The sequence below is a fragment of the Micromonospora sp. NPDC049114 genome, from assembly GCF_040648635.1.
Lineage (GTDB): Bacteria > Actinomycetota > Actinomycetes > Mycobacteriales > Micromonosporaceae > Micromonospora.
Window position 1 is genome coordinate 54604 of record NZ_JBEZEA010000015.1, and the last position, 57671, is coordinate 112274.

The 57671-nt window shown below is 73.1% G+C and carries 52 protein-coding genes (2 of these 52 only partly in view); 6 read left to right on the plus strand and 46 right to left on the minus strand.

Going from position 1 to position 57671, the window contains the following annotated elements; all coding sequences use genetic code 11:
• On the plus strand, nucleotides 1–375 hold the final stretch of the coding sequence (locus AB0B39_RS29005; RefSeq protein ID WP_357575898.1) for a hypothetical protein. Its footprint begins 906 nt before the window's first position; the window shows 375 of its 1281 coding nt (coding positions 907–1281); its start codon lies off the left edge, out of view; its stop codon occupies nucleotides 373–375.
• A gap of 79 nt (nucleotides 376–454) precedes the next feature.
• On the opposite strand, the gene AB0B39_RS29010 is transcribed toward AB0B39_RS29005, so the two are convergent.
• From AB0B39_RS29010 to pyrR, 15 genes are all read right to left on the minus strand, one after another.
• Nucleotides 455–1438: an AAA family ATPase gene (locus AB0B39_RS29010; RefSeq protein ID WP_234589692.1), complete on the minus strand. Its 984-nt coding sequence runs from the start codon at nucleotides 1436–1438 to the stop codon at nucleotides 455–457.
• A gap of 235 nt (nucleotides 1439–1673) precedes the next feature.
• Nucleotides 1674–3749, minus strand: a complete 2076-nt coding sequence (locus tag AB0B39_RS29015; protein WP_357575899.1) for a primosomal protein N' — start codon at nucleotides 3747–3749, stop codon at nucleotides 1674–1676.
• Nucleotides 3750–3808: 59 nt separating this feature from the next.
• Nucleotides 3809–5002, minus strand: coding sequence for a methionine adenosyltransferase (gene metK / locus AB0B39_RS29020; protein WP_234588148.1), 1194 nt, complete (start codon nucleotides 5000–5002; stop codon nucleotides 3809–3811).
• An 87-nt stretch (nucleotides 5003–5089) separates the two neighbouring features.
• Complete coding sequence (coaBC, locus tag AB0B39_RS29025) at nucleotides 5090–6298, minus strand: bifunctional phosphopantothenoylcysteine decarboxylase/phosphopantothenate--cysteine ligase CoaBC (RefSeq protein ID WP_357497716.1); 1209 nt, start codon at nucleotides 6296–6298, stop codon at nucleotides 5090–5092.
• Between the two features lie 14 nt (nucleotides 6299–6312).
• The gene (rpoZ, locus tag AB0B39_RS29030; RefSeq protein WP_007075826.1) at nucleotides 6313–6576 is read right to left on the minus strand and encodes a DNA-directed RNA polymerase subunit omega; all 264 of its coding nucleotides are present in this window, start codon (nucleotides 6574–6576) and stop codon (nucleotides 6313–6315) included.
• 64 nt (nucleotides 6577–6640) lie between these two features.
• A complete protein-coding gene (locus AB0B39_RS29035) occupies nucleotides 6641–7174 on the minus strand; it encodes a guanylate kinase (protein WP_357497714.1) in 534 nt (177 codons plus the stop codon).
• 25 nt (nucleotides 7175–7199) lie between these two features.
• Nucleotides 7200–7517 carry an integration host factor, actinobacterial type gene (gene mihF, locus AB0B39_RS29040; protein ID WP_007458370.1) on the minus strand — a complete coding sequence of 106 codons (318 nt, stop codon included), beginning with the start codon at nucleotides 7515–7517 and terminating at the stop codon, nucleotides 7200–7202.
• Between the two features lie 178 nt (nucleotides 7518–7695).
• Nucleotides 7696–8532 carry an orotidine-5'-phosphate decarboxylase gene (gene pyrF / locus AB0B39_RS29045; protein WP_357497712.1) on the minus strand — a complete coding sequence of 279 codons (837 nt, stop codon included), beginning with the start codon at nucleotides 8530–8532 and terminating at the stop codon, nucleotides 7696–7698.
• 68 nt (nucleotides 8533–8600) lie between these two features.
• Nucleotides 8601–9875: an adenosylmethionine--8-amino-7-oxononanoate transaminase gene (locus AB0B39_RS29050; protein WP_357497710.1), complete on the minus strand. Its 1275-nt coding sequence runs from the start codon at nucleotides 9873–9875 to the stop codon at nucleotides 8601–8603.
• A gap of 238 nt (nucleotides 9876–10113) precedes the next feature.
• Nucleotides 10114–11160, minus strand: a complete 1047-nt coding sequence (locus AB0B39_RS29055) for a quinone-dependent dihydroorotate dehydrogenase (protein ID WP_357575900.1) — start codon at nucleotides 11158–11160, stop codon at nucleotides 10114–10116.
• Nucleotides 11157–14504 carry a carbamoyl-phosphate synthase large subunit gene (gene carB / locus AB0B39_RS29060; RefSeq protein ID WP_357575901.1) on the minus strand — a complete coding sequence of 1116 codons (3348 nt, stop codon included), beginning with the start codon at nucleotides 14502–14504 and terminating at the stop codon, nucleotides 11157–11159. The genes AB0B39_RS29055 and carB overlap by 4 nt, the downstream gene beginning before the upstream one ends.
• Nucleotides 14497–15708, minus strand: a complete 1212-nt coding sequence (gene carA / locus AB0B39_RS29065) for a glutamine-hydrolyzing carbamoyl-phosphate synthase small subunit (protein ID WP_357575902.1) — start codon at nucleotides 15706–15708, stop codon at nucleotides 14497–14499. Before carA ends, carB begins: the two co-directional genes overlap by 8 nt.
• A complete protein-coding gene (locus AB0B39_RS29070; RefSeq protein WP_357575903.1) occupies nucleotides 15708–16985 on the minus strand; it encodes a dihydroorotase in 1278 nt (425 codons plus the stop codon). The genes carA and AB0B39_RS29070 overlap by 1 nt, the downstream gene beginning before the upstream one ends.
• Nucleotides 16982–17908 (minus strand): aspartate carbamoyltransferase catalytic subunit, encoded by a 927-nt coding sequence (locus AB0B39_RS29075; protein ID WP_007458351.1) that lies wholly within the window; start codon nucleotides 17906–17908, stop codon nucleotides 16982–16984. The genes AB0B39_RS29070 and AB0B39_RS29075 overlap by 4 nt, the downstream gene beginning before the upstream one ends.
• Nucleotides 17905–18489: a bifunctional pyr operon transcriptional regulator/uracil phosphoribosyltransferase PyrR gene (pyrR, locus tag AB0B39_RS29080; RefSeq protein WP_234588133.1), complete on the minus strand. Its 585-nt coding sequence runs from the start codon at nucleotides 18487–18489 to the stop codon at nucleotides 17905–17907. Before pyrR ends, AB0B39_RS29075 begins: the two co-directional genes overlap by 4 nt.
• 288 nt (nucleotides 18490–18777) lie before the next feature.
• On the opposite strand from pyrR, the gene AB0B39_RS29085 reads away from it, so the two are divergent.
• A complete protein-coding gene (locus AB0B39_RS29085; RefSeq protein ID WP_007458348.1) occupies nucleotides 18778–19266 on the plus strand; it encodes a transcriptional regulator in 489 nt (162 codons plus the stop codon).
• Between the two features lie 74 nt (nucleotides 19267–19340).
• Here AB0B39_RS29085 and nusB read toward each other — a convergent pair whose 3' ends face one another.
• From nusB to AB0B39_RS29110, 5 genes are all read right to left on the minus strand, one after another.
• Nucleotides 19341–19751: a transcription antitermination factor NusB gene (gene nusB, locus AB0B39_RS29090; RefSeq protein ID WP_193376622.1), complete on the minus strand. Its 411-nt coding sequence runs from the start codon at nucleotides 19749–19751 to the stop codon at nucleotides 19341–19343.
• A gap of 23 nt (nucleotides 19752–19774) precedes the next feature.
• A complete protein-coding gene (gene efp / locus AB0B39_RS29095; protein WP_007458344.1) occupies nucleotides 19775–20332 on the minus strand; it encodes an elongation factor P in 558 nt (185 codons plus the stop codon).
• Between the two features lie 399 nt (nucleotides 20333–20731).
• A complete protein-coding gene (aroQ, locus tag AB0B39_RS29100) occupies nucleotides 20732–21163 on the minus strand; it encodes a type II 3-dehydroquinate dehydratase (RefSeq protein WP_234588131.1) in 432 nt (143 codons plus the stop codon).
• Nucleotides 21163–22239, minus strand: coding sequence for a 3-dehydroquinate synthase (gene aroB / locus AB0B39_RS29105; RefSeq protein ID WP_234588129.1), 1077 nt, complete (start codon nucleotides 22237–22239; stop codon nucleotides 21163–21165). Before aroB ends, aroQ begins: the two co-directional genes overlap by 1 nt.
• Nucleotides 22240–22249: 10 nt before the next feature.
• Complete coding sequence (locus tag AB0B39_RS29110) at nucleotides 22250–23248, minus strand: YafY family protein (protein WP_357575904.1); 999 nt, start codon at nucleotides 23246–23248, stop codon at nucleotides 22250–22252.
• Nucleotides 23249–23327: 79 nt separating this feature from the next.
• Here AB0B39_RS29110 and AB0B39_RS29115 point away from each other — a divergent pair, with 79 nt between their 5' ends.
• Complete coding sequence (locus tag AB0B39_RS29115; protein ID WP_357575905.1) at nucleotides 23328–24056, plus strand: alpha/beta hydrolase; 729 nt, start codon at nucleotides 23328–23330, stop codon at nucleotides 24054–24056.
• 57 nt (nucleotides 24057–24113) lie between these two features.
• Here AB0B39_RS29115 and AB0B39_RS29120 read toward each other — a convergent pair whose 3' ends face one another.
• The 14 genes from AB0B39_RS29120 to AB0B39_RS29185 form a co-directional block, all read right to left on the minus strand.
• Nucleotides 24114–24617, minus strand: a complete 504-nt coding sequence (locus AB0B39_RS29120) for a shikimate kinase (RefSeq protein WP_357575906.1) — start codon at nucleotides 24615–24617, stop codon at nucleotides 24114–24116.
• The gene (gene aroC / locus AB0B39_RS29125) at nucleotides 24617–25795 is read right to left on the minus strand and encodes a chorismate synthase (RefSeq protein ID WP_234588121.1); all 1179 of its coding nucleotides are present in this window, start codon (nucleotides 25793–25795) and stop codon (nucleotides 24617–24619) included. The genes AB0B39_RS29120 and aroC overlap by 1 nt, the downstream gene beginning before the upstream one ends.
• 103 nt (nucleotides 25796–25898) lie before the next feature.
• On the minus strand, nucleotides 25899–26819 hold the full coding sequence (locus AB0B39_RS29130) for a glycosyltransferase family 2 protein (protein ID WP_357497691.1): 921 nt from the start codon (nucleotides 26817–26819) through the stop codon (nucleotides 25899–25901).
• Nucleotides 26816–27382, minus strand: a complete 567-nt coding sequence (locus AB0B39_RS29135; RefSeq protein ID WP_357575927.1) for a glycosyltransferase — start codon at nucleotides 27380–27382, stop codon at nucleotides 26816–26818. Before AB0B39_RS29135 ends, AB0B39_RS29130 begins: the two co-directional genes overlap by 4 nt.
• A gap of 92 nt (nucleotides 27383–27474) precedes the next feature.
• Nucleotides 27475–27951: a UDP-N-acetylglucosamine--LPS N-acetylglucosamine transferase gene (locus tag AB0B39_RS29140; RefSeq protein ID WP_357497689.1), complete on the minus strand. Its 477-nt coding sequence runs from the start codon at nucleotides 27949–27951 to the stop codon at nucleotides 27475–27477.
• A 216-nt stretch (nucleotides 27952–28167) separates the two neighbouring features.
• On the minus strand, nucleotides 28168–29430 hold the full coding sequence (locus AB0B39_RS29145; protein WP_357575907.1) for a hypothetical protein: 1263 nt from the start codon (nucleotides 29428–29430) through the stop codon (nucleotides 28168–28170).
• Entirely contained in the window at nucleotides 29427–30329 is a 903-nt protein-coding gene (locus tag AB0B39_RS29150; RefSeq protein WP_357497819.1) for a sulfotransferase domain-containing protein, read from the minus strand. The genes AB0B39_RS29145 and AB0B39_RS29150 overlap by 4 nt, the downstream gene beginning before the upstream one ends.
• A complete protein-coding gene (locus AB0B39_RS29155) occupies nucleotides 30313–31962 on the minus strand; it encodes a lipopolysaccharide biosynthesis protein (RefSeq protein WP_357575908.1) in 1650 nt (549 codons plus the stop codon). Before AB0B39_RS29155 ends, AB0B39_RS29150 begins: the two co-directional genes overlap by 17 nt.
• The gene (locus tag AB0B39_RS29160; protein ID WP_357497817.1) at nucleotides 31959–33254 is read right to left on the minus strand and encodes an O-antigen ligase family protein; all 1296 of its coding nucleotides are present in this window, start codon (nucleotides 33252–33254) and stop codon (nucleotides 31959–31961) included. Before AB0B39_RS29160 ends, AB0B39_RS29155 begins: the two co-directional genes overlap by 4 nt.
• Nucleotides 33255–33323: 69 nt before the next feature.
• Complete coding sequence (locus tag AB0B39_RS29165; RefSeq protein ID WP_357497815.1) at nucleotides 33324–34829, minus strand: lipopolysaccharide biosynthesis protein; 1506 nt, start codon at nucleotides 34827–34829, stop codon at nucleotides 33324–33326.
• A gap of 85 nt (nucleotides 34830–34914) precedes the next feature.
• Nucleotides 34915–35466, minus strand: a complete 552-nt coding sequence (locus tag AB0B39_RS29170) for a DapH/DapD/GlmU-related protein (protein WP_357497683.1) — start codon at nucleotides 35464–35466, stop codon at nucleotides 34915–34917.
• 95 nt (nucleotides 35467–35561) lie between these two features.
• Nucleotides 35562–37499 (minus strand): hypothetical protein, encoded by a 1938-nt coding sequence (locus tag AB0B39_RS29175; RefSeq protein WP_357497681.1) that lies wholly within the window; start codon nucleotides 37497–37499, stop codon nucleotides 35562–35564.
• 224 nt (nucleotides 37500–37723) lie between these two features.
• Nucleotides 37724–39427, minus strand: a complete 1704-nt coding sequence (locus tag AB0B39_RS29180) for a glycosyl hydrolase (RefSeq protein WP_357497679.1) — start codon at nucleotides 39425–39427, stop codon at nucleotides 37724–37726.
• Nucleotides 39428–39525: 98 nt separating this feature from the next.
• Entirely contained in the window at nucleotides 39526–40374 is an 849-nt protein-coding gene (locus AB0B39_RS29185) for a shikimate dehydrogenase (protein ID WP_357575909.1), read from the minus strand.
• 154 nt (nucleotides 40375–40528) lie between these two features.
• Between AB0B39_RS29185 and AB0B39_RS29190 the strand changes: the two genes are divergently transcribed.
• A complete protein-coding gene (locus AB0B39_RS29190; RefSeq protein WP_234588109.1) occupies nucleotides 40529–41020 on the plus strand; it encodes a peptidoglycan-binding domain-containing protein in 492 nt (163 codons plus the stop codon).
• Nucleotides 41021–41108: 88 nt separating this feature from the next.
• Here the strand turns inward: AB0B39_RS29190 and mltG are convergent, their stop codons facing one another.
• The 8 genes from mltG to AB0B39_RS29230 form a co-directional block, all read right to left on the minus strand.
• A complete protein-coding gene (gene mltG / locus AB0B39_RS29195) occupies nucleotides 41109–42308 on the minus strand; it encodes an endolytic transglycosylase MltG (protein WP_357575910.1) in 1200 nt (399 codons plus the stop codon).
• Nucleotides 42308–42766: a Holliday junction resolvase RuvX gene (gene ruvX, locus AB0B39_RS29200; RefSeq protein ID WP_234588107.1), complete on the minus strand. Its 459-nt coding sequence runs from the start codon at nucleotides 42764–42766 to the stop codon at nucleotides 42308–42310. The genes mltG and ruvX overlap by 1 nt, the downstream gene beginning before the upstream one ends.
• A gap of 73 nt (nucleotides 42767–42839) precedes the next feature.
• A complete protein-coding gene (gene alaS, locus AB0B39_RS29205) occupies nucleotides 42840–45518 on the minus strand; it encodes an alanine--tRNA ligase (protein ID WP_234588106.1) in 2679 nt (892 codons plus the stop codon).
• Entirely contained in the window at nucleotides 45515–45820 is a 306-nt protein-coding gene (locus AB0B39_RS29210; RefSeq protein WP_234588105.1) for a hypothetical protein, read from the minus strand. Before AB0B39_RS29210 ends, alaS begins: the two co-directional genes overlap by 4 nt.
• Before the next feature lie 29 nt (nucleotides 45821–45849).
• On the minus strand, nucleotides 45850–46314 hold the full coding sequence (locus AB0B39_RS29215; RefSeq protein WP_234588104.1) for a DUF948 domain-containing protein: 465 nt from the start codon (nucleotides 46312–46314) through the stop codon (nucleotides 45850–45852).
• Nucleotides 46315–46462: 148 nt separating this feature from the next.
• Nucleotides 46463–47155, minus strand: coding sequence for a hypothetical protein (locus AB0B39_RS29220; RefSeq protein WP_234588149.1), 693 nt, complete (start codon nucleotides 47153–47155; stop codon nucleotides 46463–46465).
• Between the two features lie 2537 nt (nucleotides 47156–49692).
• Complete coding sequence (locus tag AB0B39_RS29225) at nucleotides 49693–51276, minus strand: replication-associated recombination protein A (protein WP_357575911.1); 1584 nt, start codon at nucleotides 51274–51276, stop codon at nucleotides 49693–49695.
• Nucleotides 51277–51351: 75 nt separating this feature from the next.
• A complete protein-coding gene (locus AB0B39_RS29230; protein ID WP_007458297.1) occupies nucleotides 51352–51564 on the minus strand; it encodes a hypothetical protein in 213 nt (70 codons plus the stop codon).
• Between the two features lie 140 nt (nucleotides 51565–51704).
• Here AB0B39_RS29230 and AB0B39_RS29235 point away from each other — a divergent pair, with 140 nt between their 5' ends.
• Nucleotides 51705–52445: a GNAT family N-acetyltransferase gene (locus AB0B39_RS29235; RefSeq protein WP_357497664.1), complete on the plus strand. Its 741-nt coding sequence runs from the start codon at nucleotides 51705–51707 to the stop codon at nucleotides 52443–52445.
• A 92-nt stretch (nucleotides 52446–52537) separates the two neighbouring features.
• Here AB0B39_RS29235 and AB0B39_RS29240 read toward each other — a convergent pair whose 3' ends face one another.
• The 4 genes from AB0B39_RS29240 to aspS all read right to left on the minus strand — a co-directional run bounded on the left by AB0B39_RS29240 (nucleotide 52538) and on the right by aspS (nucleotide 57337).
• On the minus strand, nucleotides 52538–53821 hold the full coding sequence (locus AB0B39_RS29240) for an MFS transporter (RefSeq protein ID WP_357497662.1): 1284 nt from the start codon (nucleotides 53819–53821) through the stop codon (nucleotides 52538–52540).
• Between the two features lie 114 nt (nucleotides 53822–53935).
• On the minus strand, nucleotides 53936–54553 hold the full coding sequence (locus AB0B39_RS29245; RefSeq protein ID WP_357575912.1) for a helix-turn-helix domain-containing protein: 618 nt from the start codon (nucleotides 54551–54553) through the stop codon (nucleotides 53936–53938).
• Between the two features lie 64 nt (nucleotides 54554–54617).
• Nucleotides 54618–55427, minus strand: coding sequence for a sugar nucleotide-binding protein (locus tag AB0B39_RS29250; RefSeq protein WP_357575913.1), 810 nt, complete (start codon nucleotides 55425–55427; stop codon nucleotides 54618–54620).
• Nucleotides 55428–55531: 104 nt separating this feature from the next.
• The gene (aspS, locus tag AB0B39_RS29255) at nucleotides 55532–57337 is read right to left on the minus strand and encodes an aspartate--tRNA ligase (RefSeq protein ID WP_357575914.1); all 1806 of its coding nucleotides are present in this window, start codon (nucleotides 57335–57337) and stop codon (nucleotides 55532–55534) included.
• 185 nt (nucleotides 57338–57522) lie between these two features.
• Between aspS and AB0B39_RS29260 the strand changes: the two genes are divergently transcribed.
• Nucleotides 57523–57671, plus strand: the beginning of a protein-coding gene (locus tag AB0B39_RS29260; RefSeq protein ID WP_357497654.1) for a DUF998 domain-containing protein. 571 nt of this gene lie beyond the right edge of the window; only the first 149 of its 720 coding nucleotides appear in the window; it begins with the start codon at nucleotides 57523–57525; its stop codon lies beyond the right edge, outside the window.

Genomic DNA, 57671 nt, shown 5'->3' on the forward strand with positions numbered 1-57671 from the left:
AGCCAGGTCGGCAACTGGGTGTGCAGCTCGGGCGCGTACTCCGGCACCCGGTGCTCGATCCAGGTGAAGGCCCGCAACCTGTGCATCAACGTGCGGAACTTCGGCACGGTCTGCGGCCAGGTGCAGGCCGAGAACACCACCCACACCAACGGTGTCGGTCAGGGTGACAGCGGCGGCCCGGTGGAGATCGTGAATGCGGCGAACACCCTCCAGGTCTGGGCGACCGGCACCAACACCGCCATCGACGACACCAACACCTCGACGGCGTGTACCGGCTACGTCCCCACCGGGCGGGTGTGCGCCTGGCGGTTCTACTACGAGGACATCTTCTCCGGCATGGCCGGCGTCGGCGCCTCGGGCGTGGTCCTGGGCTGACGCCTCGGGGCGTTCCGTCGGTCGACCCGACGGCCGGGCCGGCGCGCACCCCGCGCGCCGGTCCGGTTCCGCGCTGGGCTCAGGCGCCGACGCCCCGGTCCGCGGCGAGCACGGCGTCGCCGCCGAGCAGCGCCGGCTCGGGCAGCGGCAACTGGATCTTGTGGGCCGCCTCCCAGTCGTAGACCAGGCCGGGGCGCACCTGCGCGGCGAAGTAGTCCACGGCGCTCATCCCACCCACCACCGGCTCGTCGACCTCGGCGACGAGCTGGGCGGGGACCAGGGAGAAACCGTTCTGGATGGCGGCGCTGAGCCGACGGTGACCGTCGACGACGAAGAAGTACTCCCCGGTGAAGCCGATCTTCAGCGGTTCCAGGGACTCGTCGCCGGCCTCGGCCACGTCGCCGACGAACTCGCTGTCCCAGAGCCCGCGCAGCGTCGCGATGTCCTCGGTCGGGTAGACCCGCGCCGGGTCGAGCAGCAGCAGCGGCGGGCCGTCGCGCAGCACGTCGGCACCGAGCGTGCCCTCGTACGCGGCGATGATGTGCTCGACCACCTCGGCGGCGGAGGCTCGGGTCGTGTCGCAGATCAGGTCGTAGTTGCGCAGCCGCGCCTTGTCCACCCCGTAGCGGACGATGAACCGGCTGCGTTCGCTCTCGCTGCGCTCACGGAGCTTGGCCTTCGCCTCATCCAGTGAGGCGTAGCTCTCCGCCGGGCCGGACGGGCGGGCCAGCACCCGGCGGGCCGCCTCACCCGGCTCAGTGATCATGTGCACCTTGAGCGCGTGGGTGAAGAAGTGCCAGGCCAGCCGCGAATCCATGATCAGATGCTCGCCGGAGGCGGCGATGTCGCGCTGGAGCTGGTCGACGTAACCGTCGACGGCCTGGTCCAGCTCGGCGTGCAGATTGAGCTGCAGGGCTGTCATCTGCCGCTGCTGCGCCATCTCCCGATAGAGGTCACCGACGCTGACCCGGCGCATCCCGAGCCGCTTGGCGATCTCCACCGACACGGTGCTCTTGCCGCTGCCGAGGTCGCCGTTGAAGACGATCGATTGTCGAACGGTCACGACTGGTCCACCCCTGATAACCGGCTTCCTGACATCATCGACATCGCGTCCGACCGACGCGTTCCCGGCCCGCCCGCTTCGGCGGTGCCGTGACCTGGGGCCGTCGTACGCCCGAGCATGACGGGCGATGCTACCACCTCGACGCCAGCGCTTTGCCGGACGCGGTGTGCGGGCGGCGCCCGTCGGGCGGGGTACCGCCCGCCCGCGAGAGCGGCCCACTCTCCGGGGAAAACGGTCAGAACAGGCTCAGCGGATCGACCTGGAGACGAACCGGGTCGGCGGCCTTGCGGGCGGTGCGCACCCCGGCGGCCGAGTGCAGGGCCTCGGCGAGCGCCGCGGCCCGCGCCCGGGGCACCCGGACCAGCATCCGCTCGCGCCCCTCGTCAGCGGGCACCGGCCCGAGAACCTCGGCGTCACCGGGCAGCCGGGCCGCGGCGAGCAGGTCGGCAACCGCCTCGGCCGGGCCGGTGACGCTGGCCATCCGCACCGCCGGCGGGAAACCCAGCTCGCGGCGCTCGGCCAACTCCCGGCCGGCGAACCAGGCGGCGTCCCAGCGCAGCAGCGCCTGCACCGGGGCGAGCGCGCCGTCGGCGACCACCACCACGCGGCCGGCCGGCGCCGGGCGGGCCAGGGCCGCTGCGGACAGCCACCGGCGCAGCGCCTCCTCGCCGGCCCGCAGGTCGGCCCGGGTCAGCAGGGCCCACGAGTCGAGCAGCAGGACCGCGCCGTAGCCGCCCTCGGCGACCGGCTCGGCGCCGGGGGTGGCGACCACCAGGGCCGCACCGCCGGGCACGTCGGTCAGCACCTCCTCCCGTCCCGAGGTCCGCACCGGCACGTCGGGAAAGGCCCGGCCCAGCTCCTCAGCGGTACGCCGGGCGCCGGTCACCGCGGCCCGTAGCCGCCGACCGCCGCACTGCGGGCAGGCGTACGCCGCGGCGACCCGGGCGCACCACCGGCAGGCGGGGGTGCCGCCGGCCGACGGCAGCGCGAGCGGCCCGGCGCAGTGCGCGCAGCGGGCCGGGGTACGACAGTCGGCGCAGGACATCGAGGGCAGGTAGCCGCGCCGGGGCACCTGCACGAGCACCGGCAACCCCGCCCGCAGGGCGTCACGGGCGGCCGTCCACGCGAGGCTGGGCAGCCGAGCGGTCGCCGCACCGGGATCACGGGCGAGCTGGGGGTCGTCACCGGTCGGCGCGATGGCCGGTATCCGGGCCCGCACCGTCGCCCGGTCGGCGACCACCTCCCGCGCCCAGCCGGTCTCCAGCAGCAGTTGCGCCTCGGCCGTCCGGGCGTACCCGCCGACCAGCGCGCCGGCCTCGCCGAGCTGCGCGCGGGTGAGCAGCACGTCGCGGGCGTGCGGATAGGGCGCCCGGGGTTCGGAGTGCAGGTCGTCACCGTCGTCCCAGATGGCGACGAGTCCGAGCCGGGGCACCGGGGCGAACATCGCGGCCCGGGTCCCGATGACCACCGGCACCTGCCCGCGCCGGGCGGCGAGGAACGCCCGGTAGCGCCGGGCCGGCCCGAGGGCGGCGGAGAGGCTGACGTGCCGGCCCGGGCCCAGCACGACGGTCAGGGCGGCGTCGAGGCGGTCGAGGTCGCGGGCGTCGGGGACCACGACGACGGCGCCGCGCCCACCGGCGACGGTGGCGGCCACCGCGTCGGCGTAGCGGGCGGCCCAGTCCTCGCCGGGCAGCGCGGACCAGACCGCGCGGGGCGCCCGGCCGTCGGTGAGCGCCCGCAGCAGCGCCGGCCCGGTCGGGTAGTCCCGCCAGCCGCGCGGGTCGACAGCCTCCCCCGGCACGGCGGGGGCCGTCGCCGGCAGGGCGGGGGCCGTCGCCGGCACGGCGGGGGCCTCCCCCGGCGGGACGAAGGGGGCCTTCCCCGGCGGGGCGGAGGTCGTCCCCGGCGGGGCGGGGGGCTCTCCCGGCACAACGGGGCCGACCGCGTCGCCGGCAGCGCCGGACTCGGCCGCCGGCGACGGCTGCTCGTGGGGCTCCTTCTCGACCCGGGCGTGCCGGGGCGGCACGGCGAGCCGGAGCACGTCGGCCAGGTTGCCCGCGTACCGGTCGGCGACCGCCCGGGCCAACCGGGTGATCTCCGGGGCCAACACCGGCTCGGGCGAGACCACCTTCTCCAGGTAGGCGAGCCGGCCGGTGTGCCCGGAGTCGTCCGCCCGCGACAGCAGCCAGCCGTCGACCAGCTGCCCCGCGAAGCGCACCTTCACCCGGGTGCCGGGCACCGCCACGTCGGCCAGGTCGGCCGGCACCAGGTAGTCGAACGGCCGGTCCAGGTGCGCCAGCGGAACGTCCACGCAGACGCGCGCGACCGGCGACCCGTCCGCGGGTCGCCGGTCGCTACGCCTGGTGGCGGTCAGGCTCCCGCGGCCGACTTGAGGTCGGCGGCCCGGTCGGTGCTCTCCCACGACAGGTCCGGCAGCTCCCGGCCGAAGTGGCCGTACGCGGCGGTCTGCTGGTAGATCGGGCGGAGCAGGTTGAGGTCCCGGATGATCGCGGCCGGGCGCAGGTCGAACACCTCGGAGACGGCCTTCTCGATCGAGGCGACCGGCACGGTCTCGGTGCCGAACGTCTCGATGAACAGGCTCACCGGGTGCGCCTTGCCGATGGCGTAGGCGACCTGCGCCTCGCACCGCTCGGCCAGGCCGGCGGCGACCACGTTCTTGGCCACCCAGCGCATCGCGTACGCGGCCGAGCGGTCCACCTTGGACGGGTCCTTGCCGGAGAACGCGCCGCCGCCGTGCCGGGCGTACCCGCCGTAGGTGTCGACGATGATCTTGCGGCCGGTCAGGCCGGCGTCACCCATCGGGCCGCCGATCTCGAACCGGCCCGTCGGGTTGACCAGCAGCCGGTAGCCCTCGGTGTCCAGACCGAGGCTCTCCAGCTCGGGCGCGATGACGGAGTCGCGCACGTCCGGGGTGAGCAGCGACTCCAGCGAGATGTCCGCGGCGTGCTGGCTGGACACCACGACGGTGTTCAGGCGGACCGGGCGGAGCCCCTCGTACTCGATGGTGACCTGGGTCTTGCCGTCCGGGCGCAGGTACGGGATGGTCCCGTCCTTGCGGACCGCGGCGAGCCGGCGGGCCAGCCGGTGGGCGAGGGCGATGGGCAGCGGCATCAGCTCGGGGGTCTCCGAGCAGGCGAAGCCGAACATCATGCCCTGGTCGCCGGCGCCCTGCGCGTCCAGCGCGCTCTCCGACGCACCGGTGCGCAGCTCGAAGGCGTTGTCCACGCCCTGCGCGATGTCCTCGGACTGCGCGCCGATGGAGACGCTGACCCCGCAGGACGCGCCGTCGAAACCCTTCTTCGACGAGTCGTAGCCGATGTCGAGGATGGTGCGCCGGACGATGGTGGGGATGTCGGCGTACGCCTTCGTGGTGACCTCACCGGCGATGTGGACCTGGCCGGTGGTGATCATGGTCTCGACCGCGACCCGGCTGTGCGGGTCCTCGGCGAGCAGCGCATCGAGGATGCCGTCGCTGATCTGGTCGGCGATCTTGTCCGGGTGGCCTTCCGTGACCGATTCGGACGTGAAGAGGCGGCGTGTCACGGCACTCCTAAGCGTGTGAGGTCGTTCCGCGGCAGTCTAGTCACCGCTGCGGCCGGTGTCGGGATCGGTCGCGCGCTGTTCCACCCGTCAGGAGCGGTTGGCCAACCGCGCCACGACGAGGTCCCACACGGTGTCGGCCACGGCCTCCTTGGCCTGCTCCGGCAGACGGCTCACCGAGCCATCCGCGCCGATGACCGTCACCGTGTTGGTGTCGGCGCCGAAGACCCGGTCCGGACCGACCTCGTTGACCACGATCAGGTCGGCCCGCTTCCGGGCGAGTTTCGCCCGGCCGTTGGCCTCCGCGTCGCCGGTCTCGGCGGCGAACACCACCAGCACCTGCTCCGGTCGCTTGCGCTGGCCGAGCTCCGCCGCGATGTCCGGGTTCGTGACGAGCTCGATGGTGGGAGCGACACCGTCGTCCGACTTCTTGATTTTGCCAGGCGCGTACGTCGCCGGTCGGAAATCGGCCGGAGCCGCCGCCATCACGACCGCGTCGGCCTCGGCGGCGGCCTGCAGGGTCGCCTCGCGCAGCTCGGCGGTCGTGCCGACGCGGACCAGGTCGACCCCGGCGGGGTCGGCGAGGGAGACGTTGGCCGCGATGAGCGTGACCCGCGCGCCCCGGGCGACAGCCGACCGGGCGAAGGCGTAGCCCTGCTTGCCGGACGAGCGGTTGCCGAGGAAGCGGACCGGGTCCAGCGGCTCGCGGGTGCCGCCGGCGGTGACCACCAGCCGGCGGCCGGTCAGGTCGGCGGGGGCGGACCCGCCCCGAGCCAGGACCTGGCGGGCGACCGCGAAGATCTCCGCCGGGTCGGGCAGTCGGCCCTTGCCGGTGTCGGCGCCGGTGAGCCGCCCGACGGCCGGCTCGATGACCCGCACGCCCCGGGACCGCAGCGTGGCGACGTTGGCGACGGTGGCCGGATGCTCCCACATCTCGGTGTGCATGGCCGGAGCCAGCACCACCGGGCAGCGGGCGGTCAGCAGCGTGTTGGTCAGCAGGTCGTCGGCGAGCCCGTGGGCGGCCTTGGCGAGCAGGTCGGTGGTGGTCGGCGCGACCACCACCAGGTCGGCCTGCTTGCCGAGGCGGACGTGCGGCACCTCGTGCACGTCGGACCAGACGTCGTCGGCGACCGGTTGGCCGGAGAGCGCCGCCCAGGTCGGCGCCCCGACGAACTTCAGCGCCGACGCGGTCGGCACGACCCGGACCCGGTGGCCCGACTCGGTGAAGAGTCGCAGCAGCTCACACGCCTTGTAGGCGGCGATGCCGCCGCCGACCCCGAGGACGATCGAGGCGGACATCGACGGGTGCGGGCTTACGGCTGGTCGGTCGGCTCGGCGGTGAGCAGGCCCGCGTTGATCTCGCGCATGGCGATGGAGAGGGGCTTCTCCTGCGGGGTGGTCTCGACGAGCGGACCGACGTACTCCAGGAGGCCCTCACCGAGCTGGCTGTAGTAGGCGTTGACCTGGCGCGCGCGCTTGGCGGCGAAGATGACCAGCGCGTACTTCGACGTCGTCTTCTCAAGGAGCTCGTCGATCGGCGGGTTGGTGATGCCTTCGGGGTTGGCGATGGATCCCACGAATTAACCTCTGCGTCTTTCGAGCCGCGCGGACGCGGTGCTGAGTCTCAACGGCGGCCGGCCGTCAGCCGCGTACACGCGACCAGGCCGGATCCGGATAAGAAGAACCGAGTAAGCCTACCAGCTCGTCGGCGACCCGATCGGTGTGGTCGTGCGTCAGGGTGTGCGCGAAGGCGGCGGCCACGGCGGCGTCGGGTCGGTGCCCGGGTGGGATCAACAGCACCAGCCGCGCGGCGGGCACTCGCGCCCGCACCAGCCGGGCGCCGGGGACGTCGAGCGGGAGCAGGACCGGCTGCCCGGCGTCGAGCCGGGCGCGCAGCGGCGGGTCGAGGGTGCCCCGGTGGTACGCGCCGATCCGGGACCACTCCAGCAGGTCTCCGGTGGCCACCCGGCGCTCGAACTCGGCCGGGGCGAGAAAGACCCGCTGCTCACCGTCCACCTCCGGCTCCCGGCGCGGCCTCGTCGTTGCCGGCACCGGGATCCACACGGACGGGAAACGCGCCCGAACGAGCTCGACGACACTCTCCCTGCCGGAACCCGAAGGTCCAGCCAGGACAGTGAGCCGAGCCGCCGGGCGCGTCTCGCCATCCGTGCTCACTGCTTGTTTCTACACGCTGCCAGGTTCAGTTGGCGGCGAACTCTCCAAGCAGTGCCTTGCGCTGCTGCTCGCCGAGGCCACGCAGGCGACGGCTGTCAGCGATCTTGAGCTTCTCCATGATCTGGGTAGCCCGGATCTTGCCGATGCCCGGCATCGCCTGCAGGACGGCCGAAACCTTGAGCTTGCCCACGACGTCGTCGCTCTCGGCGCGCTCGAGGACGGCACCAAGGGTGGTCTTGCCCTGCTTGAGCTGCTCCTTCAGCTCGGCACGGGCCTTGCGGATCTCCGCGGCCTTCTCGAGCGCGGCAGCGCGCTGTTCGGGGGTCAGTGACGGGAGCGGCACCAGTTCTCCTCAGGTCCCTATCGCGGCGGGCGGGGCGCACCGCCGCATCTGTGAAACGTGGTGTCGCTGTGAACCAAGGGGTCCGTGGTTCCCAGCGCGGGGAAAACTAGCGGTCAACGGAGCTTTCGGCAACGTGGGCGCGCGATGATCATCGCAAAGTGACCGAGCCGTCAGTCAGTCACCGGGCAGCCAGAACGGCCCGGCACTCGGCCGAGACCCGGTCGGCGGCGGCCCGCAGGGCGTCCGCGTCCGGTCCCGCCGACAGGACCTCCCGGGAGTACGACGGGAGCACCGAAGCGAGGCTGGAACCGAAGACGGTGCGCAGATCCGCGGCGCCCGCACCCTGCGCGCCGAGCCCCGGAGCGAGCAGCGGACCCCCCACGCCGGAGAGGTCATGACCGGTGTCACCGATGGTTGCGCCGACCACCAGACCGAAGCTGCCGAGGGGGGTCGCACCCCTGTTGAGCTGGGAAATCTCGTCGATCACGGTCTGCGCGACGGTCCGCCCGTCGGCCGTGCGGGCCCGCTGCACGGCCGCGCCCTCGGGGTTCGAGGTGAGGGCCAGCACGAAGACCCCGCCGCCGTGTTTGGCGGCCAACTCGAACATCGGCGCCAGCGAACCTACTCCCAGGTAGGGACTGGCCGTGACCGCGTCGACATACAGCGGGCTGGATGGATCAAGGTACGCGGAGGCGTACGCGCTGACCGTTGAGCCGATGTCGCCACGCTTGACGTCCAGAAGAACGAGCGAACCGGCTTCTCGTAACTGTCGGATAGTTGACTCAAGGATCGCCACACCGCGGGATCCGAATCGCTCGAAAAAGGCCGACTGAGGCTTGACCACCGCAACCCGGTCACCGAGCGCTTCCACCACGGTCCGGGAGAACCGTTCGAGGCCGTCGACGTCGTCCGCGAGGCCCCACCGGGCCAGCAGACCGGGATGCGGGTCGATGCCCACACAGAGCGGTCCGCGCTCGCTGACGGCCCGGTGCAGTCGGGTGCCGAAGCTCTCCATCTGTGCACTTCCCCTCTACTCGTCCGGGCGGCGGACCGCCTCGGGGCGTACTCGTTGACCGGGACCGCTCAGCCGGCCGCCACCGCCGCCGCCACCCCGGCCGCGATACGGGCCAGGTCGGCGTCGTCGGTGACGTACGGCGGCATCGTGTAGATCAGGTCGCGGAACGGCCGCAGCCAGACGCCCCGCTCGACGGCCGCCGCGGTGGCCGCGCCGAGGTCGACCTCGTGGTCGAGCTGGACCACCCCGATCGCCCCGAGCACCCGCACATCCGCCACGCCCGGCGCGGCGCGCAGCGGCTCCAGGCCGGCGCGCAGACCGGCGTTGACCCGGGACACCTGCGCCGCCCAGTCCCCGGCCCGCAGCAGCCCGATGGAGGCGTTGGCGACCGCGCAGGCCAGCGGGTTGCCCATGAACGTGGGCCCGTGCGCCAGCACGCCGTCGGCGGAGATGCCCCGGGCGACCTCGGCGGTGCACAGCGTCGCGGCCAGGGTCAGGTAGCCCCCGGTGAGCGCCTTGCCCACGCACATCACGTCGGGGGCCACCCCGGCGTGTTCGGCGGCGAACATCGCGCCGGTACGGCCGAACCCGGTCGCGATCTCGTCGAAGATCAACAGCACCCCGTGCGCGCGGGTCACCTCGCGCAGCACCCGCAGGTAACCCGGATGGTGGAACCGCATCCCGCCGGCGCCCTGGACGACGGGCTCGACGATCACCGCGGCCAGCTCGTCGGCGTGCCGCTCGACGGTGTCCACCAACGCCGCCACGTACGCCTCGTCCGGCGGGTCGGTGAAGCCGCCGGGCGGCACCGGGGCGAAGATCTGCCGCGGCAGCACGTCACCCCAGAGGTGGTGCATCCCGCCCTCCGGGTCGCAGACGCTCATCGGGTGGAACGTGTCGCCGTGGTAACCACCCCGCCAGGTCGCCAGCCGGCGCCGCTGCGGCCGGCCGACGGCCCGCTGGTACTGCAGGCACATCTTCGCCGCCACCTCGACGCTCACCGAGCCGGAGTCGGCCAGGAACACGTGCTCCAGACCCTCCGGGGCCAGCTCGACGAGGGTCCGCGCGAGCTGCACCGCGGGCTCGTGGGTGAGGCCACCGAACATCACGTGGCTCATCCGGGCGAGCTGGTCGGTCACTGCCGCGTCCAGCACCGGGTGCCGGTAGCCGTGGATCGCCGCCCACCAGGACGACATGCCGTCCACCAGCTCGCGGCCGTCGGCCAGGGTCAGCCGTACGCCCTCGGCGCTCCGCACCACGTACGGCGGGTTCGCCGGCGGCAGGGCGGCGTACGGGTGCCAGACGTGCGCCCGGTCGGTGGCCAGAATCTCCTCGGGCGTCATGCGTGCTCCTTCCGGACCGGACGGCGGACCAGGCGGTGGGCCGGACGACGGGCCGCGCGGCCGGGCGGCACCTCTCCCCATCCGCCTTTGCTCTGCTTCAGCGGAGGCAACAGTGGGTGTCCGGGTATCGGACGCCCACTGTCTCCTCGGTTGAAGCAGTGCAAAGGCGGCAGTGACCGGTCGGGGTCCTCGGCCGACCGACACACGGACCCGGCGGTGCCGCCGGGCCGAGGGCTGCTCACCGGCCGGCGACCGGATCCGGTGTCGCCGCGGTGGCGCTCGCGCGGGCGGCGGCGCGCACCAGGGCCGGGCCGCGGTAGATGAAGCCGGTGTAGAGCTGCACCAGGGCGGCGCCGGCATCGAACATCCGCGCCGCGTCGTCCGGATCGAGCACCCCGCCGACTCCGATGATCGGTAGCCGGCCGCCGGTCTCACGGTGGACGAACGCGACCACCTCCCGAGCCCGCCCGGTCAGCGGTCGACCGGACAGGCCACCGGCCTGGGCGCCGCGTTCGGAGTCGGCCGTGGCCAGCCCGGTACGGGCCAGCGTGGTGTTGGTGGCGATCACCCCGGCGGCACCCCGGGCCAGGCAGACCTCCAGCAGCTCGGCGATCGCCGCCTCGGTCAGATCCGGCGCGATCTTGACCAGCACCGGCTTCTCCCCCACCAGCGCGCCGAGCAGCGCGTCCAGGTGCGCGCGGTCCTGCAACGACCGTAGGCCCGGGGTGTTCGGTGAGGACACGTTGACCGCGAAGTAGTCGCCGTGCCCGCGCAGCGCCCGGTACGAGGCGAGGTAGTCCTCGACCGCCTCGTCGAGCGGGGTCACCTTGGACTTGCCCAGCGAGATCCCCAGCGGCACCCCGATGGGGCGCGGCAGCGCGTCCAGCCGGGCGGCCAGCGCGGCGGCCCCGGCGTTGTTGAAGCCCATCCGGTTGACCACGGCCTCGCTGGCCGGCAGCCGGAACAGCCGCGGCCGGGGGTTGCCCGGCTGGGCGTGCGCCGTCACCGTGCCGACCTCGACGAAGCCGAAGCCGAGCGCCGGCCAGGCCGCCAGCGCGGCGCCGTCCTTGTCCATGCCGGCGGCCAGGCCGACCGGGTTGGGGAACCGCACGCCGAACACCGTGCGGGGCGCCTGAACGGCGTAGCGGGCCCGCAGGGCCGCGAGGGCCACCGGACGCCGCGACAGCCCGGCCAACCGCCGCAGCGTCCACTCGTGCGCCGCCTCGGCGTCGCCGCCGCCGAGACGGAACAACCCCGGCCGCACGACCCGCTCGAACAGGGTCACTGGGCCGCCCGGAGGGTGGCGTGCAGGTCCTGCAGCGGGCGCACCTGCATGTCGCCCCGGATGCGCGCCTCGATGCCCATGACCGCGGCAGCCGCGCCCGGAACCGTGGTGATGCAGGGGATGTCGGTGGTGACGGCGGCGCTGCGGATCTCGTAGCCGTCCGAGCGGGCGCTGGCACCCGAGCCCTGCGGCGTGTTGATCACCAGAGCCACGTCGCCGCGCAGGATCAGCGACACCGCGTCGTCTCCCTCGCCCGCCTGGTAGTGCTTGCGGATCTGCTCGCAGGCGATGCCGTGCCGGCGCAGCACCTCGGCGGTGCCGGTGGTCGCCACGATCTCGAAGCCCAGGTCGGCCAGCCGCTTGATCGGGAAGATCATGCCGCGCTTGTCCCGGTTGGCCACCGACACGAAGATCTTCCCGGCGGTCGGCAACGACCCGTACGCGGCCGACTGGCTCTTGGCGAAGGCGTGCCCGAAGTTGGTGTCGATGCCCATCACCTCGCCTGTCGACTTCATCTCCGGGCCGAGCAGCGAGTCGATCCCCTTGCCCGCCCGGGTCCGGAAGCGCTTGAACGGCAGCACCGCCTCCTTGACCGCGATCGGCGCGTCGGCGGGCATCGTGCCGCCGTCCCCCGTCGCCGGGAGCAGGCCCTCGGCGCGCAGCTCGGCGATCGTCGCGCCGAGCGCGATCCGGGCGGCGGCCTTGGCCAGCGGAACGGCAGTCGCCTTCGAGACGAACGGAACGGTCCGCGACGCGCGCGGGTTGGCCTCCAGGACGTAGAGCACGTCGTCCTTGAGCGCGTACTGCACGTTGAGCAGACCGCGCACGCCGACACCGCGGGCGATCGCCTCGGTGTAGCGGCGGACCTCGGCCAGGTGCGACCCCGCGAGGGTGATCGGCGGCAGCGCGCAGGACGAGTCGCCGGAGTGGATACCGGCCTCCTCGATGTGCTCCATCACGCCACCGATGTAGACCGCGCCGTCGGCGTCGCACAGGGCGTCCACGTCGATCTCGATGGCGTCGTCGAGGAACCGGTCCACCAGCACCGGGTGGTCGCCGGAGATGTCGGTGGCCCGACCGATGTAGTCGCGCAGCGTCGGGTCGTCGTAGACGATCTCCATGCCCCGCCCGCCCAGCACGTACGACGGGCGGACCAGCACCGGGTAGCCGATCTCGTCGGCGATCGCCTTGGCCTCGTCGTAGGACGTGGCCATGCCGTGCGCCGGCGCGCGCAGCCCGGCACGGGCCAGCACCGCGCCGAACGCGCCCCGCTCCTCGGCCAGGTGGATCGACTCCGGGGAGGTGCCGACGATCGGCACGCCCGCGTTCTTGAGCCGCTGCGCCAACCCCAGCGGGGTCTGCCCGCCAAGCTGCACGACCACCCCGACCACGCCCGGCCCGCCGGCCGCCCGGCCGGACGAGTCCTCCGCGTGCCAGACCTCCAGGACGTCCTCGAAGGTCAGCGGTTCGAAGTAGAGCCGGTCGGCGGTGTCGTAGTCGGTGGAGACCGTCTCGGGGTTGCAGTTGACCATGACGGTCTCGTAACCGGCCGACCGCAACGCCTGGACCGCGTGCACGCACGAGTAGTCGAACTCGATGCCCTGCCCGATCCGGTTCGGACCGGAGCCCAGAATCAGCACCTTCGGCCGGTCCGACGGCACGACCTCGGTCTCGGTGTCGTACGTGGAGTAGTGGTACGGCGTGGTGGCCTCGAACTCGGCCGCGCAGGTGTCCACCGTCTTGTAGACCGGGCGTACGTCGAGGCGGTGCCGCAGGGTCCGTACGCCGTCCTCGGCCGCCAGCTCCGGACGCAGCGCGGCGAGCTGCCGGTCGGACAGGCCGGCCCGCTTGGCACGACGCAGCAGCTCGGCGTCGAGCACCGGCGCGTCGACGATCTCGGCGCGCAGCTCGATCAGCGCGACGATCTGGTCCAGGAACCACGGGTCGATCCCGCCGGACGCCTCGGCGACCTCGGCGATCGACGCGCCGAGGCGCAGCGCCCGCTCCACCGTGTAGAGCCGGCCGTCGTGCGGGACGCGCAGCGCGGCGAGGGTGTTCTCCCGCGTCGCGTCGGCCGGGTCGGGGACGGTCCAGAAACCAGATGATTTGGTTTCCAGCGAGCGCATCGCCTTGTTCAGCGCCTCGGTGAAGTTGCGCCCGAGGCTCATCGCCTCGCCCACCGACTTCATGGTGGTGGTCAGCTCCGGGTCCGCGCCGGGGAACTTCTCGAACGCGAACCGGGGGATCTTCACCACCACGTAGTCGAGGGTCGGCTCGAACGCCGCCGGGGTCTTCAGCGTGATGTCGTTGGGGATCTCGTCGAGCGTGTAGCCGATGGCCAGCTTCGCGGCGATCTTCGCGATCGGGAAGCCGGTCGCCTTGGACGCCAACGCCGAGGAACGCGACACCCGCGGGTTCATCTCGATCACGACGATCCGGCCGTCGACCGGGTTGACCGCGAACTGGATGTTGCAGCCGCCGGTGTCCACCCCGACCTCGCGCAGCACCGCGATGCCCAGGTCACGCAGGCGCTGGTACTCCCGGTCGGTGAGCGTCATGGCCGGGGCCACCGTGACGCTGTCGCCGGTGTGCACGCCCATCGGGTCGAGGTTCTCGATCGAGCAGACGACCACCACGTTGTCGTGCCGGTCGCGCATCAGCTCCAGCTCGTACTCCTTCCAGCCGAGCACGCTCTCCTCGATGAGCACCTCGTGCACCGGGCTGGCGGTCAGGCCGTCGCCGGCGATGCGGGCCAGGTCCTGGGGCGTGTGCGCCATGCCGGAGCCCAGGCCGCCCATGGTGAACGACGGCCGGATCACCACCGGCAGGCCCAGCTCGGCGACTGTCGCCTCGACCTCGTCCATCGAGTGGCACACCCGGGAGCGGGGCACCAGAGCGGCCGGGTCGTCGACGCCCAGGCGTACGCCGGCCTTCGCCACGATCTCCTTGAACAGCTGGCGGTCCTCGCCCCGGTTGATGGCGTCGATGTTCGCGCCGATCAGCTCGACGCCGTACTTGTCCAGGACGCCGGCCTCGTGCAGGGCGACTGCCGTGTTCAGCGCGGTCTGCCCGCCGAGGGTGGCCAGGATGGCGTCCGGGCGCTCCTTGGCGATGACCAGCTCCACGAACTCCGGGGTGATCGGCTCGACGTACGTGGCGTCGGCGAACTCGGGGTCCGTCATGATCGTGGCGGGGTTGGAGTTGACCAGGCTGACCCGGATGCCCTCGCTGCGCAGCACCCGACACGCCTGGGTGCCGGAGTAGTCGAACTCGCAGGCCTGCCCGATGACGATCGGCCCGGAGCCGATCACGAGGATGTGCTTGAGATCGGTCCGCTTAGGCATTCTTGGCGCCCTCACTGCGATTCAGGTCGAGGCCACGGCCCTCGATCAGCTCGGCGAAACGGTCGAAGAGGTAGTCGGCGTCGTGCGGGCCGGCTGCCGCTTCCGGGTGGTACTGCACGGTGAAGGCGGGGACGTCCACGGCCCGCAGCCCCTCGACCACGTTGTCATTGAGGCAGACGTGCGACACCCGCACGCCGCCGAAGTCGGTGTCGATCACCTGGTCGGGAACCACCGCGCCCGGCCCCGCACCGGGCACCTTGACCGCGCCGAGCCGCTGTTCGCGGCCCGACACGTCGACCGCGAAGCCGTGGTTGTGGCTGGTCACCTCGACCTTGCCGGTGGCCCGGTCGAGCACCGGCTGATTGATCCCCCGGTGGCCGTAGCCCAGCTTGTAGGTGCCGAAGCCGAGCGCTCGGCCGAGGATCTGGCTGCCGAAGCAGATGCCGAACAGCGGCACCTCCCTCCGCAGCGCCTCCCGGGCCAGCGCCACCGGGCCGTCGGCCGTCGCCGGGTCGCCGGGGCCGGGCGACAGGAAGACCGCGTCGGCGCCGGTGGCCAGCAGGTCCTCGATGCTCGACGAGGCCGGCAGCACGTGGGTGGTCACCCCGCGCGCGGCCAGCCGGCGCGGCACGTTGCGCTTGATGCCCAGATCCAGAGCCGCCACGGTGAACCGGTGCTCGCCGAGCGCCTCGACGACGTACGGCTGGGCGGTGGTCACCTCGGCGGACAGGTCCGCGCCGACCATCTGCGGCGACTGCCGGACCCGGGCCAGCAGGCTCTGCGGGTCCTTCTCGACGCTGGAGATGCCCACCCGCATGGCGCCCCGCTCGCGCAGGTGCCGGGTCAACGCCCGGGTGTCCACGCCGCTGATGCCCACCACACCCTCGGTGGCGAGGCGGTCCTCCAGGCTGCCGGTGGCCCGCCAGTTCGAGCCGATCCGGGCCGGGTCGCGGACGACGTAGCCGGCCACCCAGATCCGGCCGGACTCGTCGTCCTCGCCGTTGACGCCGGTGTTGCCGATGTGCGGCGCGGTCTGCACCACCACCTGCCGGTGATAGGACGGATCGGTGAGCGTCTCCTGGTAACCGGTCATGCCGGTGTTGAAGACCGCCTCGCCGAAGGTCTCACCGACGCTGCCGTACGCCTCACCGGGGAACGTGCGCCCGTCTTCGAGGACGAGGATCGCGGGTCTGCGCTTGACCATTACTTGACAGCCTTTCCGTCCAGGACCGTCGGCTCGCCGCGCAGGAAGGTCGCCACGATGCGACCCGGCAGCGTCATGCGGGCGTACGGGGTGTTACGACTGCGACTGGCCAGTTCCGCCGGCTCGATGGTGCGGCGGACGGCCGGGTCGATCACTGTCAGGTTGGCCGGCACGCCGGGCGCCGGGTCGATGCCGTGCCCGGTCAGCCCCGCGATCCGGGCGGGGGTGCGGGACATCCGCTCGGCGATCAGGTCCCACTCGGGGCCGAACACGTCGAGCGCGATGGACAGCGCTGTCTCCAGGCCGAGCATCCCCGGCCGGGCGTACGCCCACTCGCACTCCTTGTCCTCCACGGCGTGCGGGGCGTGGTCGGTGGCGATGATGTCGATGACGCCGTCGGCGAGCGCGGACCGCAGGGCGGTGATGTCCGCGGCCGTGCGCAGCGGTGGGTTCACCTTGAAGACCGGGTCGTAGCTCTCCGCGCGCTCGTCGGTGAGCAGCAGGTGGTGCGGGGTGACCTCGGCGGTGACGCGTACGCCACGGGCCTTGGCCTGGCGCAGCACCTCGACGCTGCCGGCGGTGGAGACGTGGCAGACGTGCAGGCGGCTGCCCACGTGCTCGGCGAGCAGCACGTCCCGGGCGATGATCGCCTCCTCGGCGACCGCCGGCCAGCCGATCAGGCCGAGCCGGGTGGAGACCTCACCCTCGTGCATCTGGGCGCCCTCGGTGAGGCGGGGCTCCTCGGCGTGCTGGGCGATGACCCCGTCGAACGCCTTGACGTACTCCAGGGCCCGGCGCATCAGCAACGGGTCGGCGACGCAGTGCCCGTCGTCGGAGAAGATCCGCACCCGGGCCGCGGAGTCGGCCATCGCGCCCAGCTCGGCGAGGCGCTCGCCGGCCAGCCCGACGGTGACCGCGCCCACCGGCTGCACGTCGACCAGCCCGGCCTCCCGGCCGAGCCGCCAGACCTGCTCGACGACGCCTGCGGTGTCCGCGACCGGCGAGGTGTTCGCCATCGCGCAGACCGCCGTGTAGCCGCCCAGCGCCGCCGCCCGGGACCCGGACTCGACGGTCTCGGCGTCCTCCCGGCCGGGCTCGCGCAGGTGGGTGTGCAGGTCGACCAGGCCCGGCAGGGCGACCAGCCCGGCGCCGTCGACCACCACGGCGTCCGGCGCGGACAGCCCCGGACCGACCTCGGCGACGACGCCGTCGCGGATCAGCAGGTCGGTCGGCGCGGCGCCGACGATGCTCACGCTGGTGATGAGGTACGCGGTCACCGGTTGTTCCCTCCGAGCAGCAGGTACAGAACAGCCATCCGCACGGAGACCCCGTTGGTGACCTGTTCGACGATTGTGGAGCGGGGTGAGTCGGCCACCTCGGGGGTGATCTCCATCCCCCGGTTCATCGGGCCCGGGTGCATGACGATCGCGTGCTCGGGCAGCCGGCGCATGCGCGGGCCGTCCAGCCCGTAACGGCGGGAGTACTCGCGCGCGGAGGGGAAGTAGGAGTCCTTCATCCGCTCCCGCTGCACCCGCAGCATCATCACGACGTCGACGTCGGGCAGCACGGCGTCGAGGTCGTACGACACGTCGGTGCCCGGGGCGAGGGCGCCGGCGATGTCGACGGGGATGAGGGTGGGCGGACCGACCAGGGTGACCTTCGCGCCGAGGGTGGACAGCAGCAGGACGTTGGAGCGGGCCACCCGGGAGTGCAGCACGTCCCCGACCACCGCGACCGACAGGCCGGCGAGGCGGCCCAGCCGGGCCCGCATGGTGTACGCGTCGAGCAGCGCCTGGGTGGGGTGCTCGTGGGTGCCGTCGCCGGCGTTGACCACCGACCCGTCGACCCAGTTGGCGAGCCGGTGCGGGGCGCCGGAGGCGGGGTGCCGCACGACCACCGCGTCGGCGCCCATGGCCTGCAGGGTCAGCGCCGTGTCCTTCAGGCTCTCGCCCTTGGCGACGCTGGACCCCTTCGCGGAAAAGTTGATCACGTCGGCGCTGAGCCGCTTCGCCGCCGCCTCGAACGAGATCCGGGTCCGGGTGGAGTCCTCGTAGAAGAGGTTCACCACCGTCCGGCCGCGCAGCGCGGGCAGCTTCTTGATCTCGCGGCCGGCGACGGTGGCCATCTCGGCGGCCGTGTCCAGGATCTCGGTGGCGGTGTCGGCGTCCAGGTCCGCGCCGGAGAGCAGGTGCCTGATCATGAGTGGGTTCCCCCGTACAACTTGACCTCGTCGGCGCCGTCGGTCTCGGCGAGCGTCACCTTGACGCTCTCGGCGAGCGCCGTCGGGATGTTCTTGCCGACGTAGTCGGCGCGGATCGGCAACTCGCGGTGGCCGCGGTCGACCAGGACGGCGAGCTGCACCGACGCCGGGCGGCCCACGTCGTTGAGCGCGTCGAGCGCGGCCCGCACGGTGCGCCCGGAGAAGAGCACGTCGTCGACGAGGATCACCCGCTTGCCGTCGATGCCGCCGCTGGGCACCTGGGTCGGGCCGATCGCGCGGGTGGCGTGCCGGCGCAGGTCGTCGCGGTAGAGCGTGATGTCGAGCACACCGACCGGGACGACGACGTCCTCGAAGGTGCTGATCCGGGAGGCGAGCCGCCGCGCGAGAGGCGCACCCCGGGTGGGAATCCCGAGCAGCACGGTGTCGGCGGCGCCCTGGGTCTTCTCCAGGATCTGGTGGGCGATGCGGTCGACCACGCGCTGCACGTCGGCGCTGGCGAGGATCACCTTCACCGAGGGTTGTCGCGGTGGTGACGAGCGGGCAGCCGGTGGGTATGCCACGGCGGACCTCCTTCCCCGCCTCACGGGACGGGTCGTTAAAGGATGTCGGGCACCTCCGGCCGGTGAGCGCGAGCAGACCGACCGAGGCTTCACGCCACGTTACCAGTGGTCACCAGGCCGACGGACGGCGGCTGCTGACCACTGGATCAGGCCGACGAAATGGGGATAACTCCCTCGGTGCTCCCCAACGGTAAGGTCACGACCACTTGACCACGTGTCGCATTCCCCGTACCGTCACGCTCCGTAGCGATCGACGGGAGAACCCCGAGCAGCACTGGGAGTGTCCGAATGCCCTCTGAATACGCCAAATCTCTGGGCGCACGCCTGCGCTCCATCCGCCAGCAGCAGGGCCTCTCCCTGCAGGGTGTGGAGGAGAAGTCGAACGGGCGGTGGAAGGCCGTGGTGGTCGGCTCGTACGAGCGTGGCGACCGGGCCGTGACGGTGTCCCGTCTGGCCGAGCTGGCCGAGTTCTACCGTGTGCCCGTCTCGGAACTGCTGCCCGACGGCAGCGGCGTCCGGCACGAGCCCACCAGCAAGATCGTCCTGGACCTGGAGCGGCTCTACGACGAGGCCTCCGAGGACCTGGCCTACGTCGCCCGCTACGCCCGCGCCATCCAGCAGCAGCGCGGTGACTACAACGGCCGGGTGCTCTCCATCCGCGCCGACGACCTGCGGGCGCTCGCGATCGTCTACGACGCCTCACCGTCGGGTCTGATCGAGCGGCTCACCGAGCACGGCGTGCTGGTGGCCGACCCCCGGGCGTTCTTCGCCTCCTGAGCTGTCGCTTCACCGCAAGAAGGGCCCGTGCCGATGGCACGGGCCCTTCTTCGTCGTGCGGGTACGCGGGCCGCTCAGCGGGTGGCGTACTCGGCGATGCGGCCGAGCACGCCGTTGAGGAACCGCGGCGAATCGTCGGTGGACATCTGCCGGGCCAACTCGACGGCCTCGCTGATCGCCACCGCGTCGTCGATCTCGTCGACGTAGAGCAACTCGTAGACGGCGATCCGGGCCAGGTTGCGGTCGACCACCGGCATCCGCTCCAACGTCCAACCCTCGGCGTAGCTGGCGATCAGCTCGTCGATGCGGTTGAGGTGCTCGGCGACCCCCTCGATCAGGCCCACCGCGTAACCCAGGTGCTCCGGGCGGGGCTGTTCGATGCGCTGGAGGTAGCCGGCCAGGACCTCGACGGGCGGCCGGTCCCGCAGGTCGGCCTCGTAGAGGACGTCCAGCGCCCGCTTGCGCGCCTTGCGGCGTGCCGGCATCTGCTGCTTGGGACCCTCAGCCATCAGGCGCGGCCGAGGTAACGGCCGTCGCGGGTGTCGACCTTGATCTTCTCACCGGTGGTGATGAACAGCGGAACCGGCACGGTGGCGCCGGTCTCCACGGTCGCCGGCTTGGTGCCGCCGGTCGAACGGTCGCCCTGCAGGCCGGGCTCGGTGTAGGTGACCTCCAGCACGACGCTGGTGGGCAGCTCGATGTAGAGCGGCACACCCTCGTGCTGGGCGACGGTCGCCTCCGCCTCGGGCAGCAGGTAGTTGGCTGCCTCGCCGACGGTGCCGCCGGGCACGGTGATCTGGTCGAAGGTCTCCAGATCCATGAAGACGAAGTCCTCGCCGTCGGCGTACAGATACTGCATCGTGCGCTTGTCCACGGTCGCGGTTTCGACCTTGGTGCCCGCGTTGAAGGTCTTGTCGACCACCTTCCCGGACAGCACGTTCTTCAGCGTGGTGCGCACGAACGCGCCACCCTTACCGGGCTTGACGTGCTGGAACTCGACGACGGCCCAGAGCTCGCCGTCCAGGTTGAGTACCAGGCCGTTTTTGAGGTCGTTGGTGGAGGCCATTTCCTGCCTTGATCATCAATTGGCGGACAGACCTGGCAAGTCTACAAGCTGCGCCGAGACGCGTTACCCGCCGTGGTCGCCACCCGCGCAACCAGGCGTCCGACGCCTACCCTTGATAACTTTCCGTCATCGCCGCTTCACCACCGCGCGCCCATACTTCGTCCTTTGCTCTGCTTCAGCGGAGGCAACAGTCACGGTCCGTGGCGCACCATGATCGGCGCCCCACCTCGACCCATCGCAGAGATCAGCAGCTCACGGCACCTGTTTCCTCTGCTGAAGCAGAGCAAAGGACGCGAAGCAGCAGGGCGCTCCCCTTCAGCGGGCGAGGAGCCGACCACCATCGGTGACGCCGCCGACATTCCACGACATTACGGTGGGTGAAACTTCAGGACGGGGCGGTCAGCCGACGCGAGCGGCCAGGTGGTGCAGGGCGAGGCGGTAGCCGTCGATGCCGAGACCGCAGATCACCCCGGTCGCCACCGCGGAGACCACCGAGTGGTGCCGGAACTCCTCGCGGGCGTGGATGTTGGACAGGTGCACCTCCACCAGCGGCCCGCGCAGCATGGCGCAGGCGTCGCGCACCGCGTACGAGTAGTGCGACCAGGCGGCCGGGTTGAGCACCACGGCGGCGCCCTCGTCGGCGGCGGCGTGCAGCCAACCGAGCAACTCGTGCTCGGCGTCGGTCTGCCGGACACTCACGTCGAGCCCCAGCTCCCGGCCGGTGGTCTCGCAGAGCGTCACCAGGTCGGCGTAGCTTGTCGAGCCGTACACGGCCGGCTCCCGGGTGCCGAGGCGGCCCAGGTTCGGCCCGTTCAACACGTACACCCTCATCAGATCGCCAGCTCGCGGTAGGCGGCTTCGAGCAGGGCGTCGTCCGGGCCCTCCAGCATCGCGGGGCGGGCCAGCGCGTCCAGCACCACGAACCGCAGCTTGCTGCCCCGGGCCTTCTTGTCCACCCGCATGACGGCCAGCAGCCGCTCCCAGGCGTCCGCCGGGTAGCTCACCGGCAGACCGAGCGCGGTCAGCGTGCGGCGGTGCCGCTCGGCGGTCGGCACGTCCAGCCGGCCGGCGAGCCGGGCCAGCGCGGCCGCGTACACCAGGCCGACGGCGACGGCGTGGCCGTGCCGCCAGCGGTAACCCTCGACCTGCTCGATGGCGTGGGCGAGGGTGTGGCCGTAGTTGAGCACCTCCCGCAGGCCCGACTCGCGCAGGTCGCCGGCGACCACGTCGGCCTTGACCCGGATGGCCCGCTCGATCAGCTCCCGGGTCACCGGGCCGCGCGGGTCGGTGGCCGCCGCCGGGTCACGCTCGACGAGATCCAGGATCACCGGGTCGGCGATGAAGCCGCACTTGACCACCTCGGCCAGCCCGGCCGCCAGGTCGACGGCGGGCAGGCTGTCCAGGGTGGCGAGGTCGGCCAGCACGCCGACCGGCGGGTGGAACGCGCCGACCAGGTTCTTGCCGGCGGCGGTGTTGATCCCGGTCTTGCCGCCCACGGCGGCGTCCACCATGCCCAGCAGCGAGGTGGCCACCGGCACCCAGCGCACGCCGCGCAGCCAGCAGGCCGCGACGAAGCCGGCCAGGTCGGTCACCGCGCCGCCGCCGACGCCTACCACCGCGTCGGTACGCGTGAAACCAGCCGCGCCCAGCCGGTCCCAACAGGCGGCGGCCACCTCGATCTGCTTGCCCGACTCCGCGTCGGGCACCTCGATCGGCAGCGGCTCGACGCCTGCCGCGCGCAGCCGTTCGCCGATCGCGTCGGCCAGGGCCTTGAGTGGGGGCGTGTGCAGCACCGCCGCCCGGGTCGCGCCGGGCAGCAGCCCGGGCAGCGCGTCCAGCAGGTCGCGCCCGACCAGCACGTCGTACGGCCGTTCGCCGCCGACCGGAATCCGGGTCACCTCGTCCATCGCCGGCAGCCTAGTCCAGCGGACGGCGTGGCGACGGCGTCTGTCCACCTGCTGGCCGGGCGGCCCAGTCGGCCAGCCGGCGCGCGTGCTCGGCCACGGCGGCACGCAGCGCCTCCGGGTGGCGCACGGTGAACGCGCAACCCAGCCCGGCGAGCAGCGCCGCCATGCCGGGAAGGCTCTCCGCCCGGGCCCGCAGCAGCACCCCGTCGCCGGTGGCGGTCAGCTCGGCCACACTGGCCGGGATGCGCCGCCGGGCGGCGACGAGGTCGGTCTCCAGCAGCACCTCCACCTCGTGCCGGTACGGCACGCCCGCCAGCGACCGGGTCAGCCACGCCACCGCGTCGAAGCCGTCCGGCACGGTGAACGTCGCCGCGCCGGGGGTGACCGCGCCGATCCGGTCCAGGCGGAACGTGCGCACCTCCCCGCGCCGGTGGTCGTGGCCGGTGACGTACCAGCGGCCGGCGTGGAAGACCAGCCCGTACGGGTCGAGGTCACGATGCGACAGCTCACCGCGCCACGAGCGGTAGTCCAGGCTCACCCGCTGCCGGTGCCGGGCGGCCGCGGCCAGGGCCAGCAGGGTGCCCGACGCGGGTCGCGACTGGGGTTCGGGGCGCCGCAGGGTGAAGCCGAGGTGCTCCTGCACGGCGGTCAGCCGGTCGGCGAGCGCCGCCGGCAGCACCCGGCGGATCTTCGCCAGCGCGGTCGCGGTGGCCGGCAGCTCGGTGGCCAGCCCGACCCGTTCGGCGACGACCAGACCGAGCAGCACGGCCACCGCCTCGTCGTCGGTGAGCATCAGCGGCGGCAGCTTGAACCCGGGATGCAGCCGGTAGCCGCCGTGCCGGCCCCGGTCGGCGAGCACCGGGATGCCCAGCTCGACCAGGGTGGCCGCGTACCGGCGCACGGTCCGTTCGTCCACACCGAGCCGGCTGGCGAGGTCGCCGGCCGTCGCCCGGTGCCGGGCCTGGAGCAGCTCGAGCAGGGCCAGCACCCGGCCGGCGGGATGAGACACGGGTCACTCCTTCAAACCGGGCGGATCCTGTCCGGTTTCGATCGTACGGTCGGTCGGTAACCGAGAGAAGGAGCCACAGATGGCGACGTTCGTACTGGTGCCAGGGTTCTGGTTGGGCGCCTGGGCGTGGCGGGAGGTGACTGGTCAGCTGCGCGCGCAGGGGCACGACGTCCACCCGATGACGCTGACCGGGCTGGCCGAGCGCCACCACCTCGCGGGGCCACAGGTGACCCTGGAGACGCACACCACCGACATCGTCCGGTTGATCGAGGTCGAGGATCTGCGCGACGTGCTGCTGGTCGGGCACTCGGGCGGCGGCATGCCGGTGGCCCAGGCGGCCGACCTCATCCCGGACCGCATCGCCCGGGTGGTCTACGTGGAGAGCGGGCCGCTACCGGACGGCACGGCGCAGTTCGACACGGTGCCGCCGCAGGAGCAGCAGCGGCTGCGCGCGGCGATCGGCGACGGGCACCTGCTGCCACCGCCGCCCTGGGACCCGACGGCCGATCCGACCAACCTGGCCGGCCTGGACGAGCCGACGCTGTCCCTCCTGCGCGAACGCTCCACCGCGCAGCCCCTGCGGACGGCTACCGATCCGGTGCGCCGCACGGGTGGCCGCCCGGTGCCGACCGCGCTGGTCGCCAGCACCTTCGGACTGGCGGTGGTGCGGCAGATGATCGACGAGGGGCACCCGTTCTTCACCGGCCTGGCCGACGGCCAGCTGCACGAGCTGCCCACCGGGCACTGGCCGATGCTCAGCGAGCCGAAGGCGCTGGCCGACGTCCTCGACCTGATCGCGCGTACCTGACCGGAGGCCCGCACCGGGCGGCGGGCGCACCGGCCGCCCGGTACGGGCGGGCCGGCGTCAGCGCGGAAGCAGGGCGGCGATCTCGGCGACGACCGCCGCCGGCGTCCGACCGTCGGTGCTCACCGTCTCGGTGGCCACCTCGGCGTAGAGCGGCCGGCGCTGGTCCATCAGGTGCTTGAGGGTGGCGCGCGGATTGATCGCCAGCAGCGGCCGGCCCGCGCCGAGCCCGACCCGCTTCACCGCGTCGGGCAGCTCCACCGAGAGGTGCACGACCCGATGCCCCACCAGGGCTGCCCGGGTCTCCTCGGCCAGCACGGCGCCGCCGCCGAGGGCGAGCACACCGGTGCCGGCGGCGAGCGCCGCCGCCACGGCGGCCCGCTCCAGGGCCCGGAAGTGGTCCTCGCCCTCGTCGATGAAGATCTCCGGGATGGTCTTGCCGGCCAACTGCTCGATGTCGGCGTCGGTGTCCCGGAACTCCACGCCGAGGGTGGCGGCGAGCGCCTGCCCCACTGTGGTCTTGCCGCAACCGGGCACCCCGACCAGGACCACCACCGGCGCCATCAGCGGATGACCAACGCGTCGAGGTAGCCGGCCAGGTTGCGACGGATCTCGGCGACCGAGTCACCGCCGAACTTCTCGGTGGCCGCCTCGGCCAGCACGAGCGCCACCATCGCCTCGGCCACGACCGCCGCGGCGGGCACCGCGCAGACGTCGGAACGCTGGTTGATGGCGGTCGCCGGCTCGCCCGTGACGACATCCACGGTGGCCAGCGCACGGTTCAGCGACGAGATCGGCTTCATGGCGGCGCGCACCCGCAGCGGCTCGCCGGTGGTGATGCCGCCCTCCAGCCCGCCGGCCCGGTCGGTGACCCGACGGACACCGGTGGCCGACGGGATGATCTCGTCGTGCGCCTCGGAGCCGCGGGAGCGGGCCTGCTGCCACCCGTCGCCGATCTCCACTCCCTTGATCGCCTGGATCGACATCAGCGCCGTGGCCAACCGGGCGTCGAGTTTGCGGTCCCACTGCACGTGACTGCCCAGACCCGGCGGCACCCCGTACGCCAGGACCTCCACCACGCCGCCGAGGGTGTCGGCGGCCTTCTTCGCGGCGTCCACCTCGGCGACCATCAGGGCGCTCGCCTCCGGGTCGAGGCAGCGCAGCGGGTCGGCGTCGATGCGGTCGGCGTCGGACGGGGTCGGGCGCAGCCCGGGCTTCGCGGCCACCGGCCCCAGCTCGACGACGTGCGAGACGATCTCGATGCCCAGGGCCTGGCGGATCAACGCCTTGGCGACGGTGCCGACGGCGACCCGGGCGGCGGTCTCCCGGGCGCTGGCGCGCTCCAGGATCGGCCGGGCGTCGTGGTGGCCGTACTTCTGCATGCCGGCCAGGTCGGCGTGGCCGGGCCGGGGGCGGGTCAGCGGCGCGTTGCGGGCCTGCCGGGCCAGTTCGTCGGGGTCGACGGGATCGGCGGCCATCACCGTGCGCCACTTCGGCCACTCGGAGTTGCCCACCCGGATCGCCACCGGACTGCCCAGGGTCACGCCGTGCCGCAGCCCGCCGATCACCTCGATCTCGTCCTGCTCGAACGACATCCGGGCACCACGGCCGTAGCCCAGCCGACGGCGGGCGAGCTCGCCCGCGATCTCGGTGGTGCTCACCTCGATGCCGGCCGGCACCCCCTCCATCAACGCGACGAGGGCGGGACCGTGCGATTCACCTGCAGTCAGCCAGCGCAACACAGCGGTCAGTCTGTCACGGCGCGCGACGGGCGCGTCGCGCTGCCCGCCTCGTCCCGCCCTGCGGACGGCCGGAACCATCCGCAGGGCGGCTTCGCGCGGGGGATCAGATGCCCCGGCCGCGTTTGTGCAGGGTGCGCAGCACCGCGTCGGCCCGGACCACGCGACCGGCGACCGCGAGCGCCAGGTAGGCCCGCGGCTCGCGGGGATTGCTGCGCAGGGTCCGTCGCGCCCAGCGCAGCGCGCCCCGGCGATCACCGGAGGCGGCCTGGGCGAACGCGATCTGACCGGCGACGCGGGCCGCGCCGGCCGGCTGGGTGGCGAACTCCGGGTAGCGCCGCAGCAGCCACTGCAACGCCTCGGAGATGGTGTCCCAGCGCTGCGCGAAGTACGAGCGCTTGTGCCAGCGCACCAGCACCGCCGGCGTCGGCAGGTTGATCAGAGGCGCGCTGCGGGCGGCCCGCAGCAGAAACTCGTAGTCCTCCGCGTAACTGCCCGGAATCTCCTCGTCGACCAGGCCGAAGCCCTCGCGCAGCGCCGTCGCGCGGATCAGGAAGGTGGACGGGTGCAGCTCGGTCAACCGGTCCCGCAGCAGGTCGTCGAGGGTGATCCGGTCCTTGTCGAGCACCCGGTCGACGGTGTGCCCGTCGTAACTGACCCGGATGCCGCAGCAGACGAACTCGGCCGCCGGGTCGGCGGCGAGGGCGTCGACCTGGGCGGCCAGCTTGCCCGGCAACCACTCGTCGTCGTCGTCGCAGAACGCGATCAGCTCACCCTCGGCGGCGAGGGTGCCGCTGTTGCGCGCCCCGGCCAGCCCCGGCGCGCGCCCGTTGCTGATGACCCGCACCGCCCGGTCCGGCCCGGCGAGGGCCGTCAGCGACTCGTCGGGCGTGGACTGGTCGAACACGACAACTGCTTCGATCCGGCCCGGGTACTCCTGGGCGAGGATCGCCGCGAGGGCGGCGCGCAGCAGCTCGGGGCGGTCCCGCGTGGGCACCACGACGCTGACGCTCGGCTGTCGGATCATCGGGTCTCCTCCGTGCTCTGGCCGGATCGCGACCAGGTCCGCCAGCGGGGTCGGCGCCGGGCCGAGCGGGCCACCAGGTCGTCCACGATCTGCCCCACCCGGGCGACGGCCGCGCGCTGGGCCTCGTGCGCGGCCGGGTCGGCGGCGACCGCGTACCGGGACGGGTCGGCCTGCCCGGCGGCGAGCGCGTCGTGCAGCGCCTCCCGGGTCTCGCAGAGCGCCACCAGCCCGGCCGCGCCGAGCCGGCGCGCGAAGAGCTGCTGGTGGTCGTCGACGTGCTCACCGAGCGACGGGTCGCGGGGCACCACGATGGGCAGGTGCCCGTGCCGGCGGGCCTCCAGGATCGTCGCCGGGCCGCCATGACACACCACCAGGTCCGCGTCGGCCATCGCCTGTTGCAGGGCGTCGTGACCGAGGAACGGCACCGCGCCCGGCAGGGGCGGCGCCGCGGTGTGTCCGTGCTGCACTGTCAACCCGACCGGCCCGGCCTGCGCGTGCCACTGGGCCACCCAGTCCACGAGCCGGTCGAAGGGATGCTTGTCGGTGCCGACCGCGACGAGCAGCCGGGTCTGCTCGACGTCAGTGGTGTCGCGCTGGCGCGGCAGCCGGGACGGGCCGGAAACGGTGTCGCGGCGGGCCGTGCCCGTCTCCGGCCTCACAGGAGAGTCCCGACGACGATGGCCTCCGGATACTGCCGGCGCTGCTCGTCCCACTGCACGAGCATCGCGGACAGGAACGGCCGGCAGAGCCGGGCGGTCAGCGTCGGGGTGTCGATCCGGTCGTACACCTCGATGTAGACGGTCGGGATGCGACGCAGGCGGGCCAGCACCACGAACGGCACGGCCACCCCGGCGCCGGTGGTGACCACGGCGGCGACCCGCCGGCCCCGCAGCACCCGCCAGGCCAGTCGCGCGTTGCGCAGCAGGTTCGGCACGTTGCGGGTGGTCGGGTGGTGCGCCGGCACCAGATCCTCACCGGTCAGCAGCGACACCGCCTCCGGGGTGTCGAAGGTGACCCAGCAGCGCCGCCACCGTTCGTACCAGGGCCGCAGGGCAAGTAGTTGGGCCAGGTGGCCGCCGCTGGATCCCACCAGCAGCAACACCGGCGACTCGTCGTCGTTGTTCGTGTCCACGCGACTCCCCACAAGTTCGCTTGGAATTCCGATTCACGCCAGGCAGAAGCAGATCACAGGTTTCCCGGTCGCTGAATACTGCGACCGGAGCGCGGCGACGATCTCCACTCGGCATGGTCAGGCCCACTGTCGGCCCCGCAGCCCATCGATCGTCGTCACGACCTGCCATTTTGTCGTCACTCTACGACGCGCACCCGGCGTCGCGCTTTCTCCAGTTCAGTCGCTATGTCGTTTCTCGATGACGTCCAACAGTGCGGGATGCAGCGCGCCGTTCCACCCGGCGCCGGCGTCCGCCAGCCGCCACGTCCGCAGCCACATCTCCAGCAGGTACGCGTCGGCCACCAGCCGGCACTGTGCCGGGCCCAGGCCGAGCCGCGCACCGTGCCGACCCAACTGCCCGTCCACCGCCACGGCCGCCACCGCGGCCGGTTCGGCGCGCAGCACCAGCGACCGCTGGAAGGCGTCGTGCGCCAGGTCGAAGCCGACCGGCACGTCCGGGCCACTGTGCTCCCAGTCCCAGGCGACGAGGCGGCCGTCGTGCGTGCCCAGGTTCCACGGCACCCAGTCGCCGTGCCAGTGGCCGAACTCGACAGCCGTGTCGCCGTGCCGGCGGGCCAGCGCGGCTACCGCGGCGACCGCCCGCGCCCCGGCCGCTCCGGCCGTGGCGGCCCGCTCGGCCTGGGCGGCCAACCGGGTCAGGAACGTCGAGGAGCCCAGCGCTCGCGGGACCCCGGCCGGGGCCCCGCGGCGGGCGACCGCGAGCAACGCCGCGATCCGCGGCGGGTCGTCGGCCGGCACGCCGCGTACGTCAGGTGGTAGCGGTTCGATCACCGCGACCGCCTGACCGGCCCACGCCGTCTCGGTGAGCAGCCCCGGCGGCGCCGGATGGTCGACGACGCCACTGACCGCGCGCAACGCCCGCAGCGCGGCGGCCTCGGCGGTGACCAGCGCCCGGGTGGCGTCGTTCCAGCCGATCTTCGCGTAGCCGCGCGGACGACCGTCGACGGTGAACAGTTGCAGGGTCGGTTTGACGTTCGGGTCCGGCGGACGGACACCGCACGCCGCCAGCAGCGGCGTACCGCCCAGCGCGTCGGCGAGCCGCTCGGTGAGCAGCAGCTCGGTCACGGGCGCCCCCACCGGCACCGACACGGTCAACGTCGGAAACGGCGCCAGACCCGCCCCGCCGAACCGGGCCAGCCCACCGAGCGCGGCCCGCAGCGCCCGCACCTTCGGCGGCCGCAACGCGTTGTACGCCAGCAACGACGCCGCACCGGCCCGGGGTGCGCCCAGCGGCACGAGGAACCGGGCCCGGGCCACCGACGGCACCACCGCGTACCGGGCCACCGCCCGATGCCCGGCCGGCAGCGCGCCACCCACCGTCAGGCCGACCCGGTCGTCCGGGAACACCGCGCGGCTCACCCAGCCCAGCCCGTCCACCCGGGACCGGGGATCGGTGGCCGGGGTGACCCCGGTGTTCACGCCGCCCGGTCCGCCCAGTCGAGGTCCAACCCGAGCCGCTCACGCAGCGCGTCGTTGTACGGGCGGTAGTAGTCGGTCAGCTCGGCGCGGACCGCCGGCTCCAGCGGCGCGGAGCGCCGGTCGTTGTAGACCTTGAAGTTCGGCAGGTCGTACGGCGGCAGACCGAGGAAGTCGAGGGTGCGCCGGTACGTGGCGCGGGAGTCGCGGTACAGGTCCTCGCTGGGCAGAAAGAGGATCTGCTCGGAGTCGAAGCGCTCCAGCCACGGCTCCAGGTGCTCCAGGTAACGCCCCCGCGCCCGGTACGTGTACCAGTCGTACGCCTCGCTGAACGCCTCCGGCTCGGCGATGAGCCGCTCCCGCTCCCCCGCCGTACGCTCCGGCTCGGCGGCCAGCGCGGCGGCGAAGTCCAGCGGCTCGATGCCGTGGGTGCGGCGCTCCTTCCAGTGCGAGTACGCCCGCTCGACCGGGTCGCGCAGCAGCACGATCAGCTTCACGGTCGGCATCAGCGCGGCGACCCGCTGCGCGGCGAGCGGGTGGAACATGTAGAGCGGGGCGGCCTCGCCGACCCGGACCGGCCCGCCGTGCCGCTTCGCGAGGGCCTCGCGGTGCCGCTCGGTCGGGAAGTGCGAGCGGTACCACGCCTCGCCGCGACCCCAGTGCTCCTCGAAGTAGTGCGCCGACTTGGTGTTCCACGCCGGAAAGAGCCGGGGCACCAGGGGGTGCTGGATGAGGTAGTTCCACAGGGAGGTGGTGCCGCCCCGTTTGGTGCCGATGATCAGGAAGTCCGGCAGGGGTCGCCGGTCACTGGTGCGCACCCCGTAGTCGACCAGGGACTCTTTCACCCGGGTGGTCACCTGGGTCGGCACCAACTGCTTCACCCGGTCACGGATGGACGCCACGATGGCCCTCACCTGCCTCTCGTCGATTCCGGGCCGACCCGGCGGCCGTGGCCGCGTCGTCGGATCCACGGATCTGCCTCATGGTCACCCGGATGCCGGCGCGCACCCGGGGCAACGTCAACAAGCCGACGCAACCGGCCAGCAGCACGCCCAGCGACACCGCCAGGCCCGGCAGGCCGCGCCCACCGGCCAGCACGCCGACAGCCGCCGCGAGGCCGACGCCGCCGAGGGTGGCCGCCGCCGCGCGCAGCGTCGCGGCGTCGACAAGCGGCTCGGCGACCACCGCACGGGCGAACGCGGCGGCCGTGAGGTTCTCGGTGGCGATGCCGGCGGCCCAGGCGAGTGCCGCGCCCGTCGCGCCGTGCCCGGGGATCAGCCACAGCCCGAGCGAGACGGTCACGGTGAGCCCGGCCAGGGTGGACACCAGGTGCAGCCCACTGCGCCCGCCCATCAGGAGCAGGCTCTGCACGTTGCCCACGCCGGTGTTCACCAGCATCGCCAGCGCGAGCACAGTCATCGCCGGCACGCCCGCGGTGAACTCCGGGCCGAACAGTTGCAGGAACGCGAGCGCGAACACCGCGAGCAGCAGGTACACCGGCCAGGACAGCACCAGCCCCCAGGTGGTCAACTGCCGGTGCACCGCCGCGGCGGCGGCCCGCTCACCACGGCCCAGCAGCCGGGACAGCTGCGGTGACACGGCCACCCGCAACCCCTGCATGGCGAGCTGGCCGGCCAGCACGTACCGGCCGACCGCGCCGAACACGCCCGCGTCGGCCGGCCCGGCCAGCACCGACGTCAGCAGCACCCCCACCCACATGCTGCCCGCGTCGATGGCCGCCGAGGCGGCCCGGGGCAGCGCGAACCGCCAGAACGTCGACCAGTCGGCCCGGCCCGGTCGCAGCGCCGCGCCCCGGCCCAGGCCGAGCGGGCCGGCCACCAGGGTGAGACAGGCCAGCAGCGCCAGCGCCGCCGGGACCAGCCAGCCGGTCATCCCGGCGAGCAGGCCGCCGCCGACCAGCGCGGCCGCGCCGACCAGCGCCGGGCGGGCCACCGGCAGCAGGAGGAACTGCACGCCGACGTACGCGCGGATGGGTCGTACGCAGCGCAGCGCGGCCAGCAGCAGCGTCATCGCCACCACCACCGGCACGGCGGCGAAGGTGAGCGTCAGCAACGCGTGGCCGCCGTCGCCCGAGCCCCGCAGGAGTCGGGGGGCGAGCGCGTCGGCGCTCAGCGCTCCGACACCGGCGACCACGAGCCCGGCCAGCAGCGGGGGGATCAGCGCCACCGGAAGCACCCGGGCCGCGTCCCCGGGGACACCGAGACGACGCCGGGGCAGCGCCCACATCAGACCGGTCTCCGCGCCCAGCGTGCAGACCGCGGTGGCCACGGTGACCACGCCGATGGCGGCGAAGAACGCGCCCGCGCCGGCCGTCCCGTACCCCCGGGTGATCACCACGGCCAGCACGAAGCCGAACAGTCCGCTGGTGGCGGCGCCGAGCAGCCCGGCCACGCCGCTGCGTGCGCTGCGGCGCGTCTCCGCCGCGCCGATGTCGACGGTGCTCTCGGCGAGCGCCCCCGAGCGGTGCGGGCCGTCGGAGCCGGCGCCGGCCGGCGGTCGGGTGGCGGCGGTCATGCCGGCACCGCCGTAGCGGGCGGACGCGGCAGGCGTCGGCGCTGCCCGCTCGCCAGCCGTTCCCGTTCGGCGAGCGCCATGGCGAAGGCGACAGCGAAGAACGCGACCGACAGGTTCTGGTTGGCCATGCCGTAGAACGGGACCTGCACGAGGCAGACCACCGGCACCACCGCCAGCCACTGCCCCGCCGCCGAGGTCGCCCGCGCGCAGATCACCGCGGCGGCGACGAACCAGCCCAGGAAACACACCAGCGCCGGTACGCCGTGGCTGAACAACACCATCCACAGCTGCCCCTGGGTGCCGATCGGCGCGGCCGCGGAGACCGTGTCCACGTTCACCGGAGCGCCGTAGCCCAGCCACGGCGAATCCTGTACGCGGCGGATCACCTCGGTGTAGAGCGACAGGCGGTCGGTGTTGGTGTCACTGGAGTCGACGCGCTGGCTGATCAGGTCGGTGATCGGGATGAAGAGGGTGGCCAGCGCGCCGATCACGACCACGCCGACGATGGACGCGGCGACCCGGACGTTGCCGCGCAGGCTGGCCCGCACCCCGAGCACCGCGAGCCCGGCGCCCAGGCTGAGGAACATCGCCCGGTTCAGCGTGAGGAACGCCGGTGCCAGCGACAGCGGCAGGGACGCCAGCAGCATCCAGCGCAGCAGCCCCCGGCGGCGCAGCATCGTGTACGCCACCACGCAGGGCAGGGTCATGGCGTACGCGCTGCCGTAGTTGTTGGTGTACGAGAACGGCGCGGCCGGCCGGTAGATGGGGTTGAGCGAGCGCTCGCTGTACTCCGCGGTCCTCAGGTGCACCATGTCCCGGATGAACGGGGTACGGGCCACTCCGCCGGGCAGCAGCACCTCCATCGGGGTGGTCATCCCCAGTCGGGGCACCAGCACCCCGAGCCAGCCCAGCACCACCAGCGCGAACCAGAACGCGCAGAGCGGGGTGAGCACCGCCACCAGGTCGGCGCGTTCCCGGGCGGCGGCGTAGACGTAGACCCCGACCACCAGCGCGGTCAGGTAGAAGGCCAACCGCAGGGCGAACGTCAGCAGCGAGGCCGGCGAGGCCAGTTGGGTGGCGCTGACGACCACGATGGCCAGGAACAGCAGCCAGATGCCGGCGGCCGGCGGCAGTGGCACCCGACCCCGGGTGAGCAGCAACGCGAGCAGCAGCGCGCCCAGCAGCGGCCAGCCCAGGTAGAAGGCCCCGAGCGACCACCAGAGCGGCACCAGCCCGAAGGTCAGCGCCAGCGGCCAGAGCGGCAGCCGGGCGGGGGGTGGGGGCGGCGGCACCGGCCCGAGGGGGGCGGCGGCCTCGCCGGGTGGCGGCTCGGTGGCCGGAGCGCGGGTGACCGACACGGATCAGGCCCGGCCGTTGCGGGTCAGCACGAAGCCCAGCGGGGTGACCCCGGCGGCGCGCAGACGCTCGACGAGCCGCCGCAGATCACTCTGGCGGGTGCGGTCCCGCTCGACCACCACCACGGCGCCGCCCTGGCGGGCCACCGCCACGCCACGCTCGTCGGACTCCGCCGGTGGGGCGTTGAACAGCACCAGCCCGTGGTCCGCGCCCTGGCGCCAGGTGCCGAAGCGGACGCTGCCGACCCCCACGGTCACCTCGTCCGCAGACGCCGGCCGGCCGTTCTCGGAGTTGCCGGACGCCACCCGGGGCAGGGTCAGCGTGGCGTCCGGGTCGGTGGACGGGCGGGCGCCGGGCGGGTGCGGGGAGGGCCGCCGAGGCGCCGGACTCTCCGCGGTGGCGCCGGCCGGGCTCGGCGTGCCGGCCGGTCGGGGTTTGGGCACCAGCGGCCGGGACGGGTCGATGGGCAGCCGCCCACGGTCGGCGAGGACGACGGCGCGCAGGCGCTCCACGCGCCCGCTGTCGTCGGCCACGAAGACCTCCCGGCCGTCCGCGGCGAGCGCCACGGCCAGCCCGGCGGTGAGTGCCGTGGCGTCTTCGCGGGCGGTGACCAGCGCGACCCGGGCCGGTTGGCGGACCCGCTCGGCCACCGCCATCGCCACGTAGCGGATGTCCGCGTCGACGGCCCGGGGGCTGCCCCGAAAACCGGCCCGGCGCACCGTGCCGAGCAGCGGCAGGCCGCTGGCATCCCGAGCGTCGCTGACCGAGCGGACCCGCCGGTCGGTCGACTCCCAGACGTACGCCAGCACGACACCGATCAGCGCGCCGCCGAGCAGGCCGGCGACCAGGTAGAGCGGCCGGTGCCCGGCGGAGGTGGCCAGTGCCCGCTCGGCGGTCTGGGTGATCCAGCCGGGATTGACGTCGACCGCGGCGATCTCGGTGCGGGCGGCGTTGAGCTGGGTGAGCTGGTTGTTGATTCCGGACAGTTCGGCAAGCGCGGCGTCGCCGACAGCGGTGCCCTTGGCGCTGCTCACCCGCTTCTGCACGGCGGCCTGCTGGGCGGCGACCTTGGTGATGCTGGCGTCGTAGGAGCGCAGCATCTCGGCGCGCTGCTGCTCGTACATGGTGCGCCGCACGTCGAGGTACGCCTGCGCGGCGAGGTTGGCTCCCTGCACCGCCCGCTGCGCGTTGGACGCCTGATAGGTGAAGCGCAGGATCTGCCCGCCGGTGGGCACCTCGACCTCGAGGGCGTTGCGGATGTCGCGTGGCTCGCCGCCGGTGGCGTCGGCGAGACGCTGGACCACCTGGGTGCCGGTGGCGAGGCCGCTCTCCACGTTCATGTTGACGGCGCGGTCGGCGCCCGCGCCGCTGGGGGTGAAGGCGTCGGTGACCACCGGGCGGACCGCCACCACCGCGTTCGCGCTCACCGCCGCCGGGACGAGCAGCACGTAGCCGAGGGCGGCGAGCAGGCCGACCAGGGCTACCGCTACCACCAGTCGCAGCCGGTGCATCGGCACCCGCAGCAGGTCGGTGAGCGTGACGGCACGGGCGGTGCCGGCGGACGGGCCGTCCGGCGGCCAGGGTGCGGGTGTCGTGTCAGTCATGGAACTTCTTCACCGTCTGTTGAGGATTGCCGACGACGACGACGCCCGGTGGCACGTCCGCGCGCACCACCGTCGCCGCGCCCACGACGCTGTCCCGGCCGACGCGGACTCCCTTGAGGACCAGGGCGTGCGCGCCGACCCACACGTTCTCCTCGAGGACGATCGGGGCCCGCGTGGCCGGGCCGGGCGGGGCGTGCCGCTGCCCGGGCGGCAGGTTGTGAAAGTCGTTGTCGAGGAGTTCGCAGTCGGACAGAAGGCACCTGTCTCCCACCGTCACCGACGTCCAGGTGCCGATCCAGGTGGCGTTGAGCAGGCAGTCGGCGCCGATGCGCACCTCGCCGGGGCCGGCGAAGCGGACCAGTTTGTTGAGTCGGCTCCGGTCGCCGATGCTGACCCGTACGCCCCGGCGCAGCCGGATCCGACCTCGGATCTCCACGTCCCGGCCGAGCGTGAGCCGTCGGTAGCGCAGCCTGTACCACACGCGTTTGAGCGCGAAGACCAGGTGCACGGCGCGTTTCGCGCGGATGCCAGCGGCGCCGACCAACGACCCCTCCCCCACATCGTGGGGCCGGCGACGGTGCTCCCGCCGCCGACCCAACACGAACAATCTACCGATGTTCAGTTACAAACGGTTGACCCTTACTGCACGGAGAAGAACATCGAGGGGGTAGACCAGGACAACTCGGGCGTCGCTGCGGCGATGACTGTCGCCGTGGCGCCGTTGACCACGGCGGTCGGCGCGGCCGTCGGATCGAACGGCACGCTGCGCAGCGCGCCGTCGGTCGCACCGTAGACGATTCGACCGCCGACCCAGGCCATGCCGCGCACACTCGACCAGGTGACACCCGTGGTGGGCAGCGCGAACTCCGTGGCGCCAAGGTAGTTGCCGTCGATCTCGAAGTAGCGGTAGTAGAGGTTGTTGGTGCCGGTGCGGGTGTAGTAGAGCCGACCGTCGAGATAGAACGCCCCGGTCAGCAACGCCGGGTTGTACCAGTCGTTGTAGCCGGACGCCTCCCACGGCGACCCGATCGCGCCGCCGTTGAACAGCGAGACGTCGATCCGGCTGCCGGTGGGCGTACCCGCGACGGTGTGCGCCCAGTAGATCCGGTCGTCGACCCGCCAGGTCGCGCCGGCCGCGGTGTAGGCGGGCTGGCTGACCGCTGTCGAGGCGCCCAGCGCGGCGCCGTCGAACGGCACCTTGGTCACGGCGCCGGGTGCGGTGCCCAGGTAGAGGTTGCCGGTGGTCGCCGACGGCGGGTTCTTCGCGGTGAACGTACGCCCGCCGGCGAGCGGGAACATGCCGAGCCGCCCGTGGTACTCCTCGCCCATCCCGTCGGAGTTGTGCCCGAAGTAGAGGCCGTCCGAGCCGCGCCAGAGCACCGGCACGGCGGAGCCCCAGGCGGTGGTGCCGGCGGGCATCGAGGCGCTGCCGCTGCGGCGCGGGTTCCAGTTGACCGGAAGGCCGGTGGCCGGGGTGACCGCGCCGATGCCGAGCCGGTCGATGGCGCCGTTGCCTGCGGTGTCGCTGGCGTTCGGGTTGTTCAGCCACCGGAAGTGACCGCCGAGGTAGATGACGTTGTCGGCCACCTCGACCGAGGTGATGGTGTCGTTGCCGGTGAAGTCGAGCCAGGTGGCGAGCTGGCCGGCGCCCCGGGCGGGGGTCTCGAAGCGGGCCAGGGCGTCGCAGTAGGCGGTCGGCCAGCCACCGCCGCCGTTGGAGCCGACCACGAACCAGCTGCCGTCCTCACCGAACTTCACGTCCTGCACGTAGTGCACGAACGTGGCCGGGGACGCGCACGGCGACACGTACTTCTCGGTGCTCCAGTCCAGCACCGTCGGCGTGCTGGTGAGGTCGACGAGCGCGATCTGGTTGCGCGGCAGGTCGTTGACGAGCGTGAAGTTGCCGCCCAGCACCAGGGTGTGGCCGTCCGGCGTGACGTCGATCGTCCACACGTACGACGAGGTGCCGTTGCGTCCGACGGTGGCGTCGACGGCGAACGTCGGGTCGATCGCGCCGGTCGTCGCGTTGAGCCGGGCGAGGCCGGCGTGCGCGGTGCCGTTGAGCCAGTTGAACGCGCCGGCCACGTAGAGCCAGTTGCCCGACAGGACCAGGTCGCGGACGGCGCCGCCGTCGGAGCGCCCGACCCAGCTGTCGACGATCGCGCCGGTCGCGGGGTTCAGCGCGACCAGGTTCTTGCGGGAGACGCCGTTGACGGTCTTGAAGGCGCCGCCGACGATCAACGTGCCGCCGGGGCCGGCGAGCAACGTGTTGACCGCGCCGTCGAGCACCGGCAGGAAGGTCGTGGACATGGTGCCGCTGGTGCGGTCGTACGCGAAGAGGTAGCGCTGCGTGACCCACGCGGAGCTGGCGGTCTGTCGGAGCTGCGTGAAGCTGCCGCCGACGAAGACGGTGTTGCCGACCTGCGCGAAGGCGCGGGTCTCGCCGTCACGGGCGTGCGGGGTCGAGTCGCTGGGATTCGCGGACACCAGGGTCGCGGTTTCGGGCACCGGTACCACTGCCGCCGAGGACACCGAGGGCACGCTGAGCACCGCGGCGACGACCGCCAGAGCGACCACCCCCGCCCGAGTACGACGTCGTACTGACAAACGCCACGAGTGCGAGAGTTTGGGCACGCTGCGCCTCCAAGATGGATGAGAACCCGAGGTAGCGTGCCTCGCCCAGCCTGGTAGGCGCATCCGCCGATTGGGCGGTGCATGAATCTGCTAGCCGACAGAACGCCGGAGGATCAGATGGCTGCTCCTCGATGAACGGCGCGTGTCGTCACGGTGTCGTCATCTCGTCAGCGGCTGCCTCCGGTGGGCTGCCGCAGGTACGCGTCCTTGCCGGCCTGGGTGAAGCCGGCCACCGCGGAGGCGTCGTGGTTCATCGTCATGTCACAGGTCGCCGTGCGGGTGGTCATGCCCGGCGAGTTGAAGTAGATGGCGGCCTTGATCTTCGGGTGCGCCTTCAGGGCCGCCGGGAACTCCTGGAACCAGCGCTGCTTGGCACCCGGGTCCTTGGCGTCGAAGTTCGTGCCGAACTCGGCGAGCATCCGCGGCTTGCCGGCCCCGATGCCGTTCTCGTCGAGCCAGCGGTAGAAGCCGTCCACAGTGGTGCTCGGGCTCTTCCACACGGTGCTGCCGTTGCAGACGTGGAAGTTGTACGGGTCGTAGGCCACCCAGTCGACGTACCGGTCACCGGGGTAGAGGCCGGCGTACCGGGAGTAGTGCCCCGACCAGCCCATCATCGTCCAGACCCAGACGGCGTTGTCCGCGCCGGCCTTGGCGAACCGCTCGTACACGTACTTCCAGGCCCGGACGAAGTCGGCGTCGCTGCCCTTGCCCGGCTCGTCCTCCGGCTCGTGGTCGAAGCCCATGAACACCGGCACCTTGGCGTCGCGGATGCGACCGGCGACCGCGTCGATCGTGGCGTCCTGCCGGCCACCGTAGATGTCGGACCACTTCAGCGTGGTGCCGGCGGAGAAGTCGCGGGACTCCCACGCGAAGAACATCAGCCGGCCCTCGCGCATCTGCTGGGCCTCGTACGCGTCGGGGAAGGCGCCGTTGCTGCCGGCGTTGGAGAAGTCGTGGTAGCGGTGCACGATGTCGAACTTGCGCCCGACCTGCGCCTCGACGTCGGTGATCGCCTTGCCGTGGTCCCAGCCGCTGCCCGCGTTGGCGGGTGAGTACATCCCCCACCAGGCGCCGCAGGAGGGCACGAGCGTGTCGGACACCTGGCCGCACTTGCCGGACGGGAGGGTGGGGCTCTGCGTCGGGGTCGGCGTACGGGTCGGCGCGACAGTCGGCGTGGGCCGGGGCGCGGCGGTGGTCGGCGCGACGGTCGGCGAGGGCGGCGCCGGCTTGGTGGTCGGCGCCGACGTCGGCCCGCTGCCGAGGTCGTAGCTGATTACCAGGCTGGGACGCAGATCGGGATTGCGGTTCTCGACCGACGCCCAGTAGACACGGGTCTCCAGACCGGTCTGGGCGAGCGACACCGTCCAGGTGCCGTTTCCGGTGACCAGTTTGGAGACGTCCCACTCGTTGATGCCCTTGGCCACACCGGTCACGGTGTCCAACGCGGTCCCCACCTGCACCGGGACCGGTCGCGCCTCGCGGGCGCTCACCGATGAGGCGTGCGCGGTCACCGTGGCGGCGAACTGCTGCCAGGCGTGCATGCGCAGCGTCGCCCGGACGTTGACGGCGGCGGCGGGGAGAGTGGTCACCGCGAACTCGACGACCGCCTCCCGGCCGCCGCGCGGGTTGCCGTCGCAGCGCGCCGGACACGTCGCGAGGGTTCCCTTGGTGGCGTTGTCGCCGTCCTGCGACACCATCGTCGCGGTGGTGTCCGCCACCGCGCGGATCGACAGGTCGTCGCTGGCCAGCAGCGGCATCATTGTCGCCACGATGCCGGCCACCACCGCACCGCCGACCACGCCGACGGCGATCGCCTTGCGCCGGGGGCCGTTGCGGAGCCGGGTGATGCGGTGCAGTCCATGCCTGGTCAAGGAGAACTCCCTGTGTCTGCTGCGATAACCGAGAGCAGCGTATCGACGACCAGGGCATGTCGTGGGCAGGACAGTTTCCCGTAAGCGCGTCTTAACCGTCAGCTAAGAAAGGCGCTCCGGCGGGCCGCCGCCAGCGCCTCCCGCATCGCCCCGACCGGCGCGGCAACGCCGGTGAACTGCTCGAACTGGCCGACCGCCTGCGCCAGCAGCAGGTCCAGTCCGGACACCACGCGCAGACCTGCCGCACGCGCGGACGCGGCCAGCGGTGTCGGCCACGGGTCGTACAGCGCGTCGAAACACACAGCACCAGGCCGCCACGTCACCGCGTCTGCGAGCGGGTCGGCGACACCCTTGGGCACCGTGGAGACGACCACGTCGGCGACGGCCAGGTGCCGGGGCGCGTCGGCCCAGGCGCCAGCCGTCAGCGCCACGTCGAGGGCGTCGGCCACCGGGCGCAGCTCGTCGACCGCCTCGGGCCGGCGGGCCACCACCGTCACCGACGAGCACGCCAGTCGCGCGGCGGTGGCCAGCGCGGCGCGGGCCGTACCCCCCGCGCCGACGACGGTCAGGGCCGCGCCGGGCAGCACCCCGGCCTCGGTGAGCACCTCGACCATGCCGCCGACGTCGGTGTTGTCCGCGTACCAGGAGCCGTCCGGACGGCGTACCAACGTATTGGCCGCGCCGACGGCGACGGCGACCGGCGACGCGGCGTCGGCCACGGCGAGCGCCGCCTCCTTGCCCGGCATGGTCACCGACAACCCGGCCCACTCCGGGCCCAGGTCGGCGACCAGGGCCGGCAGCTCCGCGGCCGCGCACTCGATGCGGGTGTACGACCACCCGGTCAGCCCGGCGGCGGCGTAGCCGGCGGTGTGGATCACCGGCGAGAGGGAGTGCGCGATGGGCTTGCCGAGCACCGCCGCCCGACGGGCCACCACGGTCCGCGTCATGTCCCGCCCCCCGTACACGTCGCCTCGACCCTACCCACCGCACCGATCACCGCACCACCCGCCGCCGACCGCGCCCACGATGTTCGCTTGACGTTCCATCGACGTCGGTGAAAGCATTCGGCGCAGGACGATCGATCGGAAACAGGGGGGAACAATGAACAAACGGATTCTGCGCGTCCTCATCGCGATTGCCGCGGCCTTCAGCATGTCGTTGCTGGCCGCCGCACCCGCGCGTGCGGACAGCGCGGCCGGCAGCTGGTCGGACAACCACGAGCTGTGCGCGTCCAGCTCGTGTGTGCGCGCCGGCAACATCGTGCGGCTCTGGCAGGCCATCATCTGGGCCGACGACCTCAGCGGCACCGTCGGCACCAGCTTCATCGACGGCGAGTACGGCTCCAACACCGCCGCCAAGACCAGGACCTGGCAGGACGTGATGAACATCGGCGTCGACGGGTCGGTCGGCCCGCAGACCTGGGGCAAGGCGTACGGTGCGGTCAACCGCAACACCGGCTACGACACCAGCACCCAGACCGGGTACTTCTACTACGGATACAACCGCACGTTCGCGCTGCGCAAGCAGAACAGCAACGGGGTGTGGACGTTCCTCAACCCGCGCACCGGTTCGTGGACCGGCACCAGCCACTGACAACGGCACCGTAAATGGTGTTTCCGGGCTGACGAAAAGGCTCCCTTCCCCGCATCGGGAAGGGAGCCTTTTCGCGGTCGGGAAATCGTCAGATGATGCCGGCCTCGCGGGCCTTGGCCTCGTTGCGCTGGTGCTCGGGATACGTCTCGGCGAAGGCCGAGTGGCCCTGCTTGTCGATCGCCACGAAATAGAGCCACTTACCCACCGGCGTGTCCATCGCCCCTTCCAGGGCCTGCTTCCCCGGGTTGTTGATCGGGGTGGGGATCATGCCGGGCAGCTTGCGGTTGTACGGGTTCTTCGGGTCGTCCAACTCGGCAGCCGTCATCTGCTTGGACGACTTCGTCGGCTTGCCGATCGACTCCAGGTAGTAGTTCACCGTGACGTCCATCTCCAGGCAGTTGCACGGGAACTCGCCGTACGCCCGGTTGTAGGCCACCCGGGCGACCTTGCCGAGGTCGTCCTTGTTACCGGCCTCGGCCTGCGCGAGTGACGCCACGATCAGCGCCTCGTACGGGCTGACCTTGCGCTCCTTCTGCACCCGGTCGGCGAACTTCATCTCGCCGGTCACCGAGAGGAAGTTGTCCACCATGAGCTTGAGGATGCTCTCGGCGGTGGCCTTCGGCGGGATCTCGTACGTGTCCGGGTAGAGGAAGCCCTCGACGGACTTGACGACCTTCTTGCCGTCGTCGCGCTTGAACCACCAGTCCGGAACGCCGAGCGCCTCCGGGTCCTTCGCGGCGGCCTCGAACTCCTTGACCGGGATCTTGGTCTTCTCGGAGAGCAGCTTGTAGATGTTCTTGCTGGTGCGGCCCTCGGGGATGGTCAGCCCGTTGACGATCTTGTTCTTCAGGTCGAGCATCGCCGTCACGGCGCTCGCGCCGCTCATCTGCTTGCGCAGCTTGTACGTGCCCGGCTGGATGTTCTTGCTGCGCGAGTTGGCCTCGGCGGCCTCGATGAACGCCTTCTGGCTCTTCACCACGTCGGCGGCCACCAGCGCGTCGGCCATGTCGGCGATCAGCGCGCCGTTCTTGATCTCGACGGTGATCTCGCCGGACCCGCTGCCGTCGTAGTCGGGTGTGACGAAGTAGTTCTGGATCCGGTCGAACCCGTAGAACGCGCCGCCACCGATGCCGCCCAACAGGAGCAGGGCCATCAGCAGCGCGAGGAATGTCTTGCCGCGCCCCCCGGAGCTGGAGCCGCCATTGCGTTTACGGACGAAGCCGCGCCGGTGCCGGCCCTTCTCACCCCGCTCCGGCTCGTCAAACCCAAGATCCAGATCGTCGATCATTACGTCCGCCTCCGCTGCGCGTCCAGCCAGCTCTGCAGGATCTCCACCGCGGCCGCCTGGTCGACAACCGCACGTTGACGTTTACCTCGGACGCCACGTTCGGCAAGCCTACGAGAAGCGACCACGGTCGACATCCTCTCGTCGGTAAGCGTTACCGGTACGGGCGCTATCACATCGACCAGTCGGTCAGCGTACGCCTTCACTCCGACCGCCGCGGGGCCGTGTCTGCCGGCCAGATTGACCGGAAGGCCGACGACGACGCCTACCGCTTCATGTTCGGCCACCAGCGCCGCGAGCTGGGCAATGTCGCTCGGCACCGCGTCCGGAGCGGCCGTGAGATCGCGGGCGAGAGTGACCAGCGGCGTCGCCAGCACCCCGTCCGGATCCGAGCGGGACACCCCCACGCGCACCTGACCGACGTCCACGCCGATGCGAACGCCCCGTGTGAAGCCGCTCACCGACGGTCACCCCTCGCCTGTCGACGAACCAGGGCGGACCGATCGGTCCGCCCTGGTCGACGATGACCGTCTCTCACGCCTCGGTGATCGCCTTCTCGACGGTGAGCAGCAGGTTCGGCGCCTCGGCCGCCGGCAGGCCGCCACCCTGGGCCAGGTCGGGGCTGCCCCCGCCGCGCCCGGAGAACGCCGCCTTCACCAGGTCAGAGGCGGCCAGGCCCCGACTGCGGGCGGCCGCGTTGACCGCCACCACGAGCGACGCCTTGCCGTTCGCGCGGGCCGCCACCGCGACCACCGCCGGCCGTGCCGGATCGATCTTGCCGCGAATCTCCTGCGCCAGGGTCCGTACGTCGTTACCGGCCGCGCCCTCCGGCGCCTCGGTGCCCACGTACGCCACCCCGCGCACATCCTTGGCCTGCGCGGCGAGCGCCCCCGCCCCGCCCAGCACCAGCTGGGCGCGCAGCTTCTCCAACTCCTTCTCCGCGTCCCGCAGCTGGGTGACCGTCTGCTCCACCCGGTCCGCGACCTGGTCGTTCGGCACCCGGTACAGCTCGGCCAGCCGGGAGACCAGCAGGTGCTCCCGGGCCAGGAAGCCGAAGGCGTCCATGCCCACCAGCGCCTCGACCCGGCGGACACCGGAACCGATCGACGACTCGGAGAGGATCTTCACGAGGCCGAGCTGGGCCGAGCGGGCCACGTGCGTGCCGCCGCACAGCTCGCGGGCGTAGTCGCCGACCTCGACGACCCGCACCTCCTCGCCGTACTTCTCGCCGAACAGCGCCATCGCGCCGATCCGCCGCGCCTCGTCCAGCGAGGTGATGAAGGCGTGCACCTCAAGGTCGGCCAGGAGCACCTCGTTGACCTGCTGCTCCACGTCCCGCAGAACCGTCGGCGACACACCCGTCGGGGTGTTGAAGTCGAACCGCAGCCGACCCGGCGCGTTCAGCGAACCCGCCTGGGTGGCCGACTCGCCGAGGAAGTTGCGCATGGTCTGGTGCACGAGGTGGGTGGCCGTGTGCGACCGGGAGATCGCCCGCCGACGGGTGGTGTCGATCTCGGCGTAGCCGGTGTCGCCCGGGTGCACCTCACCCCGGATGACCCGGGCCCGGTGCACGATCAGGCCGGGCACCGGCTGCTGCACGTCGAGCACCTCGACCTGACCGTCGCCGACGGTGATGATGCCGTGGTCGGGCTGCTGGCCACCGCCCTCGGCGTAGAACGGGGTCGTGTCCAGCACCAACTCGACGGTCTCACCCTCGGTCGCCGCCTGGCGCGGACCGTCGGCACCCAGCAGCGCCCGCACCCGCGACTCGCGGGCCACCTCGCTGTAGCCGGTGAACGTCACCGGGCCACCGGCGTCGAGCACCGACCGGTACGCCGACACGTCGGTGTGCCCCGTCTTGCGGGCCTGCGCGTCCGCCTTCGCCCGGGTCCGCTGGTCGGCCATCAGCCGCCGGAAGCCCTCGTCGTCGACACTGAGGCCCTGCTCGGCAGCGATCTCCAGGGTCAGGTCGATCGGGAAGCCGTACGTGTCGTGCAGCTGGAACGCCTTCGCGCCGGACAGCGCCGTGCCGCCCGCCGTGCGGGTCTCGGCGATCGCCGTGTCCAGGATCGTCGTCCCGGCACGCAGCGTCGACAGGAAGGCTTCCTCCTCGGCGTACGCGTACTGCGCGATCCGGTCGAAGTCGGTCGCCAGCTCCGGGTACGACGGCGCCATGCAGTCCCGCGCGACCGGCAGCAGCTCGGGCAGCGCCCGGTCCTGCCACCCGAGCAGTCGGATCGACCGGATCGCCCGGCGCATGATCCGGCGCAGCACGTAGCCGCGGCCCTCGTTGCTCGGGGTCACGCCGTCGCCGATCAGCATCAGCGCGGTCCGTACGTGGTCGGCGACCACGCGCAGCCGGACGTCGTCCGGGTGCGACTCGCTGGCCACGTGCCCGGAGTGCGCGCCGTAACGCTTGCCGGTCAGCTCGGCCGCGCGGGCGAGGATCGGCCGGACCTCGTCGATCTCGTACAGGTTGTCGACGCCCTGCAGGATCGACGCCATCCGCTCCAGGCCCATGCCGGTGTCGATGTTCTGCGCCGGCAGGTCACCCAGGATCGGGTAGTCCTCCTTGGTGGTGCCCGGCCCCCGCTCGAACTGCATGAACACGAGGTTCCAGTACTCCATGTAGCGGTCCTCGTCGACCGCCGGGCCGCCCTCACGGCCGTACTCCGGGCCCCGGTCGTAGAACAGCTCCGACGACGGACCGCACGGCCCGGGAATGCCCATCGACCAGAAGTTGTCCGCCTTGCCCCGGCGGACGATCCGCTCGGGCGGCACACCCACCGAGCGCCAGATCTCGTACGCCTCGTCGTCGTCGAGGTAGATCGTCGGCCAGATCCGCTCCGGATCCAGCCCGTAACCACCCTCGGCGATCGGCTTCGTGGACAGCTCCCACGCCAGCGGGATCGCGCCCGCCTTGAAGTAGTCGCCGAAGGAGAAGTTGCCGTTCATCTGGAAGAACGTGCCGTGCCGGCTGGTCTTGCCGACCTCGTCGATGTCCGGGGTACGGATGCACTTCTGCACGCTCACCGCCCGCCGGTACGGCGGGGTCTGCTGGCCCAGGAAGTAGGGCACGAACTGCACCATGCCCGCGTTGACGAACAGCAGGTTCGGGTCGCTGATGGCGGGCAGCGGAGCGGACGGCACCACGGCATGGCCGTTCGCCTCGAAGTGCGCGAGGTACCGCCGCTTGATCTCCGCCGTCTTCATCGCTGGTGTTCCTCCGGAAAAATGTCTCGATCGCCGATCCGCGGGGACTCCCGCAGCTCGGCGAACTGGTCGTCGAACGCCTCGCCCTGGGCGAACGCCTGGTGGATCTCCTGCTCGCGCTCGGCCATCCCGACCCGGACGTCCTCCACGAAGCTACGCAGCGATTCCATCAGGCCGCCAGCGGATTCCGACAACGTGCTGGCGATGCCGGCCGGGGTGTACGCCTGCGCGGTCCGGGTCGCCTTGCGGACCACGATCACGCCGACGGCCACGCCGATGCCGAGCCAGAACAACCGCCTCATGTCTTGCTACCTCCTGCTGGCCCGGCCGGTCAGCGGTTGCCGCGCCGGGCGGCCCGCCGCTGCTGCTTGATGGTGTCGCGCACCTCACGCTCGGTCTCGGCGTGCCGACGGCCGGCAGCCGCCTTGCGCACGCCGTAGCCGAACGCGGCCACCTTGACCAGCGGGTTCGCGGCCGCGGCGGAGACCACGGTGGCCAGGTTCGCGACGTTGGCGGTGACGTTCTGGGCGTGGCTGGTCATCGTGTCGACCTTCGCCAGCTGCAGGTTCACGCCGTCGAGCGACGTCTGCACCTGCTCCAGGGCGACGTTGACGTTCTTCACCGTGGTGTTCACGTCGCCGAGCAGCGGCGCCGTCCGATCGTTGAGGTCGTTGATCATTCGCGTGGTGGCGTCCACCGTGTGCCGCAGCCGCAGGATCGGCAGCGTCAGGATCAGCACCAGCACCGCGAACGCGCACGCCGCGATCAGCGCCGCGACCTCTCCAAAGTCGCCCACGCGTCTCCTCCTCAAGCAGATTTCCGCCGGACCCGACGTCCCCGGAACGCACAACCTGGTGCCCACCGGACCCACCGAGCCGTCACCGGTCGCCGGGCACGGGCGGGCCCGCCAGCCCCAGACCCTACCGTCCGTGATGGAGCGCGGCTCAGGACGGTGAGGGTGTCACGTCGCTCAGCGGATCCCCGCTGACCGTCGGGAACGGATCCTCTCCGGTCAGTGACGGATCGGTGCTGGGCTGCGGCCTGGTCCGCTCGTCGTCGATCGCGTTGCGCACCTTCACCGACACCAACGAGCCGGCGCAGTCTCCCGCAGCGGCCGACGGCTCCGGAGACGGCACGATCGCCGGCTCCCCGTCGACCGGTGGCGGTACGCAGGCCGGCGCCCGTACCCACAGGTCGAGGGTCAACTCGTCCTGACGCCAGCACGTGTAGCTGCCCTTGGTCTCCTGCTCCGGGCAGCGACTGACCTTCCACGGCTGCCAGCCGTCCTCGCGCAGCGCGGCCTCGTAGACCTTCGCCGTCTCCTCCGGCGACTTCTGCGAGGTGACGGTGCGCTCGCGCAGCCGGCAGTCGAGCAGACACCAGCGGCTGCCGCTGACGTCGTCGACAGTCTTCGTCGCGGCCCACGCGGGCACGCCGAGCTGGTCCAGGTTGTCGAAGACCGGGTCCCGGCTCAGCGTCCGGACGCCGAAGAAGAGCGGTACCGCGCCGAGCAGCACGACGCTGACCAGCGCCAGGACGGCCACCCGCAGCCGGCGTCGTTCGCGTGACTGCCGGCGTACCTCGGAACGGGCACCCGGGGCGTCGTCGTCGGACGCGTCCTGACCGGCCGCGCGCAGCGCGGGCCCGTCGGTCGGTTCGGCGACCGGCGCCGTCGCGGCGGGCACCACGACGGCGGCGCGGGCCACACCGGCGGGCTCGCCGGGCCGGCCGGCCGGTGGCACGGGGGCGACACCGCTGGGCTCGGGCCGGCCAGCCTCGCGGGGCGGCGGCAGGGCACGACCCGCGGCACGGTCCGCAGGTCGCGGGGCGGCAGCACGCGCGGCCACTGGTGATCCGGGGCCGGCGTGCTCGGAGCCGGCCCGGTCGTCGCCGACAGGCGGCTGCCCGACGCCCGGTGGGCGGACGGCGGCGCGAGCCGGACCGTCCGGACCGGCGCCCGGCGGGACTGCCGCACGGGCCGGGCCGTCCGGGCGTGGTCGGGCCGAGCCGGGGCGGGCAGGGGCGTCCGGGCCGACGCCGGGGCGTACCGCCGCACGAGCGGGACGCGCCGGATCGACGCCCGGCGGACCGGCGGGCCGGGCCGGAGCATCCGGGCCGGCGCCTGGCGGCACGGCGGCGCGAGCCGAGCCCTCGGGCCGGGGGCGGGGCGGACCGTCCGGACCGGCGCCCGGCGGGACGGCGGCGCGAGCCGGGCCGTCGGGGCGAGCGGCACCCCGCTCGGGCGTGCCTGCGCCGGGACGGGGCGGACCGTCGGGACCACGGCGACCGGCGCCGGAGACCGGCGCCTCGCCGGGCGCGAGTCGGGCCCGGCCCCCGGGCGGGGCGGAGCGGGCGCCCCGCACCGGCGCCTGTCGCCCGCCGTCGGCGGGGCCGGCATACGGGTCGTCGGCCGGTCCCGGACGACCGGTGGATCCGTCGGGGCCGGACTCCGCCGGCGGGCGGCGGCGTCGGTTGATCGGATCCGCGGCGGACCCGGCACCGGCTCGACGACCGACGGGCCGCTCACCGGCGACCGGCGGATGGGGCACGGGACCGCTCGGCTGCTCTCCGGTGGGCTCCGACCCACCGGGCCGGACGGCCCGGCGACCGGTGGGAGCGTCCGCGCCCGGGTCGGCCGGTGGCCCGACGGGACGACGGCCGGCGGCGCGTTCCGCGGCGGGATCGGGCACGGCGAGTGGGCCACCGGAGCGATCGGTCAGATCACCGGCGGGCGGCGGGGCGGTGCGGTGGCCGACGGGCCGGTTGGCGCTCGGGGCCTGCGCATCGCCACCGCGGCGGTTGACCACCGGCAGGCCGGGGTCGGTGTGCGGCAGCCGGCCAGCCTGACGCAGCCAGTCGGCCGGGCGCTCCGGACGGTCCGGGCGGTCCGCCCGCGGCTCACCGCCGGTCGGCGCGCGTCGGCCCTGGTCGTCGGGGACCGCTCGACGGCGGCCGGTGCCGTCGGTGGACGTGACGCTGGCGGACCCGGCGCTGGCCGGCCCGGCGCTGGCGGACCCGGCGCTGATGGGCCCGGCGCTGATGGGTCCGGTGGACGCCTCCGGCATCGGTGGGGCATTGCCCGATCGGGGCACCACCGGCGCGTCCGGCTCGGCGGCACGGCGGCGACCGCCCCCGGCCGGGCGGGCCTGGCCGGAGGGCTCCGGCGCTCCCGGGTCGACCGGGCCGGGACGACGCCGGGCCGTCCGCGGGTCGTTGTCGATCGCGGGGTCGGCTCGCAGCCCGTCCGCGACCTGCGGCGCGACGCCGGGCGGCGGCCCGTCGAACCGGGCGGGGCCGGGCGCGGCGGGTGGCCCGTCGAACCGGGCGGGGCCGGGCGCGGCGGGTGGCCCGGTGGGTCGCGCCGGATCGGGAACGGGGCCGGTCGTACGTCGGCCGCCGGCCAGACCGTCACCGGTCAGCGGCCGGCCGCCATCGGTCGGGTCGGGCCCGGGTCGGCGGCCCGGCGGCACGGCGTCCTGCCGGCGCAGCGGCGGCATCGCTTCCGCCCGCCCGGTCGGGGCGACGGCATCCGGGCGGTGGCCGGCCGCAGGGCCCGCAGCCGCCGGCCCTGCGGGCGGGCCGGACGGTCCCACTGTCGGACGCGGTCGGACCGGAGCGCCGGTGGTCGGGCGGGGCCCCGGAGGGCTCGCCGCGTCACCGCCGGCCGGGCGAGCCGACTGCGGCGCGAGGGGTGGCGCGGCGGCGCGGGGGCCGGTGCCGGGAACCGGCTGGGCGCCACGCGCCGCCGGCTGGCCCGCGGCCGGCACGGCGGGCCGGGAGCGGTCGGCGGGTGGGCGGCCGGGATGCTCGCGCTCGGCGGGCGGGCGGGCGTCCATGAGGCGACCCGGCGGGGGCGCCTCGCCCGGCCAGGGGCCGTCCACGGGGCGGCGCGTTCCGGCGGCCTCCGCGTCTGGACGGCGTGGGCCGGGCGGCGCGTCCGGCGGCGGCGACGCGCCCGTGCGCGGCGGCCCGGGCTCGGCGGGTGCCCCGTCCGGGCCCAGCTCGCCGCGTTGCTGCTTGGCCGAGCGCAGGTCGTCGATCCAGCCGAACTCCTCGCCGGCCACCGGCTCCTCCGGCTCGGCCTCGGCTCGGCCTCGACCCCAGCGGCGGCCCTTCGCGCGGGGATCACGCCGCTCGTCCAGGCCCTCGTCGGGGCGGTCCGCACCACGCGATCTCACTGTTGACCCTCTCCTGCGGCGTCCGTGCCGCTGTCCTGCTTCGTGCGGGGACCGCCCGCTTCCGCGGCCGGTTGGCCGTTCCGACCGACAAGCGCCGGGGCGGGCTGCGGTGTTACCGCCGACCCCGCGCTCGGGGCCGCCACCGACGGGCCCGCTGTCGCGGGCGAGGAGGCGGTCGGGGTTTCGGGGCGGGCGGGCGGGGGCGGCAGCCCGCGGACGATCCGGCGCAGCACCGGCAGCCGTGTCGACACCGACCGTTCCGCCCCGTGCGGGCTGGGCTGGTAGTAGTCGACGCCCACCAGGTCGTCCGGGACGTACTGCTGGGTGACCACGCCGCGCTGGTCGTCGTGCGGGTAGCGGTAACCGGTGCCGTGGCCCAGCCCTCGGGCGCCGGCGTAGTGCGCGTCCCGCAGCCCGCGGGGCACCGAACCGCCCCGGCCGGCCCGTACGTCGGCGATGGCCGCGCCGATCGCTGTGGTGGCCGAGTTCGACTTCGGTGCGGTGGCCAGGTGGATCACCGCCTGCGCCAGGTTGAGCTGCGCCTCGGGCAGGCCGACGTACTCCACGGCGTGCGCGGCGGCGGTGGCCACGCTCAGCGCTGTGGGGTCGGCCATGCCCACGTCCTCGCTGGCGAAGATGACCAGCCGTCGGGCGATGAACCGGGCGTCCTCCCCCGCCACCAGCATCCGGGCCAGCCAGTGCACGGCGGCGTCCACGTCCGAGCCGCGCATGCTCTTGATGAACGCGCTGACCACGTCGTAGTGGGCGTCGCCGTCGCGGTCGTAGCGCACCGCCGCCACGTCGACCGCCTGCTCGGCGGTGGCGAGGTCGATGCGCCCGGCGCCGAGCGCCGTGGCCGAGGCCGCCGCGGCCTCCAGCGCGGTAAGCGCCTTGCGGACGTCACCGGCGGCGAGCCGGACCAGGTGGTCCTCGGCGTCGGTGGTCAGGGTGAGGGCGCCGCCCAGGCCGCGCTCGTCGGTGACCGCGCGGCGCAGCAGGCCGCGTACGGCGTCGTCGTCGAGCGGTTGCAGGGTGAGCAGCACGCACCGCGACAGCAGGGGTGAGATGACCGAGAAGTACGGGTTCTCGGTGGTCGCCGCGAGCAACGTGACAGTACGGTCCTCGACGGCGGCGAGCAGCGAATCCTGCTGGGTCTTGCTGAACCGGTGCACCTCGTCGATGAACAGCACCGTCTGCGGGCCGCCCGAACGGCGCTGGCGACGGGCCGTCTCGATCACCGCCCGGACGTCCTTGACACCGGCCGAGAGGGCCGACATGGCGACGAACCGGCGGTCGGTGGCGGCGGCCACCAGGTGCGCGATGGTGGTCTTGCCGCTGCCGGGCGGTCCCCAGAGGATGACCGACATCGCGGCGCCGCCGGAGACCAGTTGCCGCAGCGGTGCGCCGGGAGCGAGCAGGTGGTCCTGCCCGATCAGCTCGTCCAGGCTCGCGGGCCGCATGCGGACGGGCAGGGGCGAATCGTCCGCTACCGGAGTGAAGCCGTCGACACCGGCGGGGCCCTCGGGCGCGCTGCGCGGCCCGGTGGGCGCACCGAGGGAGAAGAGAGCGTCGGACTCCATCACGAAGACAGTACCGGGCCCGACCCGCAACGCCGGAATCGCGCTGCGGGCCGGGTCACCGCTGATCGGTCTCGGTCAGCCACGGCCGGGGCGACGGCCCCGGTACCAGCGACCGCCGCCACCGCCGCGCGGGCCGCTGCCGACGCCGGCCAGGTAGAGCGAGAGCAGGAGCAGGCCGATGAGCACGAGGGTGTTCCAGTTGAACAGGTCGGGGGCGCCGAAGTCGGTGTTGAGCAGGTCGAGAAGCAGAGCGAAGCCAAAGACGATGGCCGCGAGAATGGCGAGCATGTCGGTCCTCCGGTGGGGGTTCCCAGTAGGTCGGCGCGTGATGTACCCAATCGGTCGACTCGTCAATCTCCACCGTGGATCAGCACGCGGGCTGGCGGACCCGGCGCGGCCGCCGGTACGGCGGCTCCTAGGCTGACGTCATGATCATCGACGACCAGGCGATCCACGACCGGGCCGCCATCCTGGCCGCCGCCGGTGACCACCCGTTCGTCCGGCACTCGCTCTCGCCGGGTGTGCCGGCGCACGGCTTCCGGCGCGACGGCGCCGTGCTGTGGTTGCTGCCGCCCGAGCGCGGGCTGGGCGCCGACGCCATCGGCCCCGTCGAGCCGGTGCTGGAGATCTGCGCCGCGCTGGTCGCCGACGGGGTGCTGCGGCCGGAGCACCGGATGCACCTGCCCCGGCTCGACCCCGCCGTGGTGGCGGGCCGGCTGGCGGTGGACGAGTTCGTCGACTGGGAGTTCCACTGGACCACCGTGACGCCGCCGGCGCAGCCGGACGAGCAGCGGGTCGTACGACTCACCGACGCCGACCGCCCGGCGCTCGCGGCGCTGGTCGACGAGGCGTTCCCGACCACCACCACGCGCCCGGACGACCCCCGGGTGCTCGACTGGTACGGCATCCGGGACGGCGGCCGCCTGGTGGCGTGCGGCGCGGACCGCAGCCGGGGCGACGTCGGGTTCCTGGCCGGCCTGACCGTCGCCCCCGACCAGCGGGGCCGGGGGCTGGGCGCGGCGCTGACCGCCGGCATGACCCGGGCGTTGCTGGCCCGGCACGACACGGTCGGGCTCGGCGTCTACCCGCACAACGTCCAGGCGGTGCGGCTGTACCGCCGGCTCGGCTTCACCGACGCCCTGTCCCTCACCGCGATCCGCCTCGGCTGAGGCCGCTCACCGACACCGGGGCGTCGGTGAGCGGCCGTGCCACCGGGCGTCGGTGAGCGGCCTTGGCGCCGGGCGCCGGTGAGCGCCCTTCGCTACCGATCGGCGGGGACCGGGGCCACTGTCGGCTCGCTGGCGGGAGCGGGTCGACGGCCGGCCAGCCAGGCGGGCAGGTAGAGCGGCGCGGCGACGGCCAGTACCACCGCGCCGACCACCATCGCGGCGCTGACGCTGACGCTGGCGGCGATCGCGGTCAGGACCACCCCGCCGAGGGCGGCGGACGGCTGCCCCATCATCGAGTTCAGCGAGAGCACGCTGGTCCGGTACGGGCCGTCGACCTGGCGGTGCAACAGACCACTGTGCAGCGGGTTCGACGCGCCGTGCACGGCGTAGCAGGCCAGGTAGGCCACCAGCACTCCGACCGGCCCCGCGAACAGCCCCATCCCGACCACCGTGACGCCCTGCAGGATGCGCAGCAGGGCCGCGCCCGGAGCCGCCCCGAACCAGCGCAGCAGCAGCGGGGTCAGTGCCGCGCCGGCCGCGCTGGCGAGCCAGGCGGCCGAGCTGGCCGGCCCGAGCAGCGCGGCGGCGCGTTCCGGGTCGCCGACCACCTCGGCGAGGCGGACCGGCAGCAGCGACTCGAAGGTGACCATGCCGAAGCCCCAGAACAACTCCACCGCCACCAGGGCCAGCAGCACCCGGGAACGGCGCAGCAGACCGATGGCCTGACCGACCATCCGGGGCGCCTGCACCACCGACGCCCGCACCGCCGCGAACCCGGTGGCCGGCCGCTCCTCGACCAGCAGGACCAGCAGCGCGACCAGCGCGACCGCCTGGGCGACGATCGCGACCAGCACCGGCACGGTGAGCGCGCTGACCGGCCCGAGCGGCCCGAGCGCGACCAGGCCGCCGCTGAGCAGCGCGCCGCCCGCGATGGCCCCGCCGATCACGGTGCCGGCGTACCCGAGGCCCTTCTCGTACTCGGCCTGCGGGTCCGCGGCCAGGGTGGCGTCGACGTACCAGGATTCCAGCGGGCCGCTGTCCAGTGCCCGGTAGACGCCCTGCAATGCCCAGACCAGGAAGAACAGCGCGAACGAGTCGGCCACCGCGAAGAGCGCCAGCGAGGCGAGGTTGAGCGCTCCGGCGGCGAGCAGGACGGGTCGGCGGCCGAGGGCGTCGGCGAACCCACCGGTGGGCAGCTCCAGCGCGAGCACCAGCAGCCCCTGCGCGGTGCCGACCAGGCCGATCTGCGGCAGCGACAGGCCGCGCTCCTGCATCAGCAGGATCATCACCGGGATCATCAACCCCGTGGGCAGCCAGCGCAGACCGTAGAGGGTGAGGTAACGACGCCGGACCTGGCGTACGGTCAGCGCGCTCACGACGCCACCTCCATTCGCGACTGCGGGGCTCGCAACCCCGGCTCACTCCTCGCGCTCACGACGCCACCTCCATTCGCGACTGCGGGGCTCGCAACCCCGGCTCACTCCTCGCGCTCATCGGGGACCGTCCAGCAGCGGGTAGGCGGCCAGGAAGACCTGCACCGGGCGGGCCTGCGGGTCGGCGGGCTCGGCCACGTCGACCGGCTCGGCCTCCCGGTGGTACCGCTCCAGCACCTCCCACACTTCCGTCTTGAGGGCCTCCAGCCGGTCCGGCGGGATGGTCATGAACACGTCGCCCATGCCGAAGGCGTCCCGCCAGGCGGGGGACCACTCGTGCTGGGTGGCGAACCAGCGCTCGGCGTGCTCGACGAGGAGGCGCACCTGGGCGCCCTGGATCCACTCGATCGCGGCACGGGCGTCGGGGTCGTCGTCGAAGTCGCTCGGCTCCCAGCTCGTGACGTCGTGCGCGGCCTGCCACCAGCGCTGGCGTCCGCTGCCCCGGTCGGGATCCTCGATGACCAGCCCGACCTCGGCGAGTTGGCGCAGGTGGTAGCTGGTCGCGCCGGTGTTGGTGCCGAGCAGCTCGGCGAGCGTGGTGGCGGTGGCGGGCCCGTTCACCCGCAGGGCGCCGACCAGCCGCATCCGCAGCGGGTGCGCGAGCACCCGGACCTGCCGCTTGTCGATCCGCACCTCGCGCGGGGCGGGCCGCGGGGTCGCTTCGTCATTCGCCATGACTGCACACTATCTCTGCACACTTTCTATGCACAAGGGTTGTGCATAGAAAGTGTGCATGAGGTCAGGCCAGGAGTTCCCGCACCCCGCGCAGTCGCGTCCGGAGCAGACCTGCGGCGCGGGAGGAGTCGAGGCGTACGTCGCTGGGGCGGACCACGCCGGCTGCGGTGGCCGTGGTGGTCTTCAGGCCCGTCGCGTCCAGACCGAACCGCTCGGCGACCAGCAGACCCAGCTCGGCCCGGCTGACCGCGTCCGGACCGGCCACGTTGAGCAGCCCGGCGTACGACGAAGAGGCCAGCTCCAGCACGGCGTCGGCCAGGTCGCCGACCTCGATCGGGCAGCGGAACTCATCGGTGAACAGGACGGCCCGACCGGCCAGCGCCTCGCGGCAGAGCTCGATCTGCTTGCTGCCCTCTCCCAGGATCAGCGAGGTCCGCACCAGCGCCGCACCGGGGTCGATCGCCCGTACGGCGGTCTCCGCCGCCGCCTTCGCGGCCCCGTACGCGTTGACCGGGCTGGGCGGGTCGTCGTCGGCGTACGGCGTGGGACGGCCGCCGTGCAGCGCGTCGCTGGACAGGTGCACCAGCCGCGCCCCCACCTCGGCGGCGGCGAGGGCCACGTACGCGGCCCCGTCGGCGGTGACCGCCCAGTCGTCGTACCGATAGGGGGTCGCGACCACAGTGTCCGGCCGCACCTCGGCGACCAGCGTGCGCACGGCGGCGCGGTCGGTCACGTCCAGCCGCCGCCCGACAACGCCGGACACCCCGACGGACCCGCAGTGGTACGTCCCCACGACCGAGAACCCGGCGCCGACGGCCCGCCGACAGACCTCCCGGCCCAGAAACCCGCTACCCCCGACAACAAGCACCCGCATCCCAGCCCACTCCCCCACCGATGATCAAGAGGTTTGCGTCATCTCGCGGGGCGATGATGACGCAAACCTCTTGATCAACCAAGCAAGGGCAGTGGGGGGTGCGGTCAGACCGGGTCGGCCACCGGGGCTGCCGGGCCGGCCGTGCCGGCGTGCGGGGTGGCCGCGGGCTTGGGCTTGGCGTCGATGCCGGCCTCGGTGCGCTGCTGGGCGGTGATCGGGGTCGGCGCACCGGTCAGCGGGTCGAAACCGCCCCGGGTCTTCGGGAACGCGATGACCTCGCGGATCGAGTCCGCGCCGGCCAGCAGCATGCAGACCCGGTCCCAGCCGAACGCGATGCCGCCGTGCGGCGGTGCGCCGTACTTGAACGCCTCCAGCAGGAAGCCGAACTTGTCCTGCGCCTCCTCCGGCGTGATGCCGAGCAGGTCGAAGACCCGCTTCTGCACGTCGCCCCGGTGGATACGGATCGAGCCGCCGCCGATCTCGTTGCCGTTGCAGACGATGTCGTACGCGTACGCCAGGGCGCGGTCCGGCGCCTCCTCGAACCGGTCCACCCACTCCGCGTTCGGCGAGGTGAACGGGTGATGCACGGCCGTCCAGCCACCCTCGTCGGTCTTCTCGAACATCGGCGCGTCGACCACCCAGCAGAACGCCCAGGCGCTCTCGTCGATCAGGCCGGCCCGCTTGGCGATCTCGACCCGGGCAGCGCCCAGCAGCTCCTGCGCCTCGCGGGCGTTCGTGCCGGCCGCGAAGAAGACCGCGTCGCCCGGCTTGGCGCCGACCGCGTCGGCGAGCCCGCCCAGGTGCTCGGCGGACAGGTTCTTGGCCACCGGGCCGCGCGCCTCGCCGGTCTCGGCGTCCAGCACCACGTACGCCAGACCCCGCGCGCCGCGCGCCTTGGCCCAGTCCTGCCAGCCGTCCAGCTCCTTGCGGCTCTGCGCCGCGCCACCGGGCATCACCACCGCGCCGACGTAGCCGCCCGCGTCGATCGCGCCGGCGAACACCCGGAACTCGGTGCCGCGCAGGTAGTCGGTCAGCTCGGTCAGCTCCACGCCGTAGCGCAGGTCCGGCTTGTCCGAGCCGTACCGGGCCATCGCGTCGTGCCACGTGATCCGCGGGATCGGCCGGTTGATCTCGTGCCCGGCCAGGTCCTTCCACAGCGCCGAGACGATCGCCTCGCCGAGGTCGATGACGTCGTCCTCGGTGACGAACGACATCTCGATGTCGAGCTGGGTGAACTCGGGCTGCCGGTCGGCGCGGAAGTCCTCGTCGCGGTAGCAGCGGGCGATCTGGTAATACCGCTCCATGCCGCCGACCATCAGCAGCTGCTTGAACAGCTGCGGCGACTGCGGCAACGCGTACCAGCTGCCGGGCTGGAGCCGCACGGGCACCAGGAAGTCGCGGGCGCCCTCGGGCGTCGATCGGGTCAGCGTCGGCGTCTCGATCTCCAGGAAGTCCCGCTCGTGCAGCACCCCCCGGGCGAGGTGGCTGGCGCGCGAGCGCAGCCGCAGCGCGTTCGCCGGGCCACTGCGACGCAGATCGAGATAGCGGTACCGCAGGCGCAGGTCGTCACCGGCCTCGATCTGGTCGTCCACCGGGAGCGGGAGCGGCGCGGCCTCGGAGAGCACCTCCAGCTCGACGGCTGTCACCTCGACCTCGCCGGTGGGCAGCTCCGGGTTCTCGTTGCCGGCCGGCCGGCGGGTCACCTGGCCGACGACCTTCACGCAGAACTCGTTGCGCAGCGCGTGCGCGTCCTCCTCGCGGAACACCACCTGGACCACGCCGGAGCCGTCGCGCAGGTCGACGAAGATGACGCCGCCGTGGTCACGCCGGCGGGCCACCCACCCGGCGAGCGTCACCGTCGAGCCGGCGTCCGCGGCGCGCAGGCTTCCGGCATTGTGGGTACGGATCACGGCTGGCAACTCCTCATCGTGGAACAGTCCTCACCCGCATTCTGTCAGGGGTGGCCGGCCCCGCTCGGGGGCACCCGGCAGGCCGGCACGATTCGCAGGTGAGCAGGCGGCGGGCCGCGCGCTTCGCCGGTGGGCAGCCTGGCGAACCCGGCTCGCCGGGCCGTCGCGCCGGTTAACGTGGCCGAATGCGCGCCGTACCAAACTGGGGCGTCGCCACGGCGGTGGCCGCGCCGGTGCTGCTGGTGGGCGGGTGGACGGTCGCGGGCGCCCGGCAGCCGGCCGGGTACGACCCGGTCCGCGACACCATCAGCGAGCTGGCGGGGCACGACGCCAC

What these genes read in the sequence shown, in the direction of transcription:
- coaBC (WP_357497716.1), bottom strand. Translation starts at nt 6,298, where the DNA reads ATGTCCGCCTCGATCGTCCTCGGGGTCGGCGGCGGCATCGCCGCCTAC.
- pyrF (WP_357497712.1), bottom strand. Translation starts at nt 8,532, where the DNA reads ATGGAGAGCTTCGGCACCCGACTGCACCGGGCCGTCAGCGAGCGCGGA.
- AB0B39_RS29050 (WP_357497710.1), bottom strand. Translation starts at nt 9,875, where the DNA reads ATGACGCCCGAGGAGATTCTGGCCACCGACCGGGCGCACGTCTGGCAC.
- carB (WP_357575901.1), bottom strand. Translation starts at nt 14,504, where the DNA reads ATGCCTAAGCGGACCGATCTCAAGCACATCCTCGTGATCGGCTCCGGG.
- carA (WP_357575902.1), bottom strand. Translation starts at nt 15,708, where the DNA reads ATGGTCAAGCGCAGACCCGCGATCCTCGTCCTCGAAGACGGGCGCACG.
- AB0B39_RS29075 (WP_007458351.1), bottom strand. Translation starts at nt 17,908, where the DNA reads ATGATCAGGCACCTGCTCTCCGGCGCGGACCTGGACGCCGACACCGCC.
- AB0B39_RS29085 (WP_007458348.1), top strand. Translation starts at nt 18,778, where the DNA reads ATGCCCTCTGAATACGCCAAATCTCTGGGCGCACGCCTGCGCTCCATC.
- nusB (WP_193376622.1), bottom strand. Translation starts at nt 19,751, where the DNA reads ATGCCGGCACGCCGCAAGGCGCGCAAGCGGGCGCTGGACGTCCTCTAC.
- efp (WP_007458344.1), bottom strand. Translation starts at nt 20,332, where the DNA reads ATGGCCTCCACCAACGACCTCAAAAACGGCCTGGTACTCAACCTGGAC.
- aroQ (WP_234588131.1), bottom strand. Translation starts at nt 21,163, where the DNA reads ATGAGGGTGTACGTGTTGAACGGGCCGAACCTGGGCCGCCTCGGCACC.
- aroB (WP_234588129.1), bottom strand. Translation starts at nt 22,239, where the DNA reads ATGGACGAGGTGACCCGGATTCCGGTCGGCGGCGAACGGCCGTACGAC.
- AB0B39_RS29115 (WP_357575905.1), top strand. Translation starts at nt 23,328, where the DNA reads ATGGCGACGTTCGTACTGGTGCCAGGGTTCTGGTTGGGCGCCTGGGCG.
- AB0B39_RS29120 (WP_357575906.1), bottom strand. Translation starts at nt 24,617, where the DNA reads ATGGCGCCGGTGGTGGTCCTGGTCGGGGTGCCCGGTTGCGGCAAGACC.
- AB0B39_RS29130 (WP_357497691.1), bottom strand. Translation starts at nt 26,819, where the DNA reads ATGATCCGACAGCCGAGCGTCAGCGTCGTGGTGCCCACGCGGGACCGC.
- AB0B39_RS29155 (WP_357575908.1), bottom strand. Translation starts at nt 31,962, where the DNA reads ATGACCGCCGCCACCCGACCGCCGGCCGGCGCCGGCTCCGACGGCCCG.
- AB0B39_RS29165 (WP_357497815.1), bottom strand. Translation starts at nt 34,829, where the DNA reads ATGCACCGGCTGCGACTGGTGGTAGCGGTAGCCCTGGTCGGCCTGCTC.
- AB0B39_RS29185 (WP_357575909.1), bottom strand. Translation starts at nt 40,374, where the DNA reads ATGACGCGGACCGTGGTGGCCCGTCGGGCGGCGGTGCTCGGCAAGCCC.
- AB0B39_RS29190 (WP_234588109.1), top strand. Translation starts at nt 40,529, where the DNA reads ATGAACAAACGGATTCTGCGCGTCCTCATCGCGATTGCCGCGGCCTTC.
- mltG (WP_357575910.1), bottom strand. Translation starts at nt 42,308, where the DNA reads ATGATCGACGATCTGGATCTTGGGTTTGACGAGCCGGAGCGGGGTGAG.
- alaS (WP_234588106.1), bottom strand. Translation starts at nt 45,518, where the DNA reads ATGAAGACGGCGGAGATCAAGCGGCGGTACCTCGCGCACTTCGAGGCG.
- AB0B39_RS29210 (WP_234588105.1), bottom strand. Translation starts at nt 45,820, where the DNA reads ATGAGGCGGTTGTTCTGGCTCGGCATCGGCGTGGCCGTCGGCGTGATC.
- AB0B39_RS29225 (WP_357575911.1), bottom strand. Translation starts at nt 51,276, where the DNA reads ATGGAGTCCGACGCTCTCTTCTCCCTCGGTGCGCCCACCGGGCCGCGC.
- AB0B39_RS29230 (WP_007458297.1), bottom strand. Translation starts at nt 51,564, where the DNA reads ATGCTCGCCATTCTCGCGGCCATCGTCTTTGGCTTCGCTCTGCTTCTC.
- AB0B39_RS29235 (WP_357497664.1), top strand. Translation starts at nt 51,705, where the DNA reads ATGATCATCGACGACCAGGCGATCCACGACCGGGCCGCCATCCTGGCC.
- AB0B39_RS29245 (WP_357575912.1), bottom strand. Translation starts at nt 54,553, where the DNA reads ATGGCGAATGACGAAGCGACCCCGCGGCCCGCCCCGCGCGAGGTGCGG.
- AB0B39_RS29250 (WP_357575913.1), bottom strand. Translation starts at nt 55,427, where the DNA reads ATGCGGGTGCTTGTTGTCGGGGGTAGCGGGTTTCTGGGCCGGGAGGTC.